The 57,671-nt window shown below is 39.1% G+C and carries 44 protein-coding genes; 35 read left to right on the plus strand and 9 right to left on the minus strand.

What is annotated here, in order from left to right; translation table 11 throughout:
* The first annotated feature begins 224 nt into the window (after positions 1–224).
* The 9 genes from LQE94_RS15365 (at position 225) to LQE94_RS15405 (ending at position 8,951) form a co-directional block, all read left to right on the plus strand.
* Complete coding sequence (locus tag LQE94_RS15365; RefSeq protein WP_240578103.1) at positions 225–1,145, plus strand: hypothetical protein; 921 nt, start codon at positions 225–227, stop codon at positions 1,143–1,145.
* 33 nt (positions 1,146–1,178) lie between these two features.
* On the plus strand, positions 1,179–2,060 hold the full coding sequence (locus tag LQE94_RS15370; RefSeq protein WP_240578104.1) for a hypothetical protein: 882 nt from the start codon (positions 1,179–1,181) through the stop codon (positions 2,058–2,060).
* Positions 2,061–2,124: 64 nt separating this feature from the next.
* Positions 2,125–2,988: a hypothetical protein gene (locus LQE94_RS15375; protein ID WP_240578105.1), complete on the plus strand. Its 864-nt coding sequence runs from the start codon at positions 2,125–2,127 to the stop codon at positions 2,986–2,988.
* The gene (locus LQE94_RS15380) at positions 2,988–3,785 is read left to right on the plus strand and encodes a hypothetical protein (RefSeq protein ID WP_240578106.1); all 798 of its coding nucleotides are present in this window, start codon (positions 2,988–2,990) and stop codon (positions 3,783–3,785) included. The genes LQE94_RS15375 and LQE94_RS15380 overlap by 1 nt, the downstream gene beginning before the upstream one ends.
* 2 nt (positions 3,786–3,787) lie before the next feature.
* On the plus strand, positions 3,788–4,543 hold the full coding sequence (locus LQE94_RS15385; protein ID WP_118737383.1) for a signal peptidase I: 756 nt from the start codon (positions 3,788–3,790) through the stop codon (positions 4,541–4,543).
* A gap of 6 nt (positions 4,544–4,549) precedes the next feature.
* On the plus strand, positions 4,550–5,887 hold the full coding sequence (locus tag LQE94_RS15390; RefSeq protein ID WP_240578107.1) for a hypothetical protein: 1,338 nt from the start codon (positions 4,550–4,552) through the stop codon (positions 5,885–5,887).
* Complete coding sequence (locus tag LQE94_RS15395; protein ID WP_240578108.1) at positions 5,842–6,186, plus strand: hypothetical protein; 345 nt, start codon at positions 5,842–5,844, stop codon at positions 6,184–6,186. The genes LQE94_RS15390 and LQE94_RS15395 overlap by 46 nt, the downstream gene beginning before the upstream one ends.
* A gap of 30 nt (positions 6,187–6,216) precedes the next feature.
* Entirely contained in the window at positions 6,217–8,355 is a 2,139-nt protein-coding gene (locus LQE94_RS15400) for a DUF2357 domain-containing protein (RefSeq protein WP_240578109.1), read from the plus strand.
* Positions 8,352–8,951, plus strand: coding sequence for a signal peptidase I (locus LQE94_RS15405; protein WP_240578110.1), 600 nt, complete (start codon positions 8,352–8,354; stop codon positions 8,949–8,951). Before LQE94_RS15400 ends, LQE94_RS15405 begins: the two co-directional genes overlap by 4 nt.
* Positions 8,952–9,088: 137 nt before the next feature.
* Here LQE94_RS15405 and LQE94_RS15410 read toward each other — a convergent pair whose 3' ends face one another.
* Positions 9,089–10,081, minus strand: a complete 993-nt coding sequence (locus LQE94_RS15410; protein ID WP_240578111.1) for a hypothetical protein — start codon at positions 10,079–10,081, stop codon at positions 9,089–9,091.
* Positions 10,082–10,584: 503 nt separating this feature from the next.
* Between LQE94_RS15410 and LQE94_RS15415 the strand changes: the two genes are divergently transcribed.
* The 3 genes from LQE94_RS15415 to LQE94_RS15425 are packed head-to-tail and all read left to right on the plus strand — an operon-like array spanning position 10,585 to position 13,342.
* The gene (locus LQE94_RS15415; RefSeq protein ID WP_240578112.1) at positions 10,585–11,586 is read left to right on the plus strand and encodes an ABC transporter substrate-binding protein; all 1,002 of its coding nucleotides are present in this window, start codon (positions 10,585–10,587) and stop codon (positions 11,584–11,586) included.
* Between the two features lie 11 nt (positions 11,587–11,597).
* Entirely contained in the window at positions 11,598–12,536 is a 939-nt protein-coding gene (locus LQE94_RS15420; RefSeq protein WP_240578113.1) for an ABC transporter permease, read from the plus strand.
* Positions 12,537–12,544: 8 nt separating this feature from the next.
* Positions 12,545–13,342: an ABC transporter ATP-binding protein gene (locus LQE94_RS15425; RefSeq protein WP_240578135.1), complete on the plus strand. Its 798-nt coding sequence runs from the start codon at positions 12,545–12,547 to the stop codon at positions 13,340–13,342.
* Between the two features lie 71 nt (positions 13,343–13,413).
* Here LQE94_RS15425 and LQE94_RS15430 read toward each other — a convergent pair whose 3' ends face one another.
* On the minus strand, positions 13,414–14,772 hold the full coding sequence (locus LQE94_RS15430) for an MATE family efflux transporter (protein ID WP_240578114.1): 1,359 nt from the start codon (positions 14,770–14,772) through the stop codon (positions 13,414–13,416).
* A gap of 297 nt (positions 14,773–15,069) precedes the next feature.
* On the opposite strand from LQE94_RS15430, the gene LQE94_RS15435 reads away from it, so the two are divergent.
* The 5 genes from LQE94_RS15435 to LQE94_RS15455 all read left to right on the plus strand — a co-directional run bounded on the left by LQE94_RS15435 (position 15,070) and on the right by LQE94_RS15455 (position 22,296).
* A complete protein-coding gene (locus tag LQE94_RS15435) occupies positions 15,070–15,621 on the plus strand; it encodes an ECF-type riboflavin transporter substrate-binding protein (protein ID WP_022076162.1) in 552 nt (183 codons plus the stop codon).
* Positions 15,622–15,722: 101 nt separating this feature from the next.
* Positions 15,723–17,447 carry an ABC transporter ATP-binding protein gene (locus tag LQE94_RS15440; RefSeq protein ID WP_240578115.1) on the plus strand — a complete coding sequence of 575 codons (1,725 nt, stop codon included), beginning with the start codon at positions 15,723–15,725 and terminating at the stop codon, positions 17,445–17,447.
* Complete coding sequence (locus LQE94_RS15445) at positions 17,437–18,273, plus strand: energy-coupling factor transporter transmembrane component T family protein (protein WP_240578116.1); 837 nt, start codon at positions 17,437–17,439, stop codon at positions 18,271–18,273. Before LQE94_RS15440 ends, LQE94_RS15445 begins: the two co-directional genes overlap by 11 nt.
* A gap of 57 nt (positions 18,274–18,330) precedes the next feature.
* Positions 18,331–20,469, plus strand: a complete 2,139-nt coding sequence (locus LQE94_RS15450; RefSeq protein WP_240578117.1) for an ATP-dependent helicase — start codon at positions 18,331–18,333, stop codon at positions 20,467–20,469.
* A 141-nt stretch (positions 20,470–20,610) separates the two neighbouring features.
* Positions 20,611–22,296, plus strand: a complete 1,686-nt coding sequence (locus LQE94_RS15455; RefSeq protein ID WP_022076166.1) for a Na/Pi cotransporter family protein — start codon at positions 20,611–20,613, stop codon at positions 22,294–22,296.
* Positions 22,297–22,308: 12 nt separating this feature from the next.
* Here the strand turns inward: LQE94_RS15455 and LQE94_RS15460 are convergent, their stop codons facing one another.
* Positions 22,309–23,031 (minus strand): sensor histidine kinase, encoded by a 723-nt coding sequence (locus LQE94_RS15460; protein WP_240578118.1) that lies wholly within the window; start codon positions 23,029–23,031, stop codon positions 22,309–22,311.
* Positions 23,032–23,120: 89 nt separating this feature from the next.
* Between LQE94_RS15460 and LQE94_RS15465 the strand changes: the two genes are divergently transcribed.
* A complete protein-coding gene (locus LQE94_RS15465) occupies positions 23,121–25,046 on the plus strand; it encodes an oxidoreductase (protein ID WP_240578119.1) in 1,926 nt (641 codons plus the stop codon).
* 92 nt (positions 25,047–25,138) lie between these two features.
* On the opposite strand, the gene LQE94_RS15470 is transcribed toward LQE94_RS15465, so the two are convergent.
* On the minus strand, positions 25,139–26,623 hold the full coding sequence (locus tag LQE94_RS15470; protein WP_022076170.1) for an AAA family ATPase: 1,485 nt from the start codon (positions 26,621–26,623) through the stop codon (positions 25,139–25,141).
* A gap of 411 nt (positions 26,624–27,034) precedes the next feature.
* Here LQE94_RS15470 and LQE94_RS15475 point away from each other — a divergent pair, with 411 nt between their 5' ends.
* The 13 genes from LQE94_RS15475 (at position 27,035) to LQE94_RS15535 (ending at position 42,766) form a co-directional block, all read left to right on the plus strand.
* Entirely contained in the window at positions 27,035–28,363 is a 1,329-nt protein-coding gene (locus LQE94_RS15475; RefSeq protein WP_240578120.1) for an MATE family efflux transporter, read from the plus strand.
* A gap of 77 nt (positions 28,364–28,440) precedes the next feature.
* On the plus strand, positions 28,441–29,208 hold the full coding sequence (locus LQE94_RS15480) for a type III pantothenate kinase (protein ID WP_240578121.1): 768 nt from the start codon (positions 28,441–28,443) through the stop codon (positions 29,206–29,208).
* A gap of 201 nt (positions 29,209–29,409) precedes the next feature.
* Positions 29,410–30,561 (plus strand): NAD(P)H-dependent flavin oxidoreductase, encoded by a 1,152-nt coding sequence (locus LQE94_RS15485; RefSeq protein ID WP_240578122.1) that lies wholly within the window; start codon positions 29,410–29,412, stop codon positions 30,559–30,561.
* A gap of 144 nt (positions 30,562–30,705) precedes the next feature.
* Positions 30,706–31,986 (plus strand): peptidoglycan-binding domain-containing protein, encoded by a 1,281-nt coding sequence (locus LQE94_RS15490; RefSeq protein WP_240578123.1) that lies wholly within the window; start codon positions 30,706–30,708, stop codon positions 31,984–31,986.
* Between the two features lie 345 nt (positions 31,987–32,331).
* Positions 32,332–33,402, plus strand: a complete 1,071-nt coding sequence (locus LQE94_RS15495) for a carbamoyl phosphate synthase small subunit (RefSeq protein ID WP_022076175.1) — start codon at positions 32,332–32,334, stop codon at positions 33,400–33,402.
* Complete coding sequence (gene carB, locus LQE94_RS15500) at positions 33,402–36,605, plus strand: carbamoyl-phosphate synthase large subunit (protein ID WP_240578124.1); 3,204 nt, start codon at positions 33,402–33,404, stop codon at positions 36,603–36,605. The genes LQE94_RS15495 and carB overlap by 1 nt, the downstream gene beginning before the upstream one ends.
* 127 nt (positions 36,606–36,732) lie before the next feature.
* Positions 36,733–37,551: a hydroxyethylthiazole kinase gene (gene thiM / locus LQE94_RS15505; protein ID WP_240578125.1), complete on the plus strand. Its 819-nt coding sequence runs from the start codon at positions 36,733–36,735 to the stop codon at positions 37,549–37,551.
* A gap of 29 nt (positions 37,552–37,580) precedes the next feature.
* On the plus strand, positions 37,581–38,222 hold the full coding sequence (thiE, locus tag LQE94_RS15510; RefSeq protein ID WP_022076178.1) for a thiamine phosphate synthase: 642 nt from the start codon (positions 37,581–37,583) through the stop codon (positions 38,220–38,222).
* A gap of 26 nt (positions 38,223–38,248) precedes the next feature.
* On the plus strand, positions 38,249–38,926 hold the full coding sequence (locus LQE94_RS15515) for an HAD family hydrolase (protein WP_240578126.1): 678 nt from the start codon (positions 38,249–38,251) through the stop codon (positions 38,924–38,926).
* The gene (gene thiD, locus LQE94_RS15520) at positions 38,926–39,756 is read left to right on the plus strand and encodes a bifunctional hydroxymethylpyrimidine kinase/phosphomethylpyrimidine kinase (protein WP_118723789.1); all 831 of its coding nucleotides are present in this window, start codon (positions 38,926–38,928) and stop codon (positions 39,754–39,756) included. Before LQE94_RS15515 ends, thiD begins: the two co-directional genes overlap by 1 nt.
* Before the next feature lies 1 nt (position 39,757).
* Positions 39,758–40,621 (plus strand): DMT family transporter, encoded by an 864-nt coding sequence (locus LQE94_RS15525; RefSeq protein WP_022076181.1) that lies wholly within the window; start codon positions 39,758–39,760, stop codon positions 40,619–40,621.
* 161 nt (positions 40,622–40,782) lie between these two features.
* Positions 40,783–41,490 (plus strand): TrmB family transcriptional regulator, encoded by a 708-nt coding sequence (locus tag LQE94_RS15530; RefSeq protein WP_240578127.1) that lies wholly within the window; start codon positions 40,783–40,785, stop codon positions 41,488–41,490.
* A gap of 1 nt (position 41,491) precedes the next feature.
* A complete protein-coding gene (locus LQE94_RS15535) occupies positions 41,492–42,766 on the plus strand; it encodes a diaminopimelate decarboxylase (protein WP_118723523.1) in 1,275 nt (424 codons plus the stop codon).
* A gap of 43 nt (positions 42,767–42,809) precedes the next feature.
* Here the strand turns inward: LQE94_RS15535 and LQE94_RS15540 are convergent, their stop codons facing one another.
* Entirely contained in the window at positions 42,810–44,438 is a 1,629-nt protein-coding gene (locus LQE94_RS15540; RefSeq protein WP_022075590.1) for a CTP synthase, read from the minus strand.
* A 96-nt stretch (positions 44,439–44,534) separates the two neighbouring features.
* Complete coding sequence (locus LQE94_RS15545) at positions 44,535–46,013, minus strand: DUF1846 domain-containing protein (RefSeq protein ID WP_022075589.1); 1,479 nt, start codon at positions 46,011–46,013, stop codon at positions 44,535–44,537.
* A 205-nt stretch (positions 46,014–46,218) separates the two neighbouring features.
* On the opposite strand from LQE94_RS15545, the gene ftsH reads away from it, so the two are divergent.
* The 3 genes from ftsH (at position 46,219) to hprK (ending at position 51,315) form a co-directional block, all read left to right on the plus strand.
* Positions 46,219–48,309: an ATP-dependent zinc metalloprotease FtsH gene (gene ftsH / locus LQE94_RS15550; RefSeq protein ID WP_022075588.1), complete on the plus strand. Its 2,091-nt coding sequence runs from the start codon at positions 46,219–46,221 to the stop codon at positions 48,307–48,309.
* Between the two features lie 139 nt (positions 48,310–48,448).
* Positions 48,449–50,299: an excinuclease ABC subunit UvrC gene (uvrC, locus tag LQE94_RS15555; RefSeq protein WP_022075587.1), complete on the plus strand. Its 1,851-nt coding sequence runs from the start codon at positions 48,449–48,451 to the stop codon at positions 50,297–50,299.
* Between the two features lie 86 nt (positions 50,300–50,385).
* Positions 50,386–51,315 (plus strand): HPr(Ser) kinase/phosphatase, encoded by a 930-nt coding sequence (gene hprK, locus LQE94_RS15560; RefSeq protein ID WP_118737370.1) that lies wholly within the window; start codon positions 50,386–50,388, stop codon positions 51,313–51,315.
* Positions 51,316–51,446: 131 nt separating this feature from the next.
* Here the strand turns inward: hprK and LQE94_RS15565 are convergent, their stop codons facing one another.
* Positions 51,447–54,035: a transglycosylase domain-containing protein gene (locus LQE94_RS15565; RefSeq protein ID WP_240578128.1), complete on the minus strand. Its 2,589-nt coding sequence runs from the start codon at positions 54,033–54,035 to the stop codon at positions 51,447–51,449.
* Between the two features lie 177 nt (positions 54,036–54,212).
* Here LQE94_RS15565 and LQE94_RS15570 point away from each other — a divergent pair, with 177 nt between their 5' ends.
* Positions 54,213–54,863, plus strand: a complete 651-nt coding sequence (locus tag LQE94_RS15570) for a YigZ family protein (protein WP_240578129.1) — start codon at positions 54,213–54,215, stop codon at positions 54,861–54,863.
* Positions 54,864–54,969: 106 nt separating this feature from the next.
* Here the strand turns inward: LQE94_RS15570 and hpf are convergent, their stop codons facing one another.
* A complete protein-coding gene (gene hpf, locus LQE94_RS15575) occupies positions 54,970–55,527 on the minus strand; it encodes a ribosome hibernation-promoting factor, HPF/YfiA family (RefSeq protein ID WP_240578130.1) in 558 nt (185 codons plus the stop codon).
* A gap of 180 nt (positions 55,528–55,707) precedes the next feature.
* Entirely contained in the window at positions 55,708–57,534 is a 1,827-nt protein-coding gene (gene typA, locus LQE94_RS15580; RefSeq protein WP_022075581.1) for a translational GTPase TypA, read from the minus strand.
* Positions 57,535–57,671: the final 137 nt, after the last annotated feature.

The raw sequence follows: 57,671 nt of genomic DNA on the forward strand, positions 1-57,671 counted from the left end.
ATATAGAGTTAATTTGCGCTTTTTTACATGACCAATGAATCAGAAACAATATGAGAGATGTGATAGCAAGGATGCAATAAGTTAGATCTGCCCATGGATAGTTCATGAAACAACCCTGCGTTGGTCCTATTGCTTCTTGAAAACCCCCCTTTCCTGTGATAAAATATAAAGTGATTTTTTGTACTTTTTTATCGATCAAAAAGCAGGAGGGAGGTCCGCCGCAGGTGTTACATGGAAAGAAACACTCGAATGACAGAGATAGAATGGCACAGAATTCAGAACATAGTGCGAAACAATTAAAAAACAGGCTTACTACTTCTATGATAGCTATTTTTCTATTGCTCCTTGCTTCGCTTGCAGCGACGTATGCCTGGTATATTTATAATACAAACCGTCACACGACAAACGTTAAGATGGCAGCCGGTACGGGAGTGAACCTGCAGATTAGTAATACATATGATGGGGATTACAGTTCAGCTACTGTGCTGGCAAAGTTCCCGGGGCAGCTGGTACCGGTATCAACGAATCGGATCAGCGGGGGATTTCAGAAGGTTACGTTATTTAAAAATGGAGGACAAGGTCAGGCACCGCTTGTTACGGATACTTTTACAGGCGGACAGACAAGTGATTATTACCATACAAAGCTTTTCCTTCGAACGACAGGTGGTACAACCGATATTTATTTGTCGGATATTGGATTTGAGGACAGTGACGAAGAGAATCCGATTTCTTCGGCAATCCGAGTTGGATTGGTCGTGCATCATCCGGGAGAAGATCAGCCGCCGGATTCGGAATACATTTTCGAAATCAGTGATAAGAAGAATCCACAGGCACAGTATAATACAGATGATGGAGAAGAGGGGTATGTACTGGATAGTTCCAAAAGGGATGGATCAACAGTTCTGCCGAAACTATATACGTCAGATGCGTATTGCAATTATAATAAAAGCACCGGTGAGGTGACATTGAAGCAGAACTCGAAAAAAATCTGTACCGTGTCCGGTGACGGCGAAGGAAAGGCAGGGCGTTCTGTGGAAGTAGAGGTGTATATCTGGCTTGAGGGATGTGACGAGGACTGTACGGGTAATCTGTCTGGTACGACGTTACAGAATCTGGCATTATCATTTGCCGGAATTGTCAGATAACAGAAAATAAAATGAAAAGGCAGGTGGGGACTTGTGGCAAAAGAGCAGAAAAAAGAAGAAAATTTAGAGGAAAAGCAGGATGTCAGACAACTGAGACATTCATTTAGAATGGCAATCGCAGGTTTGCTTCTTTTGGTTCTTGTGGCAACGGGTACAACATACGCCTGGTTCTCACTGTCTGGAAGGGCATCGACTTATGTCACTCCGATGGGAGGAACAATCAGCGAAGGGACAACATCTCTTTTGATTTCAAAAAATGTCTCCGGCCCATTTGATAAGACTTGTGAATTGGCATACGTAGGAAACCCGGATTCGCTAAAACCGGTATCGACAGCAGATTTATCTCATTTTTATAAAGCAACCGCGCAGGACAAAGAGGGAATAGCGGTATTTTATCGCAATGCGGATGACGTTGTGGATGCACAGACATTACACGGAACAGTCTATTTACAATGCCTGAATGCACCATGTGATGTGTATTTTAATAAAGAGCAGTTAAAGCTTGGAACAGATGCGCAGGCGCTTGCAGCAATGAGATTTGGTGTGAAGATTACAGCAAAAGAGGGTACGAAGACATACATTTTTAAGTTAGATGAACTGGGAGCTACGGGAAATGCACAGTCGCAAAAGACGATTCCGGGCAGCGCACAAGTCGTATCTGCGGTAAATGGAAGTGGATTGCCGGAGTATGTAAGTGATCCGTCTATCGGTCTTTCTGATTATATGGCAAATGCAGGAAACAGTGACAATGATTTTAAGGCGGGGACGACCAGACTGATAAGGCTTGAGAAGGATGAAGTGGCATCGGTGGAGTACTGGCTTTATCTGGAAGGATGCGATGAACAGTGCATCAATGAGGTGCAGAGTAAAACATCGGATATCCAGCTTGCATTTGCAGGTGTGGAAGTGGAATAATCTTGCCGGAAGAACCGACAAGCATGGATAGAAAAAGAGGATGAGAAAAAGAAGGTGAGGCAGGATGAAAAAAACTTTCCGAACCTGGTTTTGGGCAGTAACTACATTATTTGCAGTATTGGCATTTACATTTGCGACACTTGCATGGTTTACGGCGAATCGTGCTGTGCAGACGAATACTGATACAGCCAGAACCGGGGATGAGACGTTGGAGCTACAGATCAGCAGCAGTGGTGGAAGTAGTTTTAAGAGTGTAGAGACAGCACAAATCACGCAGGTAAATCAGACAAATTCAGAATTTCTGTTACCTGTGTCCACGGCTGATTTGAACAGCTTTGTATATGCACCATTTACCAAAGATGGTAAGGCTTCTGCTTTTAAAAAGGTGGACGATGAGGCAAATTATTATCATGGCCGGGTGTATTTGCGGGCAGAAGGAGAGGGCTGGCCGGATGGCAGCAGGATGAATCTGTATCTGGACCAAAGTGATGGGCTTTTGGGAGATGCGGCAGATGGATATTTGTTAAATGCATCCAGACTTGGCTTGATTTTTGGCGGAGACACTTCGAATCCGATCATTTTACGACTAAGTGAGTCAGAGAATCCGGAAAATGCTCAAGTGTATAATACAGAAGTAAATGGAAAATTACTAGGCAAGAACCAGGTTCTGGGTTATAATGAAAATGGCGTGTTTGCTACGACTGACCCATCAGTATTGGTCAGTGATTATACGATCAGTTTTACAAACAATCAGATGACTCTACCAAAGAGCGCGCTGCTTAGTATGGAATTTGGGAAAATCTATGCAGTAGACATTTATTTTTATCTGGAAGGCTGTGATCCGGATTGTTCGGAGAGTGTTCAGTTTAATGAAGCAAATCTTCATCTTGCATTCTATGGTGTACTTGACCAGAAGGAGGGCAATTGATGAGTAGGACAAAAAAAGAAGAAAACCAGGCAGTCAGAAACCGGTTATACACATCCATTTTGCTTGTGCTGCTGGCTCTTGCAGCAATTACAGCAGCGACAGTTGCCTGGTTTTCCATTGCAGATAAGACAAAGGTTAAGTCGATGAGTCTGGATATTGAGTCAGATGTGGATCTGAGGATGGATCTGGATGCACATGATTATTTTGAACAATATGTAAAGAAGCTTTCATTTGAATCAATCGCACAGAGGATGCAAAGTGAGAAAGGGTTTGATATGCAGACGACTCCGCTGGAGCCGGTCACGACAGCAGATCAGAATATATTTACATATGAGAATGGAACGGAAGTACCGGATACGAAGGGTGCATATTTGACATTTACGTTACATTTTATGGCAGAAAAAGATATGATCGTCCATCTGAACAGTGCAGATAGCAGTGATGGCGCAGGGGATGGGACGAATATCAGTTCAAGTAATGCAGAACTTCCGGAAGCAATGAGGATTTCTTTTACAGCGGATGGACAGACCTGGATTTATGATCAGGGTATGGGAGATACGCTTTCCACTTCCGCTGCAGCGACTACGTTTGGACTTCCTTCTATGGGAAGCACAAGAATTAACAGTAATAACGCAATGTTTTCATTAAAGAAGAATACCGATAAGCCGGTTCTTGTCCATATATGGATGGAAGGTACAGACCCGGCATGTACAGACAGTCTGAAATCCGCAGACTACGCAATTCGGATGCGATTTACGGGTGAAACTACAGAAACTATAAACACGAGGGAGAAATAAGTATGAAGACACTAAAACGAATAGGCACAATTGTGATCAGTGTGATTCTATGGGCAATCATTTTGCTCGCTGCACTGTATGCATTTACAACAATGGCGACAAAGGATGACCAGAGTGTATCAAGAATTCTTGGATATACACCGATGACTGTTGAGTCGGATTCTATGAAACCAACATTTTGCAAAGGCGATTTGATTTTCATAAAAAAATGTGATACTTCAAAGTTAAAAGAAGGAGATATCATCACATTTCACACAATTATTGATAATCAGTATGCACTCAACACTCACCGTATCCAGAAGATTGACGAGGTCAACGGTGTCAGAAGCTACACCACGATTGGTGATAACAACAACGGTGTTGCCGACCAGCATGTGATTTCCGATGGAGATATTGTTGGTAAATATGTCGGACACATTTCTAACCTTGGTAAAGTTATGAATTTCCTTTCAAGCAGTATGGGATTCTTAATCGTAATCGTGTTACCGATGCTTCTGTTCTTTATTTATCAGGTATATAACCTGATTATGATCAGTATTCGTCTGAAAAAAGCGATTGCGGTAGAGAATGCGGAAGAACTTGCAAAAGCAGGATTAAATAAAGCAGATGTTGAGCAGGCTGCGAAGGATAAAGATGAGGCACAGGCAGCGCTTGAAGAGGCGAAGAGACTGAGAGAAGAAGCAGAAGCGATTCGCGCAAAAGCAGAAAAAGAGCTTGAGAAAGCGAAGCAGGATGAAGATAAGAACGGGGAGGAATAAAGAACCGTGAGTGAATTTTTAAAGTTTGCGTATGAAGTGTTGTCCCAGGTTGTATACAACCTTGTAACCTGGGTTGCAGCATTTATCAGATTGTTTATAACAGGATGGGTTCAATATTTCCTGATATTTAAAACCTATTTTCCAACATTGAATATTCTCGCTAAGATTTTATCCGTACTTTTGATGCTTTTATTACTGGCGATTCCGGTAGTGATCATCATACTTCTGATTCGCCGTATGATTTTGCATCACCAGTTAAAAGCAGACAGTACAGACAATGCAACATTGTATCGGGAGATTGGAAGACTGAACAAACAGGTGTTAGATTTGATGGAAGAGAAGAATAACATTCTGGCATTGAAGGTAAATGCGATGGGTGGTGTGGAGCGTATTCCATATATGGGTGCCTCTGCATTGACGGAGGATACGATTCCGAGTCTGGAGAATGTTACCGGAAATGAAATTCCATCCGGAAGGGCGATGGAGGCAATGGTAGAAAATACGGATCCAAACAAGGCACCTCTTGTGCGTGCAGTGATAGAGGGAAAGGAAGATACAAATGTAGCACATCGTTTCCCGAAGCTTTCGCTTGTGGATGTAAAATATAAGGATTTTCAGCCACCACAGTATGACAACGAGATTTCGCTTCAGGAATTTACAGAAGGGTATCGTATGTTTGCAGCAAGCCAGATGGGGCTTTATTATACACCGGAGATTGTCAGAAGATTTGTTGCTGGCATGGCAGCAAGTAAGCTGTTGATTTTGGAAGGTATTTCCGGTACCGGTAAAACAAGTCTTCCATATTCATTTAGTCGTTATATGGATAACCCGGCAACCATTATTTCCGTGCAGCCGTCATTTCGTGACCGTTCCGAATTGTTGGGTTATTTTAATGAATTTTCAAAGAAATTTAACGAGACAGAGTTTTTGAGGGCTTTGTATGAAGCAAACTACAATCAGACTCCGACATTGATCGTGTTAGATGAGATGAACCTTGCACGTATTGAGTATTATTTTGCAGAAATGTTATCTGTTCTGGAAATGCCGAGCAAGGATGAATGGATTCTGGATCTTGTACCGACAGCCTGGAAGGGTGATCCTTATAAAATGGATAACGGTAAAATTCATGTGGCAGACTCTACGTGGTTTATCGGTACTGCGAATAATGATGATTCGACATTTACAATCACGGATAAAGTATATGACCGTGCAATGCCGATTGAGTTGAATGAAAGAGCCGATGAATTTGAATGTGAGATGTATCCGTCCTCTTTTGCTTTCTGGAACATCTGGAATATATGTTCCAGAAAGCAAAAGAGGACTATCCAATCAGTGAGGAACTGATGGAGAAGATGCAGAAGCTGGATAGTTATCTGATCACAAGATTTAAGCTTGCCTTTGGAAACCGTATTATGAAGCAGTTATATGACTTTATCCCGGTTTATGTTGCATGTGGCGGTACAGAATTGGGTGGTATGGATTACATTATCGCACGAAAAGTGCTCAAGAAATTTGAAAGTATGAATGTCAGCTTTGTAAGAGATGAGATTACAGGTCTGATCAGTTATATAGATAAGACATTTGGTGAAGACGGAATGCCGGATAGTAAAGAATACTTAAGACGCATTCAGAACTTGTATTAATTATATTGAAGAGTAAGGAAATGGGTGAAGATGGCGGATACGATTAATGAATTATATTCGAAATACACAGAAGGCGTAGGGTATGCTCTCGAGGAGGATAAATATTTCCAATACCTGTTTGAAATGATACAGGCCGGGGACAATACTCTGGAACAGAAAAACCGAATATTGCATAAGGTTGTAGATGAGCGCTGGCTTACAGTAGTAGAAGAAGGAATAGAAGCCATTTTCAATATTGTGGACAAGCCACGCCGTTTTATTACAACTTCAGAGGAAGTTGTGCCGGTTGCACTTGCAAAGAAAATTACGTCAGACAGTGTTCGGCATTTAAGCCAGAATACACAGTATATTACGACAAATGAAGCCGGCGACATTATGCCGACAAAGATTTTAAATGTAACAACAGAAGAAAGCTATGACTTATATGAGAATCGTTTCGTGTATCATCTGATTCAGCGTTTGTTTGCGTTTGTAGACAAACGAACAGATGTAATCTTCTGGTCGACAGGAGATGAGACTTGCAATGTAATGAGCATGGAAAGCAAGGTTGACGATGCATATGAAGAGATTTCATATAAAGTTGAGATGACGATAAAAAATCGTCAGAGTCTTGTAGAAAATGACAATGACAACATGGACATATTCAAGCGTATCGACCGTGTGCGCAGAATGTCCAGAGTTTTACGCACCAGTTCATTTTGCGATATTATGAATGGCTGTTCCAGAGTACATAGTCCGATCCAGCGAACAAACTTGATGATGAAAGACCCGGATTATCGTACTTGTTATAAATTATGGCAGTTCATCGAAGGATATGATGAAGTCGGATATACCATTGAAGAGCAGGATTCTACATTACAGTTCGATGAAGAATATTTGTTACAGATGTATATCAATATGATTACAAATTATACAGTGTTCAAGAGTCTTCTTGTATCTGATCCGCGCAAGATGAGTGAGATTGAGACAAAGAAACGTGAGCCTGTAAAACCAAAGTTTGTAAAAGAAATCAAAGAAGAAATTGTAGAAGATCGCAATATTCCGGATGTAGAGATACGCAGAGTATTTGTAGAAGAAGTGACTCAGGCACAGCTCGATGCAGAGGAAAAATTAAAAGAAGAGACCGAGAAGAGAGAAGAATTGGAAAATTCTGTTTCGGAACTTCAATTTCAGATGGAGTCATTGAATCAGCAATTGGAATATTTAGATCAGATCAGAGCGCAATTAGAAGAACAGCAGGCAGAATTAGAGCAACAGCATTCAGAAGAAATGGCGGCTTATGAGAAACAGCTTGCGGATGAAAAACAAGCACGGGTCGAGGCACAAGAGGCTGTAGAGCAGGCACAGACAGAAGCCAGAATGATGGCTGAGACGGTGCAGCGTGAGGCGGCGGAGGAAGTTGCGGCAGAGCGGAAAAAGGCGGCAGAAGAGGTTGCGGAAGCACAGAGAAAAGCAACAGAAGAAGTTGCAGAAGCGCAGCATGAGGCGGCGGAGAAAATTGCGGAAGCACAGGAAAAAGCAGCAGAGGAAGTTGCAGTAATTCAGAGAGAGTCAGATGCAAGCGTGTCTGCAATAAAGGAAGAAGCCCAGAATCAGCTTGCAAAAGCCCAGAAAATTGCAGAAGAGAAGATTGCAGAAGCGCAGGAAAAAGCTGCCGGAGAAGTTGTAGAAGCTAAGGAAAATGCGGCAAATGAAATTGCAGCAATTCAGAGAGAGTCAGATGCAAGCGTGTCTGCAATAAAGGAAGAAGCTCAGAATCAGCTCGCAAAAGCCCAAAAAATTGCAGAAGAAAAGATTGCAGAAGCGAAGAAAAATGCGGCAGAAGAAGTTGCGGCAGCGCAGAGAAAAGCGGCCGAGGAAATTGCGGAAGAGCAGCGTGAGGCGGCAGAGAAAATTGCGGAAGTTAAGGAAAATGCTCGAAAAGAAGTAAAGGCGGCTAAGGAAGAAGTAAAAGCAGTTAAGGAAGAAATGAAGGCAGCTAAGAAAGCAACACAAAAAGAAATCGAGTCAATTAAGAAAGTAACTGAAAAACAGGTGAAAGCAGCACAGAAAGCAAAAGAAAAAGCGGAAGATAAAGCAGAAGCCAACAGTCTGTCACATTATATTGTTCAAGCACTTCAGGAACGCAAGGAGCGTAAGAATACAAAAAATGACGGAGAAGATAAATGATAAAAAAGATAGTTTTTGGCATTATTAATGTTTTTTCAGTATTGATCATTATTGCAGCAGTTTTTGTGTTGTGTACAGTAATTTTTACAAAATCAGGAGAAGCTCCTTCGGTGTTTGGCTATACGGCTCTGCGGGTAACTACAGGAAGTATGAAACCAACATATGATGTTGATACGTTGATTGTTGTAAAAAAAGTTAATCCTGAAACAATAAAGGTAAATGATGTAATTTCATTTTATTCGCAGGACCCTGTACTTGATGGAGCAGTGAACACACATCGCGTAGTGGAAATTCTGGAGGAAGAGCAAGGACGAGTATTTGTTACCAAAGGTGACAATAACAATGTAACAGATGCATATAATGTCGAAAGCGAATACCTGATAGGAAAGGTAGTTGCTTCTTCAATAGTTGTAGGAAAAATTTCGCGTCTGGTTGCGAACCCACTGATATTCATTCCAATCATATTGATTCCTCTTGCACTTATTCTAATTAGCAATTTGGTTGGAACTGTCCATATGGCTAAAAAGATAGCAAAGGAAGAGGAAGAAGAAGCTATACGAGAAGCAATTCGAAAAATTAAAGAAAAGCAGCAATGAGAGCCATTTAGGAAGCCAATTAGGGATGGGGTTTTCTGGCTCTTTGGACTTTGCGAATAAAAAATTGGGAAGGTGAAAAAATTCACTTTCCCAATTTTTTATATCTATCTACAGAAAAAAGCCGGAAAACCCCGTCCCTAATTGGCCTCCTGGTTCAGTAGCTTTTCGATGACGGAAATATCTTCCTCTAATTCATCAGCAATTAGTTCAAGCGATTTCCCCTTAGCAAGTTTTGCTTTAATTTTTTGTGTTAATAAATCTTGTTGTCCTTTTTCAATTCCCTGCTCGATACCCTGTTCAATCCCTTGTTCGATACCCTGCTCAATACCTTTTTCAATACCAGCCTCCATTCCAGCCTGAAATTCTGCTCTGCGAAGTTTTTTCTCTTCCAATTCTTTGTCATATTCAAAAATACTCATATTGATTACCTCAGCTCGGTTAGATGATAAAAAATCGCGTAAAATATTTTCGTTTATGCATTCTGTTACTGCCTTTTCTACAGCCTCTTCCAATGATAATTCGTTAGAAGAGACATATTTACGCACTCGTGCTACATACTGAGCATATTCCTTGAGTGTTTGACATTGCTCCATCAGGGCCTTATTATGACCATCATTTACATTTAATACAGTTACGCGTAATTCCAAATCAGGATCTTCTGTCGGACATTCGTAAGCAGAAGATAATCGGAATTCAGTTAAATCATTAATCTCTTTTGTCCCATTATAAAAAACTATAAATTTTGGAGCAGGTATCTTTTGAATCGTGGATGAATATAAGGATTGTTGAACCACCATCTTTTGATATTCATTTGAAATATAGAATAAATCTCGCAATGGCATGTTGGGATTATAGGTCGACTGGTGCTCATACAGATACAAATTCATATCCATAATAAAAGCCAGATCGTTTTTCATCCCCAGATAGATTGCATTTTCCAAAGTTACTACCTGCAAAGCAGATGCATCGGTGTAATTTTTCTTGTTCATTGCATTGTAAAGTGAAAGCAGGTTGTTTCTGTCTTTGAACAACATACGAAAGATAGTATCTTTGTACTTACGGTTCACTTTCCTTTGTCGAGAATGCAATGAGTACTTGTGGTTTCTTTGTGCCTTCTTGTGTTTTGCCATATTTAATTTTCCTCCTTTTTACAGGAGACAATCTAAATCTAATATTTCATTCGGCCTCCTGCTTTTATGTGTGATTGATATAAAAGCATAGACTTTTGAAATGTAATTAGAAAATAGATAGTGATATGCACCTTAGATTCATAAGAAATATGCTTTGTTATAGTGTAACATGAATGGGGAAGAGAGTGCAAGAACCATTTAGGAGCCATTTGGGGACGGGGTTTTCCGGCTCTTTGGACTTTGAAAAATAAAAAAATTGGGAAGGTGAAAAAATTCACTTTCCCAATTTTTTATATCTATCTACAGAAAAAAGCCGGAAAACCCCGTCCCCAAATGGCCGGAAAACCCCGTCCCCAAATGGCTCTCAATTCCCTCTTGACTATTATGTAAAACAAGACTATAATAACTAACATGACTTACATTTTATCACGTTAAAGCGTAACGATTTAAAGCGTAGTGCTTTAAAGCAACAGTTACAAAACAATATAGGAGGAATGGGTATTATGAAAGCAAAAAAAATAGCAGCGGTTATGTTAGCCGCAACAATGACATTATCATTGGCAGCATGTGGAGGTAGCTCTTCATCAGATTCAAAGAGTGCAGATGGCGCATCAGATTCTGGAAAAGTATACAAGATCGGTATTTGCCAGCAGCTAGAGCATGAGGCTCTTGACCAGGCTACAAAGGGATTTGAGGATGCCTGTGAAGAAAAATTTGGAAAAGATAACGTAACATTTGATTTACAGAATGGACAGGGCGAGCAGGCAAACTGTGCAACAATTGCAAATAATTTTGTCGCTGATAATGTGGATTTGATCATGGCAAATGCAACTACAGCACTCCAGTGTTCAGCAGCCGCAACAAGTGATATTCCGATTCTTGGAACATCAATCACAGATTATGCAACAGCTCTGGATATTTCTGATTGGACAGGAGCAACAGGAATGAACATTTCAGGTACAAGTGATTTAGCTCCGATCGATAAGCAGGAAGAGATGCTTACAGAATTAGTACCGGATGCAAAGACAGTTGGTATTTTATATTGTTCAGCAGAGCCTAATTCAGCATATCAGGCAAACTTATTTGCAGAAGCACTGAAGAAGGATGGAATTACATGTAAAGAATATACAGCAGCAGATTCGAATGAGATTCAGTCAGTTGTAACATCAGCAGTAGCTGAGTGTGATGCACTTTATATTCCTACAGATAATACAATGGCAGCAAACACAGAGATTATCAACAACATTTGTCTCCCGGCAAAAATTCCTGTAATTGCAGGTGAGCAGGGAATCTGTTCTGGATGCGGTATTGCAACATTATCTATCAGTTACTATGATATCGGATACAAAGCCGGCGAGATGGCATATGATATTTTGGTAAATGGTGCCGACATTACAACAATGGAGATTGAGACAGCACCAAACGTAACAAAGATGTACAATCCGACAATTTGTGAAGGACTTGGAATTACAGTTCCAGATGAATATGAAGCAATAGAAGAATAGAGGATTTAATTATGGAAATTTATCTGGCAAGCCTAAATCCGATGACTCTGGTACGTGCCCTTCCTGGTAACGTTGCTCAGGGAATCATTTGGGGAATTATGGCACTTGGGGTATATATTACATTTCGTATTTTAGATTTTGCAGATCTTACGGTGGATGGTTCACTTGCAACCGGCGGAGCAGTAGCAGTTATGCTGATCCGCGGGGGCATGAACCCGGCAATTGCACTTATATTTGCATTTTTAGCAGGAATGGCAGCGGGATTTGTGACTGGAATTTTACATACAGTATTTGGCATTCCGGGAATTCTGGCAAGTATTTTGACACAGATCGGATTATATTCTGTAAATCTTGGGATTATGGGAAAATCAAATCAGGCGATCAATGTGCTTCAATACAAACTGGTTGCATCTCTCCGATATGTTACAGGAGAAGGAAGCGGATTTTTCTTTGTCAAACTGATTCTGGCAGCAATTGTGCTGATTGCAATTATTTACTGGTTTTTCGGAACAGAACTTGGAGCTGCTATCCGTGCTACCGGATGTAATCCACAGATGGCAAGTGCACAGGGAATCAACACATCATTTAATAAAGTTCTTGCACTTATGATTTCCAATGGACTTGTAGGTCTCTGTGGTGGAATTTATGCACAGTATCAGGGTGCAGCCGATGTAAATATGGGACGTGGAGCAATCGTAATCGGACTTGCAGCAGTTATTATCAGCGAAGTTATTTTCGGAAAATTCTGTGCAGGAAAGAAAATTGCATTTGCACTTACATTAGGAGCGGTATTTATCGGAGCAATTATTTATTACATCGTAATTGCATTTGTATTATGGCTGAAGATGCCATCAGATTATATGAAACTGTTCTCAGCAGTTGTGGTTGCATGTTTCCTGGCAGTTCCTTATATGAAAGAAAAATATTTCAAGAAACGGAGGACTGCATAATGAGTTATATGTTAGAAATCCAGAATATACATAAAACATTTAATGCAGGAACAATCAATGAAAAGGTCGCATTAAATGGAGTAAATCTCAATCTGAATCCGGGAGATTTTGTTACGATCATCGGTGGTAACGGAGCCGGAAAATCGACAACATTGAATGCAATCGCAGGTGTGTGGGGTGTTGACAAGGGCAAGATTATTATTGATGGAGTAGATATTACAAAGCTTTCTGAACACAAAAGAGCAAAATTTTTAGGTCGTGTATTTCAGGACCCGATGACAGGCACGGCAGCGACAATGTCAATTGAAGAAAATATGGCGATTGCCGCAAGACGAGGACAGAGTCGTGGGCTTGGCTGGGGAATTACTAAAAAAGAGCGAGAAGAGTTCAGAGAAAAACTCAAAGAATTAGATCTTGGCTTGGAAGACAGACTGAGCAGTAAAGTAGGTCTTTTGTCCGGTGGACAAAGACAGGCAATCACACTTTTGATGGCTTCTTTAAAGAAACCGAAGCTGTTGCTTTTAGATGAACATACAGCGGCATTGGACCCAAAGACAGCGGCAAAGGTACTTGCGTTGTCAGATCAGATCATCAAGGAAAATAAACTGACAGCCATGATGGTTACACATAATATGAAGGATGCCATTAATCATGGTAACAGACTGATCATGATGCATGAAGGAAAAGTAATCTATGATGTATCAGGAGAGGAAAAGAAAAATCTGAAAGTGGCAGATCTTCTGAAAAAATTTGAAGAAGTCAGCGGTGGAGAATTTGCAAATGACCGCATGATGTTAGCAAAATAGTAGTATGAAAAATATATAAGGGAAATGAAAAACACAGGGGATAGAAATTCTACCTCCTGTGTTTTCCATTTTTAATCCATCTTTACTTTGTGGAAGCTTATCGCAAAGTAAATAATTTCTACAATTGATGTCAATACCCATGAGAAGAAATACAATAAATACAAAGATGGTATTGTGTGGAAATGGGCAAATATTGTATAGATCCAGACAACACGGAACACGCAGGAACCGATGATTACGAGTATAGTCGGAACGATTGTTTTGCCGATTCCGCGGGATGCGGCAATAGAGCCATCCATAAATGCACTGATGCAGTATGCAAACCACATGATCTTAATTCGCTGAAGTCCGGCACTTATTACATCTGGATTTGTAGCGAATAAGGATAAAAATTGTCTTCCAAACAGGAGCAGTAAAATACCGAATATGGCACCGGCAGCAAATGCATAAAAGACACTGATGAAATAACTTTGCAGCATACGTTTTTTATTTTTCGCCCCATAATTCTGACTGATAAAGCTTGAACCGGCAATGTAAAACGCGTACATCAGGTTGAAAACTAGGGTATCAGCGTTGATCGCAGCAGAGTTTCCGGATACGGTAACGGCATCAAAAGAGTTTAGACCGGTCTGTACGAACAGATTTGCCAGTGCAAAAATCGCATTTTGAATACCGGCAGGAATACCGAGTATTAATACAGCAAGGCTTGCCTTCTTATGAAAACGAAGCTTAGAAGGATGTAATTTACATTCGTCATTGCGTCGTAATAAATTAATGATGATCAATGCGGCAGAAACATACTGTGCGATTGCACTTGCAAGTGCAACTCCCTCTGCTGCCATATGGAAATAAATAACAAAAATGAGGTTTAAAATGACATTCAATACCCCGGCGATAGAGAGGTAAAGCAATGGCTTAGTTGTATCTCCGCGGGCACTTAATACACCGTTACCAAAGTTATAAATTGCCATGGCAGGCATACCAAGTGAATAAATTTTCATATATAATACAGCACCATCTATCAATTCATCCTTTGTGTTCAACAGATGAAGAATATTTTCCGAAAAGAGAATACAGATGGTACAGATGATCAGTCCGACCGCCAGACATACAAGTAAAGAAGTATGAATGGTTTTGGTAATGTTATCCTGATTTCCTGCTCCAAGTTCATGAGCTGTTCGTACATTTACACCGGCGCCCATGCCAATCAGAAAACCGGTAAACAGTGTGACTAAAAGAGTAGTAGAACCAACCGAACCAAGAGCCTGATAGCTGGAAAACCGGCCAACGATCGCTACGTCACTTAAATTAAATAAAACCTCCAATATCTGAGAAAACATCAGCGGAAGACTGAATAAAAAAATGTTCTTCCATAAAGATCCGCTGGTCATCTCAATTGTGCGGGAAAACCCCCTTTTTTTCTTCTCCATAATTATGTCCCCCATCAATATAGAAATAATCCGGAATCTGTGAACCGGATCAAAGAAAAATTCCCAAAATAAAAGCAATAGACCTCTTCGGTATTGCTAAATTTTATCGTAAATGTTTTACTAATATTTGTCAACTGTTATAAGGAAATCTCTGAAAGGTTATTTTTCTACTTATAAATAAGTAGAAAAGCAACTGATTACAGATTTTGTATCTTGAAAAAAGCCTGTAATAATCGTATACTATGAAAAGGCTTTGATAGAGCCTAGTATGAGAGAAATGTAGAGGAGGATATACAAATGAAAAGTAACAGCAGTATCAAAACAGTTGTAGCGGTAGGTATCGGTGCAGCACTATTCTTTGTACTTGGACGTTTTGTAGCAATTCCAAGTCCTGTGCCGAATACTAATATCAGTCTTCAGTATGCAGTACTTGCGCTTTTAGCTGCAATGTACGGACCGGTTGCCGGTGGACTGATCGGATTCATCGGTCACACATTGATTGACCTGTCATGGGGAGGAAGCCCATGGTGGAGCTGGGTTATCACATCAGCATTTGTAGGTGTAGTGATTGGAATCTTTGCTAAGAAATTAAAAGTAGAAGATGGAGATTTCGGAAAAGGCAAGATGACTATTTTCGTTCTGGCTAATGTAATTGCACATGTAGTTGGATGGGTAGTTGTAGCACCTGTACTTGATATCTTGATCTATGCAGAACCGGCAAACAAAGTATTTGCTCAGGGTGTATTTGCAGCAATCTCTAATACAATTACAGGTGTAATTGTTGGAGGACTTTTGATCCTGGCTTATACAAAGACAATCGCAAAGAAAGGATCTTTGGATCAGGAATAAGATTTTTTTGAAAAAAAGACTTACAGCTGTCATTTCTTGTGGTAGAATAACTATCATATGAAATGACAGCTATATTTAGTTCATAGGAAAGAGGATCATGAATGATAAACGAGAATTCTCCGATTATTTCTTTTAAGAATTATTCTTTTCAGTATCGTGCACAGAAAAAACCGACACTGAAAGGAATTAATCTAGATATATATCCCGGTGAGCGTGTGTTGATCGCAGGACCTTCCGGGTGTGGAAAAAGTACATTGGCCGGATGTATTAACGGGTTAAATCCATATTCGAATCCAGGAAAATGTGAGGGTTCACTGGAGGTGAATGGAGTAGATGCCACCAAGAGCAGTATCTTTGAATTATCTGCCCATGTCGGAACTGTGCTGCAGGACCCGGATGGTCAGTTTATAGGTTTGACAGTTGGCGAAGATATCGCATTTGCATTGGAAAACAGTTGTACACCGCAGGATGAGATGCATTTCATTACAAAACATGTGGCAGAACTGGTAGGGATTGAGCATCATTTGGATTATGCTCCGCATGAATTGTCCGGCGGACAAAAGCAACGAGTAAGTCTGGCCGGAGTTATGGTGGATCAGGTGAAGATTTTGCTGTTTGATGAGCCGCTTGCAAGTCTTGATCCGGCGACAGGAAAGCAGACCATCGAATTGATTGATGAAATCCAGCAGAAAACAGATACAACAGTATTGATTATCGAACATCGTCTAGAAGATGTGCTCTGGCGAGATGTAGACCGCATTATATTAATGAATGACGGACAGATTCTGGCAGATTTATCTCCGGATGAATTACTTGCGTCTAATTTACTGATCGAGAATGGGATTCGTGAGCCGTTGTATGTTACTGCTATGCGTTATGCAGGAATTGAAATAACCGCACAGAAGAAAGCATCTCACGTAGATTCGGTAATATTAGATGAGGAAGATACAAAAAAACTCAATCAATGGTTTGAGTCACATCCGGTATTAAAAAATAATGATAAAAAAGAAGCATTGTTGGAAGTGAAGAATTTGGAGTTTGGATATGTGAAAGGGCAGAAGATATTAAGTGATGTCAGTCTATCCATTTCCAAAGGAGAGATGGTAAGTATTGTTGGGAAGAATGGTGCCGGAAAATCAACATTTTCAAAATTGATATGTGGTTTTGAAACACCGGATTCTGGTGAGATTCTGTTTAAAGGAAAGGACTTGTTGCAAGAGAACATCCGACATCGTGCAAAATATATCGGGTATGTAATGCAGAACCCAAATCAGATGATATCGAAGACGATGATTTTTGAGGAAGTGGCGTTGAGCTTACAGAATCAAGGATTGAGTCAGGAAGAAATCAAAGAAAAGGTCGAAGCAACCTTGAAAATATGTGGGTTGTATCCATTCCGTAACTGGCCGGTTTCTGCACTTAGCTTTGGACAGAAGAAACGTGTGACAATCGCAAGTGTGCTGGTACAAGATCCGGAACTTATTATTTTAGATGAACCGACAGCAGGACAGGATTTCCGTCATTATACAGAAATTATGGAGTTCTTAAGAAAGCTAAACGAACAGGGTGTAACGATCATTATGATCACACATGATATGCATCTGATGCTGGAATATACGCCAAGGGCAGTGGTATTTGCAGATGGTAAGATGATCGCAGACCGCAGTGCGGCAGAAGTGCTGTGTGACCCGGAGCTGATAGGTCATGCAGCTTTAAAGGAGACGAGCTTATTTACACTGGCTAACCGATGCGGTATTGTACCGCCGGAAGAATTTGTAGAATGCTTTATAGAAGAAGACCGGGAGGTAAGAAAACATGGCTGCTAAAACTGTATTAAATTATCTGCCGAGAAAAAGTGTCATACATCGGTTGACCGGAACAACAAAGCTTGCATTCTTCTTACTGTTTACATTTGCGAGTATGATTACATATAATACGTGGGTATTGTTAGGATTATTTGCAGTGAGTATTGTGGCATTTCGATTGAGTAAGATCAAGTTGAAAGAAGTGCGATTTATGATGGTCTTTATGTTGATATTCCTGCTTTTGAACAATTTGTTTATATTTTTATTTGATCCAAATCAGGGAACAACGTTATATGGTACACGACATGTATTATGTCATTTGTTCTGGAGATATGATCTGACAGCAGAGCAATTGTTTTACATGTTGAATATTTCTTTGAAATATTTCGTGGCATTACCGGTTGCAATATTATTTATCTCTGCAACAAATCCAAGTGAATTTGCGGCAAGTCTTAACAGCATCGGGGTTTCCTATAAGGTGGGTTATTCGGTTGCGATAGCATTGCGTTATATTCCGGATATTCAGAGAGATTATCACAGTATCAGTCAGGCACAGCAGGCAAGAGGTGTAGAGCTTGGAAAGAATGAGCGCTTTTTTGCAAGATTAAAAAATTCAGTAAGTATTTTATTACCATTGATTCTGACAAGCCTGAATCGAATCGATACGATTTCAAATGCGATGGAATTGCGCGGATTTGGAAAGAACCCAAAACGAACCTGGTATATGAAACGTCCATTTGCAAAGGCAGATTTTGCAGTGATAGGATTTGGGGTTGTGCTTTTGGTGATAAGCCTGAGTGTGACGATAAAGTGGGGAAGATTTTATAATCCATTTATTGCTGTCTGACAAATAGATTGGTTTGCAAGGAAGAGAAGACAAGAAAGATAGGATAGTAAGAGAACGATGAATTGGAAGGAATTTGAACAGAGATTCCCGATACAATTGAATACCCAGCAAAAAGAAGCGGTACAGAGCGTGGATGGTCCTGTACTGCTTCTTGCTGTACCGGGGTCCGGGAAGACTACCGTGCTGGTGACCCGATTGGGATATATGGTGTATTGTAAGGGGATTGATCCAAGTAAGATATTAACAGTTACTTATACGGTTGCGGCAACAAAGGATATGGCGAAACGTTTTGCAGGTTATTTTGGAAATGATATGGCAGAGCGTTTAGAGTTTCGGACGATTAATGGGATATGTGCGAAAATCATTCAATATTATGGGAAGGTAGTTGGCAGGACAGCGTTTGAACTGGTCAGGGATGAAAAGATGACGGCAGGGCTGTTATCTAAAATTTATCAGCAGGTTCAACATGAATTTGCGACAGAGAGTGATTTGAAAAATGTCCGTACACTTATTACATATATTAAAAACATGATGTTGAGTGAAGAAGAAATTCTTAAGCTGGATGAAAAAGAGGAAATGAAAATTTCGGTTATTTATAAGGAATACTGCAGGCAGCTTCGGGAACATCATCTGATGGATTATGATGACCAGATGGTATACGCATATACAATGCTTCGTAAATTCCCTCAATTACTGGAACATTTTCAAAATTTATATCCTTATATTTGTGTGGATGAAGCACAAGATACATCGAAAATCCAGCATGCGATTGTTGCGTTGCTTGCTTCTAAAACGGAAAATTTGTTTATGGTCGGAGATGAGGATCAAAGTATTTATGGATTTCGTGCGGCATATCCGGAAGCGTTGTTGTCATTTGAAAAGAATCACGCGAATGCAAGGGTGCTGTTGATGGAAGATAACTTCCGCTCGAATGCCAGTATTGTTGAGGCAGCAGACCAATTTATCCAGAAAAATACATTGCGTCATGAAAAGCATATGCGGGCAACAAAGGAAAGAATGGAAGAAATTAAAGAGATTTCTCTAAAAAGCAGGAAAGCCCAGTACAGTTATCTTATGAAAGTTGCGGATGGTTGTACAACGCAAACAGCAGTGTTGTATCGGGATAATGAATGTATTTTACCATTGGTTGATCTGCTGGAGCGAAATAACATTCCATATCAGATGAGAAATGCAGAACTGACATTTTTTTCGCACAGAACAGTTTTAGATGTTGTGAACATTATGAAATTAGCGTTGAATCCGAAAGATACGGAAGCATTTTTGCAGGTATATTATAAGATCGGTACATATCTTCGTAAGCAGGAGGCTATGAGGATAGCGGAAATTAGTGAGGAAAAGGATTTGCCGGTGCTTGATGTGGCGGCAGATTATCAAGGTTTGAGCGGACATGTTATAGGATGCGTCAAATCAGTGCGGACGCATTTGCAAAATATGCTGCAGGAAAGTGGAGATAAAGCGGTCAATCGAATTTCACAATATATGGGATATCGTGAATATTTGAATCGAATCGGGGTAAGCGACAGCAAACTGGAAATTTTACGGATGCTGGGAGCCGGAGAAGAATCGCCCGAGCGGCTTGTAAAACGTCTGGAAGAATTAAAATCTATCATTTTGGAAAAACAATCGGATGCACAGTGTCCATTTATTCTTTCTACGATACATGCAAGCAAAGGGTTAGAATATGAGCACGTGTATCTGATTGATGTGGTGGATGGAATTTTGCCGGAGCAGGCTTTACAAAATCCGAAGCGGGCTTCGAAGGAAGAATTGCAGACTTACGAGGAAGAACGCCGCTTATTTTATGTCGGTGTTACAAGGGCAAAACAACAACTGACACTGTTTACAACAAACAGGGAAAGTTCATTTTGCAGGGAAATATTAGGGAAAACATTTATTCAAAAGAATAGCACGAAAGTAGTTTCCGCTAATAAAATATTTTCTCAGGCAAATCCATATGCACAGAATACAAAATCAAGGATGAAGCCAACGACGGCTGAAGAATATAAGAAGTTTAAAGAACAGCTTGGAGCAGGTGTACTCGTGAAACATAAAAAGTTTGGTGATGGGGTTGTCGTCTCAATGGATGAAGAGCGCGTACAGATTTTGTTTGGGGAAAAGCTGAGAAATCTGGATATGCGTATGTTAATACAAGGAGGATTTTTAGAAGTGCATTAGTGAAAATATGCCTTCTTAAAATACTTCTTTTACGATTTAACATACATTTAACATAAATTTGATTTATCTTGCATACGTATTACATACAATTAACTCGCATGAAACAAGAAAATAATATTTGAAATAATGTGAGGAATTGGTATGAATGAGAAGTTACAGATTGTATTTGGGCTTGTAGGTGGTCTTGCAATATTTATCTACGGCATGAATATGATGAGTGAATGTCTGCAAAAAGCGGCAGGCGAGAAGATGAAAAGTATTTTGGCACTGTTGACAAGAAATCCAGTTTTAGGAGTGTTGGCAGGAGCAATCACAACTGCAGTTTTGCAGAGCAGTAGTGCGACAACGGTTATGGCGATTGGCTTTGTAAGTGCAGGATTGATGAGCCTGCCACAGGCAATTTCCATTATTTTCGGTGCGAATATCGGAACGACAATGACGGCACAGATTATTGCATTTAAAATTACAGATTATATTTACATTATCATATTTATCGGTTTTATCATTTCTTTTGTGGCGAAGTCAGAAAAGGTAAAAAGTATCGGACAGACGATATTTGCCTTCGGTCTGTTGTTCCTTGGAATTGAAACGATGGGAGATGTTATGAAGCCACTGGCATCTAGCCCGGTATTTACAGATTTGATCGCGAAAGTATCAAATATGCCGGTACTTGGAGTTGCGGTCGGTACATTGATGACTCTGGTAGTACAGAGCAGTAGTGCAACAATCGCAGTATTACAGAATTTTGCAGCTCAGGCCGGACCGGATGGTGTGACAAGTATATTAGGATTGACAGGAGCAATCCCGATTCTTCTTGGAGATAATATCGGAACAACGATCACAGCACTTTTAGCCAGCATCGGACAGAATAAGGATGCGAAACGTACAGCTGTAGCACACTGTATTTTTAATGTATCAGGATGTCTGCTGTTTATCTGGTTTATAAAACCATTTGCAGCACTGATTCAGTATATTTCACCGAAAGGACCGGAAATCGAAGTGATTTCCCGACAGATTGCAAATTCACATACAGTATTTAATATTACAATGACTTTGATCTGGGTATGTCTGATTAATGTAATGGTAAAGATTGTTATGACTTTAATCCCGGATGGAAAGGCAGTTGCAGTAGATCCGGCAAAGCCATTGTATTTGGATGAAAAGATGACAAATCAGCCAACAGCAGCACTTCAGCTTGTGGCAAAAGAGATTTTACATATCAGCGATATAGTGAAGGATGCGGTAAGTAATACGATTGAAATAGTTAAAACAGAAGATATCAGTCAATTGGAAGGCTTGCTTGAGAAGGGAAAAAATATCAAAGCATTGACGGAAAAAACAACCGAATATCTGGCACTTTTATTCTCTTCCGGAACAATGACAGAGCAGCAGGCAGCTCAGACAGCGAGCTTAATGTATATTTTAAGTGATGTGGAACGTATGGGAAGCTTAAGTGTGGAAATTGCAAAATGTATCCAGGAGAAGGAACAAAATAATTATAAATATACGCCGGAAGCAATGGATGAATTACAGAAGAGTCTAAGAACACTGGAAAAAATGTTTATTGATTCAATGAAGGCATTGCAGGGAGATAAATCGGTCCAGATAGATAAAATGGTTAAGCGGAAAGATAAGATCATGGATTTGGATATTAAGATGAGAAAGGCGCATCTGCAACGTGTAAATAAAGGAAAATGTAAAGCAAGTCTGACAGCACCATTCACAAATATTCTTCATCTGATCGACCGTATGGGAAACAGCTGCTTAAATCTTGCGGATGTAGCAGCAAATGAAATCAGCCTGAGTTATTTTATGACAGTGAATTAGAAGACAACATTTTTAAAATGTTGCCTGAAATCTAAATTCACCATTTTGGGCAAAGAAACCATAGATACCTGAATATTTATTTACGACAGAAATCATGCTTTGTACACCGAAGCCATGTCCGACTTTGTGTGAAACAGGAATATCATTTTCAAAAGCAGGTTCTTCTTCGTAGCTGTTTGCAAGGTTGATACATAATTGTTCATTTTTTTCATAGAGTTTCAGATTGATATAACGACCTTCCGGATATGTGATTTGTGTACACGCATGAATCGCATTTTCCAGAGCATTTGAAAGCAAGCTGCAAAGGTCTGTAATCTGAAATCTTGAAAAATCAGTTGCAGTTACGAAAATAGTAGTTTGGATTTGAAGTGCCTGTGCTTTTTCAATATAGGAAGAGAGAATCAGATTGACAGATTCATTTTCACAGTATTTTTGGATTGCACCAGACTGCAATGTTGTACAGATTTCGTTAATGTAAGAGAGGGCTTCTTCAGTTTTTTGTTCTTGAATACAGTTTTGAATAAAGTTCATATGGTGTTTTAAATCATGACGATAGATTGCGGCCTGCTTTTTGGAATCAGAAAGCTGCGCAATCTCTTTTTTTGCCTGTATAGAAACGGTAGTGAGAAGTAAATTTTCACGCTCGGTACGGCTTCGCTGGCTTGCGTATTCAATCGTGAGCATCGAGAGAATAAAATATTTTTTCTGTGTTGAAGCAGAGCTGTTTTCAAACAAAGAAAACAATGTTATAATGCAGTGATGATAAAAAATTATCAAATTGTTTATGGGGAAGCAATTTGTAACAAAAGCGGAGGAAAGAAAAAATGAACGAAAAATTTCCACATTTATTTGAGCCAATCAAAATTGGAAAAACAACTGTAAAGAACAGAATTTTTATGCCACCAATCTCTACTAACATGGCAGACAAAGGATATGTGACAGATGCATTAGTAGAGCATTACTCAGCAAGAGCAAAGGGTGGGGTCGGACTTATTGTTACAGAAGTTACGACAGTAGAACCTGTATATACTTATTTGCCGGGAGATATGTCTATTTATGATGATTCTTATATTCCTGGCTGGAAGAAGTTGGTAGATGCTGTGCATCAGTATGATACAAAAATTTTGGCACAGTTATTCCACCCGGCTTATATGGCATTTCCAATTCCGGGAACACCACAGCTAATCGCACCATCTAATGTAGGACCATATTACGCAAAATCAGCACCGAGAGCGGTCACAGTAGAAGAGCTGCATGTATTGGTTCAGCAGTTTGGAGAGGCTGCACGTCGCTTCCAGATTGCAGGTGGAGACGGAGTTGAGATTCAGTGTGCACATGCACATGGTCTGCTCGGAGGTTTCCTTACTCCACTTTATAATAAGAGAACAGATGAGTATGGCGGAGATATTAATGGTCGTCTTAGACTGACACTGGAAGTAATTGCCAAGATTCGTGAACTTTGCGGCGATGATTTTATCATTGATGTCCGTATTTCGGGTGATGAGTATAGTGATGGCGGATTGACACTCAATGACATGATTTATGTCTCAAAACAGCTTGAAAAGACAGGTGTTGATTTCATCCATGTTTCCGGAGGAAACACGATCAAAAGAGGAAGTTCTATGCCGGCACCTGGTACATCACCTGCACCTCATGCACATGCAAGTGAAGAAATCAGAAAACATGTGAATATTCCGGTATCTACAGTTGCAAGAATTAATGAGCCTTGGGTAGCTGAAGAATTGATTGCAAATGGAAAAACAGATATTTGTATGATTGGCCGTCCAAACTTATGTGACAGTGAATTTGCAAATAAAGCGGCTGCAGGAAAGACGGATGATATTCGTCCATGTATTGGATGTGGCCGATGTCTGACGGGAATTATGTTTGGTAATCCGATTAGCTGTACAGTGAATCCATCGGTTGAATCTGAAGAAATCGAAGAAGCTAAAGATAAGAAAAAAATTCTTGTGATCGGTGGAGGACCGGCAGGAATGGAAGCAGCGTATGTTGCGAAGAAACGTGGACATGAAGTTGTTCTCTGTGAAAAGAGTGGAGAGCTGGGAGGACTTCTCAGACTTGCAGCCGTTCCAATTGCAAAGCAGGAACTTTGTAAAGTAATCAAATTCATGACACGTCGTCTGAAGAATGAAGGAATTGAAGTTCGTATGAATTGTGAAGTTACTCCAGAAATGCTTGCCGGAGAATTTAAGGATTATGAGGTTGTCTGTTCAACAGGAGCAGTTCCTAAGGAAATCCCTCCTTTTAAGGTCTTTAAGCAGACAATGACAGCAGATGATGTGCTTGCCGGAAGAAAATATCCGGGAAGAAAAATCGTTGTTCTTGGAGGCGGATCTGTAGGTTGTGAAACAGCAGATTACCTTGCACCATTGATTGATGATATGTTCCCTGCAAACCGTGACATTACAGTTATCGAGATGACACCATCTCTGATGCCGGGAGAAGGCGGAGCAGCGAAGAGTCAGCTGACAATGAGACTCAAGAGAAAAGGTGTAAAGATTGAACTGAACAGTCAGGTAACAAAGGTTGATGAGACTACAATTACTTATGAGAAGGATGGAAAGGAATACCATATTACAGATGCTGATACGCTGATCTTTGCAGTCGGATATGCACCGAGCAAGGTAGAGAATACCGAAGAAAGAGTTCATTTTATCGGAGATTGTGATAAAGTCGGAACTCTGAAAGATGCAATTGCTGCAGGACACAAACTGGCAGAAGAATTGTAATTGAAAAAAAGATGATGTTGTTTAAGCTTTCTTTATAAGCTTGGCAACATCATCTTTTTTAAATCAAGAAATAACGAATATTTTATATGGTTTTATACAAGCAGTTTTCGAATCATATCTGCTGTAAATGTAACAGAAGTAACGTGATTCACTTCAATTTGATAGAGTGTGTGCGCTGCAATATGTTCAGCTGCCTGTTCAAGATCACGTATTCCGGAAGTGTTTGTATAGATTTTCATAATTTCATCCAAAGCATCAGAAGGAATAATACATTCATTCTCCTTTAATCCAATTCTCTTTAAAATCTTTGGAAGTGCAAATTTTGAGAAGATGACTTTCTTCTCTTCGATAGTGTAATCCGGTAATTCAATTACTGCAAAACGTGACATCAAAGGAGCACTGATCTGATCTTTATCATTGGCCGTTGCAATCGGATAAACACCGGAAGTAGGAATCATACATTCAAGATAGTTATCAGTAAATCCAAGGTTGTCGAGTAATGTTAAGAGTACATCGGCAGGATTTCCATTTCCCTTTCCGGAAGAAGCCTTATCTAATTCGTTAATGATGAAAACGAGATTAGATTCTCCTGCCATAGAGAAAGCATCCATGATAATGCCCGGTTTTGCATTGGAATAAATACGTGAGCTTCCTGTCAACTGTTCCGGGTCATTTATGGAACTCATATCCAGACTTGACCAAGGCAGTTTCAGAATACGTGCTACGGCATAGGCAATCTGTGATTTACCGGTTCCGGCAGGACCAATCAGTAAAAGTCCATACGCAGGGAGTGTATGTGTTCGGTTAATTTGAATGATTGTTTCAATAATACGTTGTTTTACACGTTCCATTCCGTATAATTCTTCATCAAGGATGCGTCGTGCTTCAACAGGATCAATTGCCTCAAAATAATTATTTTTCCATTGGATATTCATCATAATGGAAAGTGCACGTTGTGCATGGCGGCGCTCTTCAGGAGAAACTTCGTGTGAACGGGCAACAGCAAGGTTACGTCTTGCCCAGAGCCGGATATTATCTGGCAGTGTACGACCTGCACAAGTCATGAAGTCAGTGATGCTCTGAAGACTTGTAAGCTTCATTTCATCGCCGTCCTCCATTGCTTCTTCATCTTCAGCTTCCTCTGTAGGGGCACTGCTTGCTAAAAGACGGTCAATCATAAACTGTAAAAAACCATCTTCAGCTGAAAGCTTTGTGCCTCCTCCAAATGCAATTTCACGTATACGATATATCGCATAGCCATCTGGTCGGTTTTCTCCTGATAAGCGAACGTTGATATGGTTCTGTCCAAGCCATTTTAAAAGACTTACAAAGCGGCTGTCGATTTGAAGAATATCTGCTGTATAAGTACCTTCTTCTGTATCAAATTCAAAGGAAGTACGCTTTACAGGGTTAGTGAAAACACCACAGGAATAATGCTCCCATTTTCTACTTGTGTTATCAAGTAACATAATCGGTTTTTCCGGGGAAGGGTCAGATTCACTGGATTGAAATGTTGTATAGGTACAAATGGATTTGTTTTTAGCGTCTGTTGTGTCATTAAAATCAAATACTGGCATGATTCATTCTCCTTGTGTAATGCTAATTGAGTCTGTTTATAAGTTTGAAATTCAATTAAATTGAAAATCTTAATATTCTGATTATAGCAATTTCATGTCCATATGACCAGATGGGAATTGAAAATATCTTGTAAAAATATCTTTGTAAAATATGTTATCATTTATATAAAGAAGTGATACAATGAAAAATGTTACTGTTTTATATCAGATGTGAGATGACTCCCACCTCTGTAGGTGGCGAGTAACAAATCAGTATCAGTGGTGGGAGTCAATCCCCCATCTGATATAGCCTCCGGCAGGATTGCAGAGATGCGCAGAAGAAGTATGTCATGCATTGCATGACGCGCATCTCGCAGCAAGAATGCAGAGGCATTCTTGAATATAAAAACAGTGGCAGAGGGAGGGATAAGAATGGCAATGGATCTGACAAAGGAACATCCTGATAAAACATTATGGAAGTTTCTGTTGCCAATGATGATAAGTGTGATGTTTCAACAGTTTTATAATATTGCAGACAGTGTGATCGTCGGAAGATTTGCAGGGGAGGATGCATTGGCAGCTGTCGGGGCATCTTATCCGATTACGATCATTTTTATGGCTTTTGCAGTAGGAATGAATCTTGGAACATCGGTAGTTGTTTCACGCTTGTTTGGAGCTGGAGATAAAAAGGGTGTCAAACGTGCAGTGACCACTGCATTGACGGCGTGCTTGCTGCTTAGCATGATACTTTGTATTTTTGGGGTATTTTGTTGTAGATGGATGATGAGTGCGATACATACGCCGGAAAACATTATGGCAGAAGGAATTTTATATTTACGGATCTATGTGTTCGGCTTTTTCTTTCTGATGTTTTATAATGTTTGCACAGGTGTATTTACAGCATGGGGAGATTCAAAGACACCGTTATATTTTTTGATTGGCTCATCAATCGGAAATATCATATTAGATTACATATTTGTTGCAAAGCTTTACTTAGGAGTTGCCGGAGTTGCCTGGGCAACATTTATAGCACAGGGTGGGGCGGCAATTCTTGCTCTTATTACAATGTCTGTGCGACTTAGGCATATATCAAATGAAAAACAGCCATTTGTGGATAAACACTTATTGTGGCAGATTATAGAAATTGCAGTTCCGAGTATTATTCAGCAAAGTGTATTAAGTGTAGGAAATTTATTTGTTCAAGATATTGTGAATCGATTTGGCTCATCGGTGATTGCCGGATATTCGGGAGCAATCAAGCTAAATACATTTGCAATCAATACATTTATGTGTCTGGGTTCTTGTTTATCTAGTTATACAGCACAAAACATTGGAGCAGGAAAGCAGGAACGGATTCCATTGGGGTTTAAAACAGGAGTTAAACTGTCAGAGATTACAGTGATTCCATTTTTTATATTGTATTTTATATTTAGTCGTCAGATGATGGGATTATTTTTAGATGATGGAAGCATGGAAGCAATCCAGGCAGGAATCGCTTTTTTAAGAATTGTTTCTCCACTATATTTTATTATAGCGGTAAAATTGATGACGGACGGAATTATCAGAGGTGCAGGCGCCATGATGTATTTCATTATCGCAACAGTACCGGATCTGATTCTGCGAATTTGTTTCGCACTTGTTTTATCATCTCGTTTCGGTAGTACAGGAATTTGGATGGCATGGCCGTTTGGTTGGATTGTTGCAACAGTATTGACGATTATTTTTTATCAAAAAGTAAAAAATGGAAAAGTGAAAGAATAATACTTTTGAACTTTAAATTGACATGTTATAATTTACAAAGACAGATTGGATTTGTTAATAAAAGAAGGAGAATTCATATGATTTTAGCAATTGATATAGGCAATACAAATATTGTTCTCGGATGTGTAGACAATCAAAAGACATATTTTATTGAAAGACTTGCCACAAACAAGACGAAAATGGAATTGGAATATGCAATTGATATTAAGATGGTACTTGATATTCATGAGATTGATGTGGAGACATTAGATGGGGCAATTATCTGCTCCGTAGTTCCACAGATTACTTATGTGGTTAAAGAAGCTGCAGAGAAGATTCTGAAAAGAGAAACGTTAGTTATCGGTCCGGGAGTAAAAACTGGATTAAATATTTTGATTGATAATCCATCCCAGCTTGGAAGCGATCTTGTGGCAGGAGCAGTAGCTGCAATTGCACAGTATCCAACTCCACTTGCAGTATGTGATCTTGGAACGGCTACAACAGTTTGTGTCATTGATGCGAAGAAAAATTATCTGGGAGGTATGATTTATCCCGGAATCAATGTTTCATTGAATGCATTAACTTCCAATGCATCTCAGCTTCAGGGAATTGGTCTGGAAGCTCCGAAAAAAATAATCGGTAAAAATACGATAGATTGTATGAAGAGCGGAGTTATTTATTCAAATGCAGCCGCATTAGATGGCATTATTGATCGTTTGGAAGAAGAGCTCGGACAATCAATAACGGTTATTGCAACCGGTGGTCTGGCGAATAAAGTAGTCCCATATTGCAAGAAAAAGATGATAATAGACGAGGAACTGTTATTAAAAGGGTTGCAGATTATTTACGAAAAAAATAGAAAATAAATAAAAGAGAAGAAATAAGAGGCAGAGTACACAGAGCGTGTTCTGCTTCTTTTTTATTTGAAAATAATTTATCAACAAAGATGTAGTATTCAAAACTATATAAAAAAGAAATAAAAACAAGATTAGCTTGACATTTCAAAGAAAAATATTTATATTATAAAATAGTTTTAATATCAAAATAAATGAAAATGGGGTAATCAAATGAATAAAATAAGAGAAAAATTTCCAAGTTTAAAAATCGGAGAGAAAGAAGCAAGAGTTCCGATCATCCAGGGGGGAATGGGTGTTGGTGTCAGCCGTTCCTCACTTGCAGGAGCAGTGGCAAAAGAAGGCGGTGTCGGAATTATTTCCACAGCACAGATTGGTTATGATGAAGAAGGATTTGAAAAGGATCAGGCAAAAGCAAATCTAAAGGCAATACGTAAGCATATTGAACATGCAAAAGAAATTGCTAAAGACGAGAATGGAGAATGTCACGGACTGATCGGTGTCAATGTAATGGTTGCATTGAAGCATTATCAAGAACATGTTAAAGCTGCAGTGGAAGCAGGCGCAGATGTAATAATTTGTGGGGCGGGGTTACCGCTGGATCTTCCGGAATTAGTGAAAGGAAGTGAAACTAAAATTGCACCTATCGTATCAAGTGCAAGAGCATGCAGACTCATTTTTCGTCAGTGGGACAGAAAATACAAGCGAACAGCAGATTTTATTGTAGTGGAAGGCCCGGCAGCAGGAGGACATCTTGGTTTTCACATAGATGAGTTGGAAGAATATGGTTATTTGCAGAAAAAAGATAAAGAAAGTATGGAGCAGGCAAATGAAAAAGGACAGGCTGCAATGGACGAAGAGATACAGGAAATTATTAAATTAAAAAAAGAGTATGAAGAAAAATACCAATGTAATATACCTGTGATTATGGCAGGTGGTGTTTTTGAGTACAAAGATGTGAAGCATGCATTCGAATTAGGAGCAGATGGAGTACAGGTCGCAAGCAGATTTGTTGCAACCTATGAATGTGATGCTTCTGAGGCGTATAAGCAGGCATATTTGCATGCAAAAGAAGAAGATGTACAAATAATTAAAAGTCCGGTTGGATTGCCGGGGCGTGCAGTACGCAACGCATTTGTGAAAAAGACAGAAAAAGAAAAATGTAAAATTCAAAAATGTTATCAATGTCTGGCAAAATGTAATCCTGCAGAAGTTCCATACTGTATAACAAAGGCATTGGTAGATGCAGTGAAAGGTGATGTAGAACAGGGATTAATATTTTGCGGCTCCAATGTAGGAAAAATCCAGGAAATGATGCATGTTGAGGATGTAATCAAAGAGTTGACAGGAGAAATAGAAAGATAGGACAGTGTATGATGTGCTGCGTAAAAAAATAATAAAAAATGCACAAAGTGGAAGGTGGAAACATATACTAAGCAGAGAGTGTATGAAAGTAGATATTACTGTTTGTAAAAATCATAAGAACAGTATCAAAGAGGGTAATCGTTTATGCTGGTGAAAATGATGCAGGAAGGTGTGCAGCGAAATAAAGACCAGGCAGTGGACAGGGGCAGGCTGCAAATTAATGTAACATCAGAAATTACAGCTTATCCTATTGAAAATGCAACAATTTCAATCTCCTATACGGGTGTACCAAATAGTATACTAGAACAATTGCAGACGAATCAGGTAGGGCAGACAGAGGTTGTAGAGCTGGATACGCCGCCATTGGAATACAGTCTGGACCAGACAATAGAGGAGCAGCCATATTCAGAATATACATTGCAGGTGAATGCTCCGGGATTTGAACCAATCAGCATAGCAGGAGCTGAGATTTTAGCAGACGTTACTGCACTGCAGGATGTACGACTGCATCCGCTCGTAGAAGATGCAGAGCCGGAAGTGTATGTTATTCCGGCACATACATTATATGGAGAATACCCTCCTAAAATTCCGGAAGATGAAATAAAGCCAATTAATGAAAGCGGGGAAATTGTACTTAGCAGAGTAGTAATCCCTGAATATGTTATCGTACACGATGGTTCGCCACGGGACAGTACGGCCACAAATTACTATGTGAAATACAAAGATTATATTAAAAATGTTGCATCGAGTGAAATATATGCGACATGGACAGAGAATGCAATTAGGGCAAATGTGCTGGCAATTATGTCTTTTACGTTAAATCGTGTTTATACAGAATACTATCGTAATCGGGGATACGATTTTACAATCACATCATCTACAGCATTTGACCATAAATGGATTCCTAATCGAAATTATTTCGATACGATATCAACTATTGTAGATGAACTTTTTGCAGATTATTTGTCCAGACCGAATGTAAGACAGCCGATATTAACACAGTATTGTGACGGCAGAAGGGTGCAGTGTCCGAACTGGTTAACACAATGGGGCAGTCAAAGTCTTGGAGAACAGGGGTATTCGGCAATAGAAATCCTGCGATATTATTATGGCGATGATATTTATATTAATACAGCGCAGGAGGTGTCAGGGGTTCCTTCATCATGGCCGGGATATGATCTGGAAAATGGGGCGAGCGGGGAGAAAGTACGGCAGATACAAGAACAATTAAATGTGGTGGCAGAAGCCTATCCGTTAATTCCTAAAATTGCAGTGGATGGGATATATGGACCGGCGACAGCAGAAGCTGTTCGTGTTTTTCAATCTGTATTTGGATTACCTCAAACCGGAGTGGTAGATTATCGTACCTGGTATAAAATATCAGAAATTTATGTAGGAGTATCAAGAATCGCAGAACTTAGATAAATTCAAGTCGAGCAGTCGCGAGACTTGGCGCGTGATTCTGGTCAGCATAAGCTGACACATTCTTTACAGAATCACTGCGCATCCTCGCGGAGCGTTTATCTCAGTCGGAGTCTTCTCGACTGAGATAACAGCTATAAGAATGACTAATTATAGAAATTTAGAAATTCTTATAGCTGAAAATATCTAAAAAATTTTTAGATAAATCAAAAAAAAAAGCTGTTAGAAATCGGTTGAATTATAAAAAAGGATATAGTATAATCTTAACAATTTGAGCAGAAGTAAAACAATAAAGGTTATAATGCTTAAAGAAAATAGCACAATAAGATGAAGGGAGCAGATGAACAGATGAAAGCGTTTCTAATTTTAGAAGACGGAACCGTGTTTACTGGAACAAGCATAGGTTCAACAAAGGATATGATCAGTGAAATCGTATTTAATACCTCAATGACAGGATATTTAGAGGTGTTAACGGACCCTTCTTATGCGGGACAGGCCGTTGTGATGACCTATCCACTGATTGGTAATTATGGAATTACACCAGACATGGAATCGAGAAAGGCATGGCCGGACGGTTATATTGTTAAAGAATTATCTCGTATTCCTAGTAATTTTAGATGCCAGGGAACAATTCAGGATTTCTTAAAAGAACAGGATATTCCGGGAATTGCTGGTATTGATACTCGTGCTCTTACTAAGGTTTTAAGAGAAAAGGGTACCATGAATGGAATGATTACAACAAACGAAAATTATAATTTAGAAGAGATTCTTCCTAAATTAAAAGCTTACACAGTAGGTGATGTCGTTTCTAAAGTAACCTGCGATGAGAAGTATACATTAGAGGGAACAGGGAAAAAAGTTGCCCTTTTAGATCTTGGAGCAAAGAATAATATTGCAAAATCATTAAATGAACGCGGTTGTGAGGTGACTGTTTATCCGGCACATACAACAGCAGAAGAAATCATTTCTTCTAATCCTGACGGAATTATGTTATCCAATGGACCTGGAGATCCGGCAGATTGCACATCTATTATCGAAGAAATCAAGAAATTATACAATACAGATATTCCAATATTTGCTATTTGTTTAGGACATCAGTTGATGGCCCTTGCTACAGGTGCGTCTACACACAAGTTAAAATATGGACATAGAGGTGGAAATCATCCGGTAAAAGATTTACAGACAGGTCGTGTATATATTTCATCACAGAACCATGGTTATGTAGTAGATGCTGAAAACGTAGATCCAAATATTGCAGTACCGGCATTTGTAAATGTTAATGATGGAACAAATGAAGGCCTTGCATATGTAGGAAAGAATATTTTCACTGTACAGTTCCATCCGGAGGCTTGCCCTGGACCACAGGATTCGGGATACTTATTCGACAGATTTATTAATATGATGGGAGGAGTCAAATAATGCCTAGAGATAATAGTATAAAAAAAGTATTGGTTATTGGCTCAGGTCCGATTGTTATCGGACAGGCAGCAGAGTTTGATTATGCAGGAACACAGGCATGTCGTTCATTAAAAGAGGAAGGTCTTGAAGTTGTTCTTTTGAATTCAAATCCGGCGACCATCATGACAGATAAAGATATTGCAGACCGCGTATATATCGAACCACTTACAATAGAAGTAGTTGAGCAGCTGATCAAAAAAGAGAAGCCTGACAGTGTGCTTCCAACACTTGGAGGACAGGCAGGACTCAATCTTGCAATGGAATTGGAAGAGGCAGGATTTTTAAAGGAAAATAATGTTCGTTTGATCGGTACAACTTCAGAGACAATTAAAAAGGCAGAGGACCGTCTTGAATTTAAAGCTACAATGGAAAAAATCGGGGAGCCTGTAGCAGCTTCACTTGTTGTCGAGAATGTAGAAGATGGTCTTGCATTTGCAAATAGCATCGGTTATCCGGTTGTACTTCGTCCGGCATATACATTAGGAGGAAGCGGAGGTGGTATCGCTCATGATTCACAGCAGCTTATCGAGATTCTGGAAAATGGTCTTCGTCTTTCTCGAGTAGGACAGGTTTTGGTAGAGAGATGTATCGCCGGCTGGAAAGAAATCGAATATGAAGTGATGCGTGATAGTAAAGGAAACTGCATTACAGTATGTAATATGGAAAATATTGATCCTGTCGGAGTTCATACAGGAGATAGTATCGTAGTAGCACCATCGCAGACATTGGGAGATAAAGAGTATCAGATGCTCCGTACTTCTGCATTAAATATCATCAGCGAATTGAATATCACAGGTGGATGCAATGTACAGTATGCTTTGAATCCGGATTCATTTGAATATTGTGTAATTGAAGTAAATCCACGTGTAAGCCGTTCTTCTGCTTTGGCTTCCAAAGCGACAGGTTATCCAATTGCAAAGGTAGCTGCCAAAATTGCACTTGGTTATACTTTGGATGAGATTAAAAATGCAATCACACATAAAACATATGCAAGTTTTGAGCCAATGCTTGATTATTGCGTAGTAAAAATTCCAAGACTTCCATTTGATAAATTTATCAGTGCAAAGAGAACATTGACAACTCAGATGAAAGCAACCGGAGAAGTTATGAGTATCTGTGATAACTTTGAAGGTGCATTAATGAAAGCAATACGTTCTCTGGAACAGCATGTAGACAGTCTTATGTCTTATGATTTTACAAATCTGTCAGATGACGATCTGATGGAAGAACTTCATATAGTAGATGATATGAGAATGTGGAGAATAGCAGAAGCAATCCGCCGTGGCGTGTCATATGAGACGATTCATGATATTACAAAGATTGATATCTGGTTTATCGACAAATTTGCGATTATTACAGAGATGGGAGAAAGACTCAGAACAGAAGAACTCACACCAGAGCTTTTAAAAGAAGCAAAGAGAATTGAATTCCCAGACAATGTGATTGCCGATTTGACAGGAAAAGATGAACGTGAGATTCATGATATGCGTCATGCAAATGGTATCGTAGCAGCATATAAGATGGTTGATACTTGTGCAGCTGAGTTCGCAGCCGAGACACCATATTACTATTCTGTATTTGGTTGTGAATCAGAAGTCGAGAAGACAAATGATAAAAAGAAAGTACTGGTATTAGGTTCCGGCCCAATCCGTATCGGTCAGGGTATAGAGTTTGACTTCTGTTCCGTACATTGTACATGGGCATTTTCAAAAGAAAATTATGAAACAATTATTGTAAATAACAACCCGGAGACAGTAAGTACTGACTTTGATATTGCAGATAAGTTGTATTTTGAGCCATTAACACCGGAAGATGTGGAAAGCATTGTAGATATTGAAAAACCAGATGGAGCAGTTGTTCAGTTTGGTGGACAGACAGCAATTAAATTAACAGAAAGTCTGATGAAGATGGGAGTTCCGATTCTTGGAACATCGGCAGAAAATGTAGACAAAGCAGAGGACAGAGAGCTCTTTGATGAAATCCTGGAAGAGTGTGAGATTCCGAGACCGACAGGTGGAACTGTATTTACAGCAGAAGAAGCAAAAGAAGTAGCAAACAGACTTGGATATCCTGTACTGGTTCGTCCTTCATACGTACTTGGCGGACAGGGTATGCAGATTGCAATCAATGATCATGATATTGATGAATTTATCGGAATCATCAATAGAATTGCACAGGATCACCCAATTCTTGTAGACAAATATTTACAAGGTAAAGAAATCGAAGTAGATGCTGTATGTGACGGAGAGGATATTCTGATTCCGGGAATCATGGAGCATATCGAGAGAGCCGGTATCCATTCAGGAGACAGTATTTCAGTATATCCGGCACAGAGTCTGACACAGTCTGCAAAGGATAAGATTGCAGAATATACAAGAAGACTCGCAAAATCACTGCATGTAATCGGTATGATCAATATACAGTTTATTGTATGTGGAGAGGACGATGTATATGTAATCGAAGTAAACCCTCGTTCCAGCCGTACAGTGCCATATATCAGTAAAGTAACAGGCATTCCAATCGTACCACTTGCAACGCAGGTTATCATCGGTAAGAAAATACGTGAATTAGGCTACACACCGGGACTTCAGAAGGAAGCAGATTATATTGCGGTTAAAATGCCGGTATTCTCATTTGAGAAGATTAGAGGAGCAGATATCAGCCTTGGACCGGAAATGAAATCGACAGGAGAGTGTCTTGGAATTGCAAAGACATTCGACGAAGCATTATACAAAGCATTTATCGGTGCAGGAATCAAATTGCCGAAATATAAAAATATGATCATGACAGTTCGTGATGAAGAAAAAGAAGAGGCTGTGGAGATTGGTCGTAGATTTGCAGATATCGGATATCGTATCTTCGCGACAAGCGGGACAGCGGCTACTTTAAGAGAAGCAGGTGTGAAGGCAATCCCGGTTCGTAAGATTGAACAAGAGTCGCCAAACCTTCTGGATTTAATTCTTGGTCATGAAATTGATCTTGTTATTGATATTCCGGCACAGGGAGCAGAGCATTCAAAAGATGGATTTATTATCCGAAGAAATGCGATTGAGACAGGTGTTAATGTATTGACAGCAATGGACACAGCAAAAGCCTTGATCACCAGTCTTGAAAATACAGATATTCAGAAACTGACATTGATCGATATTGCAAAAGTGCAGTAAGAAAATATGAGAGATAAAAAACTTTACATTTACAAAATGTGAGTTATAATAGTAAAGGTAATTAAAGCGGACATGACTTGAGTGGAATGTCCGCTTTTTGGAGTTTGTTGAAAGGAAGATAGCATTCATGAAGAGACAATTTGATCTGCTTAGAAAAACAATGCCCTTGATACACAATATTACAAATTATGTGACGGTGAATGATGTCGCCAATATCCTGCTTGCGTGTGGAGGGAGTCCGATCATGTCAGATGAGGTGGAAGATGTGGAAGATATCACATCTATTTGTAATGGATTGAATATCAATATCGGGACATTACATAAATCAAGTATCGAAGGTATGCTGCGTGCAGGAAAAAAGGCAAACGATTTGCATCATCCGATTTTATTAGATCCGGTAGGAGCAGGTGCAAGTAAATTCCGTACAGAAACGGCCCTGGGATTAATGCAAGAGTTAAATCTTTCAGTTATCAGGGGGAATATTTCCGAAATAAAAACTCTGGCACTTGGAAGTGGGACAACAAAGGGTGTAGATGCAGACGTGTCGGATGCCGTAACAGAAGAAAATTTAGAACAGGCAATTGAGTTTGTGAAAGCTTTTTCTAAGAAGACGGGAACGATTATTGCTGTGACAGGTAGAATCGATTTGGTTACAGATGGAAATAGATGTTATGTGATCCGTAATGGGCGCCCGGAGATGGGGAAAATCACCGGGACAGGATGTCAGTTATCCGGTATGATGACAGCATTTATTACTGCGAATCCAGATGAAATGCTCGAAGCGGCAGCAGCGGCGGTCTGTGCTATGGGACTTGCCGGGGAGATTGGATGGAGCAGGATGCAAACAGGAGACGGCAACGCTACCTATCGCAATCGTATTATAGATGCTATTTATAATATGACAGGAGATATTTTAGAAAAGGGTGCAAACTACGAAATTCGATAAATTTTGTACAAAAAGGATGGTAAAATAGAATGAATTGTGAGAAGAAAGATTTGATTTTATATGCAGTAACAGATCGTCATTGGCTAAATGGAGAGACACTTTACAGTCAGGTTGAAAAAGTATTGAAGGGTGGGGCGACATTTATTCAGCTGCGCGAAAAGAATCTGGATGAAGAACATTTTATGGAAGAGGCAAAAGAAATCCAGGAGCTTTGCCGTAAATACCATGTTCCATTTATAATTAATGATAATGTTGAACTCACAGCAGCAATTGATGCAGATGGAGTACATGTAGGACAGCGTGACATGGAAGCCGGTGATGTTCGTGCAAAACTTGGTCCGGATAAAATTATCGGAGTTTCAGCACAGACTGTACAGCAGGCAGTGGAAGCTGAAAAAAGAGGTGCAGATTATTTAGGAGTTGGGGCAGTATTTCCAACAGGGACCAAAGAAGATGCAGTTGAAGTCGGAAAAGAGGTTCTGAAGGAAATATGTGAAGCGGTTTCTATTCCGGTTGTTGCAATTGGAGGCGTTGGAGCGCATAATGTAGAAGAACTTGCAGGAAGTGGTATTAGTGGCATTGCAGTTATCAGCGCGTTGTTTGCTCAGCCGGATATTGAACAGGCAACAAAAGATTTAAGGAGCCGTACGGAACAGATGCTTGCAAAATAACACTGCAAATGGATGAGGTAAAGGAAATGGTGAAAGGAATAATATTTGATGCGGATGGAACGCTTTTGAATTCCATGCCTATCTGGGAGAATTTAGGAGAGCTTTATTTAAAATCTATGGGGATTGAGGCGAAACAGGGTCTCGGGGAAGTCCTCTTTACAATGAGTCTTCCGCAGGCAGCCCGGTATTTGATTCAAGAGTATCATCTGAATCTGACAGAAAAAGAAATTATAGATGGACTGAATCGTGAGATAGAAGAATACTATGCAAAGAAGGTACCTTTAAAAGAAGGAGTCCGAAGTTTTCTTGAAGGATTTCGTGAGTTACATATTCCGATGGTAATCGCTACAACGGGAGATCGAAAGAATCTTGAGGAAGCCCTAAAGCGATTGGGAATCAGGAATCTGTTTGAAGGAATTTTGACATGTACAGAGATGCAGACAGATAAGTCAAAACCAGATATTTACCTTGCGGCAGCACTTCAGATGGATTGTGATCCGGATGAAGTAATTGTTTTTGAAGATGCATATCACGCAATTGTAACAGCAAAGAAGGCTGGATTTATTACAGTAGGAGTGTACGATCAGGCAAATGACAGAGATTTGGCTAAGATATGGAATACGGCGGATGTATATTTGCCGGGATATGATGATTTTCAAAAATTTTGGTGGAGTATGACAGAAAAAGGAGAAGATGAAGTATGATGAGAACAGCATTATCAATTGCCGGAAGTGATTCTAGTGGAGGGGCCGGAATTCAGGCTGATATTAAGACCATGACTGCAAATGGAGTATATGCTATGACGGCAATTACGGCATTGACAGCACAAAATACTACAGGTGTGACAGGGATTATGGAAGTGACACCGGAATTTCTGGCTCAGCAATTGGATAGTATTTTTACAGATATCCGTCCGGATGCGGTAAAAATAGGAATGGTATCTTCTTCTGCTTTAATTCAGGTAATTGCAGAAAAATTGAAAGAATATAAAGCAGAAAATATTGTGGTTGATCCGGTCATGGTCGCTACAAGTGGTTCAAAATTAATTAGTGATGATGCAATTGAAACTCTAAAAACATGCTTGATGCCACTTTCTTCTATTTTAACACCAAATATTCCGGAAGCAGAAGTATTGGCTGAAATGAAGGTAGAGACAGAAGAGGAGATGATCCTTGCAGCAAAGAAAATCAGTGAAACATTTCATTGCGCGGTGCTCTGTAAAGGCGGTCATCAGTTGAATGATGCAAATGACCTTTTGTACCGAGACGGAGAATATAAGTGGTTTCATGGAAAACGAATCCAAAATCCAAATACCCATGGAACAGGCTGCACATTATCTAGTGCCATTGCTTCGAACCTCGCAAAGGGATATAGCATGGACGAATCCGTAAAAAGAGCAAAAGATTATATTTCAGAAGCTTTGGAGGCAATGTTGGATTTGGGAAAAGGCTCTGGTCCTATGAAGCATTGTTTTAATATTACGGGAAAGTATGTGACATGTGTAAATGATGACTCTAAGGAAGAGGAAGCATAGGATGAAAACAAAAAAGAAATATATGGGAATTCTTTATATTATTATTTCTGCATTTTGTTTTGCACTGATGGCGATGTTTGTGAGATTAGCCGGAGATTTGCCATCTGTTCAAAAAAGTTTTTTCAGAAACCTGGTAGCGTTGATATTTGCATTTGTACTCTTAAAGAAAGATAGGATTGGATTTTCAGGAAAAAAAGAAAATGTAAAATATTTATTTATACGTTCACTTGCAGGAACAATCGGGATTTTATGCAATTTTTATGCAGTAGATCATCTGGTGCTGTCAGATGCTTCTATGCTTAATAAAATGTCTCCGTTTTTTGCTATTATATTTAGTGCTTTGATATTGAAAGAAAAGGTGAAAATTCCGCAGGCATTGATTGTTATCGGTGCATTTCTGGGAAGTTTGTTAATCATTAAACCGACACCTGCAATCTTTTCAGAGCCGGCATCACTCATTGGTTTGTTAGGTGGATTAGGGGCAGGAGTCGCATATACATACGTACGTGTGTTAGGTCAAAAAGGTGAAAAAGGTCCATTTATCGTATTTGTATTTTCCTCATTTTCATGTATTGCTACATTACCATTTTTAATCGTAGATTATCATCCGATGTCAATAATGCAGATCGTGTGTTTACTTTTTGCAGGTCTGGCGGCAAGTGGCGGACAGTTTAGTATTACAGCAGCGTATTTTCATGCACCTGCAAAAGAAATTTCTGTATATGACTACTCACAGATTATTTTTTCAGCATTGCTTGGATTTATTATATTTGGACAGGTTCCGGATATCTATAGCTGGATTGGATATATTATCATCTGCACAATGGCAGTAGTCATGTTTTTATATAATAAGAATAAAGAATAAAATACAAAAGGGTTACTATTTTTGGAAAAGAAAATAGTAACTCTTTTTCTCGTAGTTGATAATAATTCATAAAATAGCTCTTAAATATTGACAAATAGAAAGACTGGCTGTATAGTGTTCCTAGAAAGAACTACTAGTAAAAACAAGGACGGTGTACTACAATGGATGAACATCAGTTTATAGAATGTTTGATCCACTATGGATTGACAAGACAAGAGGCAATTGTGTATCACAGATTGTTGACAGATGGGAAACAGACAGGGTATGAGATAGCGAAAGCGACAGGAATTTCCAGATCGAATGCTTATAGTGCACTGGCTGCATTGACAGAAAAAGGTGCGGCTTATATTTTAGAGGAGAATGCCAAGAAGTATATTCCGGTTGCACTGGAAGAGTTCTGTGAAAACAGTATCAGACGCATGCAAGAAGAGAAAGCCTGGATGCTTGAAAATCTTCCGAGTTCTTATGTGGATGAGGAAGGGTATATTACAATTGAAGGAGAGAGCAATATCAGTAATAAGATACATAATCTTTTGAATGAGACAGAGGAGAGGGTATATCTTTCCTGTTCATATCTATATTTAAGTGAATTTCAAGAGGAATTAATGAAATTGGAACAGCAGGGCAAAAAGGTTGTGATCATTACGGATGGAGTCTGTCCATTGGAAAATGTACAAGTATATACCGGTGATTCAAAGGGAAAACAGATTGGAATTATTACAGATTCCAAACATGTGCTGACAGGTGAGTATGGGAAAGGAAGTATGAATACCTGCCTTTATTCCGGAAAAAAGAATTTCGTGATGCTTTATAAAAATGCATTGGCGAATGAGATAAAACTAATGACATTAAGTAAGGAGAAGCAATAAGATGAGTAAAAAACCATTTGTGACAAAAGAGCAGATTGAAGAAATTACAAAAACATATCCAACACCTTTTCATCTTTATGATGAAAAAGGAATTCGTGAAAATGCAAAGGCATTGAAAGAAGCATTTGCATGGAATCCGGGATATAAAGAATATTTTGCTGTCAAAGCAACACCAAATCCATTTTTAATCCAGATTTTAAGAGAATATGGATGTGGGTGCGACTGCTCTTCATATACTGAATTGATGCTCTCAGAGGCAATGGGAGCAGTAGGACAGGATATTATGTTTTCATCAAATGATACACCGATGGAAGAATTCCAGTATGCAGATAAATTGGGTGCCACAATCAATTTAGATGATATTACACATATTGATTTCCTGGAGAAAGCAATTGGACATATTCCGGAAAGAATCAGCTGTCGTTATAATCCGGGTGGATTGTTTAAGATAAGTAACGATATTATGGATAATCCCGGAGATGCAAAATATGGAATGACAACAGAACAAATGACAGAGGCATATAAGATCCTGAAGTCTAAAGGAGCAAAAGAATTTGGAATTCATGCATTTCTTGCAAGTAATACAGTGACAAATGATTATTATCCAATGCTTGCGAAGGTGTTGTTTGAAGAAGCAGTTAAACTTCAGAAAGAGACTGGAGCACATATTACGTTTATTAATCTTTCAGGCGGTATTGGAATCCCTTATAAACCAGACCAGACACCAAATGATATTCGTGCAATTGGAGAAGGTGTCCGTCGTGTATATGAAGAAGTTCTTGTTCCTGCCAAAATGGGAGATGTTGCAATTTATACAGAATTAGGTCGTTTTATGATGGGACCTTATGGATGTCTGGTTACAAAAGCAATCCATGAGAAACATACACATAAAGAATATATCGGTGTAGATGCATGTGCTGTGAATTTGATGCGTCCTGCAATGTATGGTGCATATCATCATATTACTGTAATGGGGAAAGAAGACCAGCCATGTGACCATAAATACGATATTACAGGATCCCTGTGTGAAAATAATGATAAATTTGCAATTGACCGTATGCTTCCAAAGATTGATAAAGGAGATTATCTGGTTATTCATGATACAGGGGCACACGGCTTTTCAATGGGATATAACTATAATGGAAAATTAAAATCAGCAGAATTGCTTTTGAAAGAAGATGGAAGTGTACAGCTGATTCGCCGTGCAGAGACACCGGCAGATTATTTTGCGACATTTGATTGTTTTGATATTGGAAAAAAATTGATAAATAAATAATAATAAAAAAAGAGCCGCGTGGCTCTTTTTTTATTGTCTTATATTAGGAAAGCGTCTTTCCTGATGCTGTATTTGAAAATTTTAAAGATGCTTCCACAAATCCCTTGAATAGTGGGTGTGGTTTGTTTGGTCTGGATTTTAACTCAGGATGTGCCTGTGTTGCAATGAACCAAGGGTGAGATGGAATTTCAATCATCTCTACAATACGTCCGTCAGGAGAAAGACCTGAAAGCATCATGCCGTTCTCTTCCAATACTTCGCGATAATCGTTGTTGACTTCATAACGATGACGATGACGTTCGTTGATGTCTTTTGTTCCATACAATGCATAAGCTTTAGAATCCTCTTTCAGTACGCAAGGGTATGATCCGAGTCTTAATGTTCCTCCAATATCTTCGATACCAATCTGGTCAGGCATAATATGGATGACAGGATGCGTTGTATTTGGATTTAATTCCATGCTGTGAGCATCATTGTAGCCGATAACGTCTCTTGCAAATTCAACAATAGAAAGCTGCATACCAAGGCAAAGACCAAGAAATGGAACATTATGTGTTCTGGCATATTTAATTGCTTCGATTTTTCCTTCAATACCACGATCTCCAAATCCGCCAGGTACTAAAATACCGCTTACATCACCAAGGATTTCTTCCACATTTTCAGATGTAACAGTTTCAGAATCAACCCACTTGATATTTACAGTAGTATGACTATAGATACCTCCGTGTTTTAATGCTTCTACCACACTGATATAAGCATCATGAAGCTGGATGTATTTTCCGACAAGTGCAACAGTAACTTCCTGTGTCGGATGACGCAAATTATCTACCATTTCTGTCCAGTCTTTTAAATTTGGCTCTGGACAAGGCAAATGCAGGGATTCGCAGACAACCTGTGCCAGGTGCTCTTTTTCCATAGCAAGTGGAGCTTCATATAAGTAATCCACATCAAGGTTTTGCAATACATGATTAGCAGGAAGATTGCAGAACAAAGAAATTTTGTCTTTCATTCCCGCGTCCAATGGGTATTCAGAGCGGCATACGATGATGTCCGGCTGAATTCCCATTCCCTGCAATTCTTTTACGCTTGCCTGAGTTGGTTTTGTTTTCATCTCCTGAGATGCTCTCAGGTAAGGAATTAAAGTAACGTGGATCAGAATAACATTTTCTGCTCCTTTTTCATGTTGAAACTGACGGATGGATTCAAGAAATGGTTGACTCTCAATATCTCCGACAGTACCACCGACCTCAATAATCGCGATTTCAGTATCTGTAGCAGCAGGATTACGGTAAAATCTGCTTTTGATCTCGTTTGTAATATGTGGAATAACCTGAACGGTACCTCCACCGAAATCGCCACGACGTTCTTTCTGTAATACAGACCAATAAATTTTACCTGTTGTGACATTCGAGTTCTTAGTAAGATTCTCATCGATAAAACGTTCATAATGTCCAAGGTCAAGGTCTGTTTCAGCACCATCATCTGTTACGAAGACTTCTCCGTGCTGAACGGGATTCATTGTTCCCGGATCAATATTAATATAAGGATCAAATTTTTGCATTGTCACAGTATATCCGCGGGCCTTCAAAAGACGGCCGAGAGATGCTGCTGTGATTCCTTTTCCAAGACCGGATACGACACCTCCGGTGACAAATACATATTTTACTGCCATATTATCCTCCTTAGTATAAATCTCTAAAGTAAATTTGTTATATTCCCCTAAATTACAAAAAGTATACTTAGATAAAGGAAAGTACAGTCCTATTTTTTAGTGATAGACATGTCCGTTCTCATAGACTGCCTCACAGGTAAGCTGAACACCTAATTTTTTAAATATTTTAATGTCGACATTAGACAACATAACAGAAGTATGAGCCTGACATCCACGTAATTTAGGAAGCTGCTGTAATGCAAGTGCAGCATCCTTTCTTGAAGCAGCACTCGCAGAAAGTGCAATCAATACTTCATCTGTATGCAGACGAGGGTTCTGGCTTCTTAAGTATTCTGTCTTAAGCTTTTGAATCGGTTCGATAGACTCTGGCGAAATAATCTGGAGTTCATGGTCCAGACCAGCGAGTTCCTTGATTGCGTTAAGCAAAAGTGCAGCGGACGCACCAAGGAGAGCAGATGTCTTACCGGTTACGATTTTACCATCAGGAAGTTCAAGAGAAGCAGCAGGACCATTTGTCTCTTCGGCACGGCTCATTGCTGCTGCAACAACAGGGCGATCCTGAACTGTTACGTCTACCTGACTCATAAGAAGTTCCAGTTTTTGTATTGTCTCTTCAGAACAGGTTCCTTTTAAAATCGCGTTCTTTGCTTCATAGTAGCGACGAATAATTTCCTGACGTGATGCTTCGCGGCATGCCTCATCATCACAAATACAATTTCCAGCCATGTTGACTCCCATGTCAGTAGGAGATTTGTAAGGGCTCTTTCCATAAATTTTATGGAAAATAGTATTGAGTACAGGGAAAATCTCTACATCACGGTTGTAATTTACGGTTGTTTCCCCGTATGCTTCTAAATGGTATGGATCAATCATGTTGATATCATTTAAATCGGCAGTTGCAGCTTCATAAGCAAGATTAACAGGATGGCTTAATGGAAGATTCCAGATAGGGAATGTTTCAAATTTGGCATATCCTGCATGAATTCCTCTTTTATGCTCATGATATAACTGAGACAGACAAGTTGCCATCTTACCGCTTCCAGGACCTGGTGCAGTAATAATGACCAGAGGTCTGGTTGTTTCAATATAATCATTTTTTCCATAGCCTTCATCACTGACAATCTGTGCCACATTGGAAGGATAACCAGGGATATTGTAGTGCATATAAACTTTAATGTTGAGTTTTTCCAAACGGTTTCTAAACATCAGTGCACTTTCCTGACCGGAAAATTGAGTGATTACGACACTGCCTACGTAAAGTCCATTATCATGGAAAGAATCCATAAGACGAAGAACATCGGAATCGTAAGTGATCCCCAGATCACCACGCACTTTATTTTTTTCGATATCTTTAGCGCTGATTACAATGATGATTTCCGCCTGAGAACTTAATTGCTTCAGCATCTGAAGTTTACTGTCCGGCTGAAATCCCGGAAGAACTCTGGATGCATGATAGTCGTCAAAAAGTTTACCGCCAAATTCAAGATACAATTTATGATCAAACTGTTCAATTCTTTGACGAATATGTTCGGACTGCATTTTTAGATACTTTTCATTATCAAAACCTATTTTCATGTTGACCTCTCTTTATATTTAATGACATTGATTTTTCTTGATAGGAAGATTCCTTACATTTTATGACAAAAAGTAACAAGAAAAAATCCTACATGCTATAGTATACTATATAATTGCTGTTGTTTACAATATTTTCACTATTTTTTTATTGATTTATAAGTTTGTGGAATTTATAATGATAACAGTGGACTTTAGGAGGAACAGAATGGATAATCAAAATAATAACAATAAGCCTAGAAATAACCGGCAGGGATGGAGTGTAATCATAATTACCACCTTACTGGCTATTTTTGTTGTAATGGGGCTGTATTCATTGATGCAGGATAAGAATCCGCAGGAAATCAGCTATTATAAATTTCTGAAAATGGTAGATGATGGAAAAGTTGATAAAGTTAAGATCAGTTCATCAAGAATTTATATTACATTAAAAGATGGCGTATCAGTAAAAGAAGAACTGGACGACGACGATACTACGCAGAATTCAACGGAGTCTGCGACAACTGAGAACAGTACATTACAGGAAGCACAAGACTTGGCAGATGATCTGGCAAAGCAGCTTGGTGTTTCAGAAAGTGATATGGAGAGCACAAAAGAACCGGATTATTATACGGGGATAGTGAATGATGATTCACTGCCAGAACGTTTATATAATGCCGGGGTAGACTATGAGCAGGAAATTCCTGATACAATGTCTTCTATCATATTTGAAATGTTTGTAACAGTAATTCTTCCAATTGTATTACTTATGATATTGTTTAATTTCCTTATGAAACGCATGACCAAAGGTGGCGGTATGATGGGAATAGGAAAGAGCAATGCGAAAGTATATGTGGAGAAAGAAACCGGAGTGACATTCCAGGATGTTGCAGGTGAAGATGAAGCAAAAGAGTCTTTGCAGGAGGTAGTTGATTTCCTGCATAACCCGGGTAAATATACTGGTATCGGAGCAAAACTTCCAAAAGGAGCATTACTTGTAGGTCCTCCGGGAACAGGTAAGACTTTGCTTGCCAAGGCTGTTGCTGGAGAGGCAAAGGTTCCATTTTTCTCGTTATCGGGTTCTGCATTTGTAGAGATGTATGTTGGTGTAGGAGCATCCAGAGTACGAGATTTATTTAAACAGGCTCAGCAGATGGCACCATGTATTGTGTTTATTGATGAGATTGATGCGATTGGTAAAAGCCGTGATACAGCTATGGGCGGCGGTAATGATGAACGAGAGCAGACATTGAATCAGCTTTTGGCGGAGATGGATGGATTTGATACAAATAAAGGTCTTTTGCTTTTAGCAGCAACAAACAGACCGGAAGTGCTGGATCCGGCACTTTTAAGACCAGGACGTTTCGATAGAAGAATCATTGTTGATAAACCGGATTTGAAAGGCCGTGTGGAGATTTTAAAAGTACATTCAAAAGATGTTAAGATGGATGAGACTGTTGATTTGGAAGCAATTGCATTGGCTACATCAGGAGCGGTTGGTTCAGATCTTGCTAATATGATCAATGAGGCTGCGATCAATGCAGTTAAGCATGGACGTCAGGTTGTAAGTCAGAAAGATTTATTTGAGGCAGTTGAAGTCGTTCTGGTTGGAAAAGAGAAAAAAGACAGAATTATGAGCAACGAGGAACGCCGAATTGTTTCATATCACGAAGTCGGACATGCGTTGGTGAGTGCTCTTCAAAAAGATGCAGAGCCGGTTCAGAAAATTACAATCGTGCCTAGAACAATGGGGGCTCTTGGATATGTAATGCAAACACCGGAAGAAGAGAAATTCTTGAATACAAAGAAAGAATTAGAGGCAATGCTTGTAGGGGCATTGGCAGGTCGTGCGGCAGAGGAAATTGTTTTCGATACTGTTACAACAGGAGCATCTAATGATATAGAGCAGGCTACAAAGATTGCAAGAGCAATGATCACGCAGTATGGTATGTCTGAAAAGTTTGGCTTGATTGGTCTGGAATCCGTGCAGCACAGATATTTGGATGGTCGTGCGGTCATGAATTGTGGGGAAGCAACGGCTGCAGAGATAGATAAAGAAGTTATGGAGATGCTGAAGAAAGCTTATGATGAGGCAAAATCATTGTTGACTGAGAACAGAGAAGCTTTGGATAAAATCGCAGCATTCTTGATTGAGAAAGAAACCATCACAGGAAAAGAATTCATGAAGATTTTCCGTGAAGTGAAGGGAATCCCTGAACCAGATGAGTCACAAGAAAAGAAAGAAGACAGAATTGTGATGAAACCGACAGAAGATGCAGAAGTTGATAATACAGATGAGACAGAAGATGCAGAAGCTTAAAAAGCCAGATGTGGTGGAAGAGTAGTAAAAAGCAGGGATGAGTTTATCCCTGTTTTTTTATCTCAGTCGAGAAGACTCCCACCTCTTTCAGGTGGTGAGTAACAGCAAATTTGTCTCAGTGGGAGAGGTGAAAAAACGAATGCAGGAACAGAATTTTAATATAGAGGAAGAATTAAAGAAATTACCTGGAAAGCCTGGCGTCTATTTGATGCATGATGAAAAGGATCATATTATATATGTGGGAAAAGCCATCAGCCTGAAAAATCGTGTTCGTCAATATTTTCAAAGCAGCCGGAATAAAAGTGTGAAAATTGAACAAATGGTTACGCATATTCGTAGATTTGAATATATCGTAACGGATTCTGAATTGGAAGCGCTGGTTTTAGAGTGTAATTTGATTAAAGAACATCATCCAAAATATAATACGATGCTGATGGATGATAAGGCATATCCATTTATAAAGGTTACAACAAACGAACCCTATCCAAGAGTTATGCTGGCACGGAAGATGTTGAAAGATAAAGCAAAGTATTTTGGACCATTTACAAGCAGTCAGGCAGTAAGAGATACAATTGAATTATTGCATAAGCTATATCATATACGAAGCTGTAATAGAAGCCTTCCAAAGGATATAGGAAAAGAAAGACCTTGTTTAAATTATCATATTAAACAATGCGATGCACCTTGTCAGGGGTATATATCACAAGAAGAATACGGAAAATCAATAGCGGAAGTGTTACGCTTTTTGGGAGGAAATTATGCACCGATTCAAAAAGAGCTGGAAGAGAAAATGCTTAAGGCATCAGAAGAAATGGAATTTGAGAAAGCAATAGAATACAGAGAATTATTGAATAGTGTGAATAAAATTGCACAGAAACAAAAGATTACGGACAGCAGTTGGGAGGATAGAGATATTCTGGCTGTGGCAACGGATAAGGAAGATGCCGTTGTGCAAGTCTTTTTTATACGTGGCGGACGACTGATCGGACGAGATCACTTTTATTTAAAAATTCAGCAGGATGAATTAAAAGCAAATATTATAGATAGTTTTATCAAGCAGTATTATGCAGGAACGCCATTTATTCCAAGTGTTTTAATGGTTCAGGAAGTGCTGGAGGATAGTAGTTTACTTGAAGAGTGGCTTTCTGCAAAGCGTGGTGCTAAGGTGTCTATTCTTGTCCCTAAAAAAGGGACCAAGGAAAAAATGGTGGAACTCGCAGAAAATAATGCAAAAATGGTTCTTACGAAAGATAAGGAACGTCTTAAAAGAGAAGAAGGACGGACAATCGGTGCCGTAAAGGAAATCGAAAAATTAATTGGAGTGCAGGATATATATCGTATGGAAGCATATGATATTTCAAATACAAATGGGTTTGAATCGGTAGGCTCAATGGTTGTTTATGAACGTGGGAAACCAAAGAAGAATGATTATCGTAAGTTCAAGATTAAAGGTGTAAAAGGTGCAGATGATTATGCAAGTATGCGAGAGGTTTTGACAAGAAGATTTATGCATGGCCTGAAAGAAAAAGAAGAAAGTAAAGAGGTAGGCGGGTTCACAGTATTTCCAGATTTAATCTTAATGGATGGAGGAAGAGGACAGGTAAATATTGCGTTGGAGGTTTTAGATGCACTTCATTTGAATATCCCGGTTTGTGGAATGGTCAAAGATGATCATCATAGAACAAGAGGACTCTATTTTCAAAATGAAGAGATTACAATTGACCGTTCTTCAGAAGCATTTCGTTTGATTACGCGAATTCAAGATGAGGCACATCGATTTGCAATCGAATATCATAAACAATTGAGGGGAAAAGGACAGGTACATTCAATATTAGATGATATTGAAGGAATCGGACCTTCAAGAAGAAAGAGTTTAATGCGAGAATTTGTCAGCCTGGAGGCAATTAAAGCTGCTACAGTTGAAGAATTAGCTCGAATACCATCAATGAATGAAAAGGCAGCAGAATCTGTATACAAATTTTTTCATTAGTGTTAAAATAGATACAAAGCTAAGTTAAAAAGTCCAAAGACTACAGTAAAATGAATGAAAATAATAGCTAGAAGAGGAGAAAAGTTATGGGACATGGTGTGAAATTAAGTGAATTAGCAGAAAAAATGGAATTAAAAAATCTGACACCAACAGTTGAGTTGAAAGGAAAAGAGGTAAGTATTCCGGAGGTAAACAGACCGGCATTACAGCTATCAGGTTTCTTTGATCATTTTGATTCAGATCGTGTGCAGATTATCGGATACGTGGAATACACGTATTTGCAGACTTTAGATTATGAAAGAAAGATAAAAATATACGATGAATTGGTGACATATAAAGTTCCTTGTATTGTATATAGCAGAAATCTGGAGCCGGATAAGGAACTTATCGAGAAAGCAGCGAAACAGGATATTCCGATTTTTCAGACAGAAAAACAGACATCTGGATTTATGGCAGAATTGATTCGTTGGATGAACGTAAAACTTGCGCCATGTATTTCTATTCATGGAGTATTAGTGGATGTTTATGGTGTTGGTGTTTTGATTATGGGTGAGAGTGGCATAGGAAAAAGTGAGGCCGCTTTGGAACTGATCAAACGTGGACATCGTCTTGTGACAGATGATGTGGTGGAGATTCGTAAAGTAAGTGATGAGACACTTGTAGGTTCAGCACCGGATATTACAAGACATTTTATCGAGCTTCGAGGTATTGGTATCGTGGATGTAAAATCTATGTTTGGTGTTCAAAGTGTACGTGAAACGCAGAATATTGATTTGGTTATTACTTTGGAAGACTGGAGCAGAGAAAAAGAATATGATCGTTTAGGACTTGAAGAAAGTTATACAGAATTTCTTGGAAATAAAGTGGTATGCCATAATATTCCAATCCGTCCGGGACGTAATCTTGCCATTATAGTAGAATCAGCAGCTGTCAACCATAGACAAAAACAGATGGGATATAACGCAGCTCAGGAATTATATAAGAGAGTACAGGAGAATCTTGCAAAGAACAGATAATATTAAATGAGATATAAAAGAAATCCGACAAGGGAAATATACCTTTGCCGGATTTCTTTTTGTAATATTTTTAGAATCAAGTCTTGCGGAGCGTTTATCTCAGTCGGAGATTGGACTCCCACTGAGATAAATTACTGACCTGAACTATCAGTTCCTGAACTATCAGTTCCTGAACTATCACCGCCAGAGGTTGTACCTCCGCTAGAATCACTACCAGGAGTGGTAGTTGTAGTATTACTATTACTATTGGAAGAATCACTACCTGAATTAGTGCCGGATGATGTATTATTGTCTGATGAACTGTCATTATCATAGTTTTTCTCATCCGAGTCCTCTGTTTTCTTTGTCTTATTCGAATCAGCTGGTTTTGATGTTACGTGACCGGCACAGCTCTGAGTCGGACCGGTTCCTTCTGCAAAATATTCAGTGAATGACGGACAACTTGAAGTTGCCAAATATCCTGTCTGTGTACAAATCGTTTTCTGTTGAACAGAAGATGGCATTGTAAAATCCTTAGAAGGAAGTCCTGCATGAATTCTTGTCATAATGTTCTTCCAAATTACTTCATGCCAATACTGATTATAAATATTTTCCATTGGTTTGTTACAGTCGTATCCACCCCATACAGAAGCGGTGTAATAAGGAGTATAAGCAGCAAGCCATAAGTCATTACTTTTTTCCGTTGTACCTGTCTTTCCTGCAGCTGGCATACCATCCAGACGAGCAGCAGTACCGGTACCTTTATTGATTACATCCTGCATTGCACTTGTCAGTAAAGCAGCAGTAGAATCCTTGATTACCTGATGTGAATCAGGAGTGCTATTATCCAGCAGAACATTTCCATCATGATCGACAACCTTTGTATATAAAATTGGTTTGATATAAGTTCCATTGTTTGCAATTGTTGCATATGCAGCTGTTAACTCAATGTTATATACACCACGTGTAATACCACCTAAAGCTGTAGAAGGCAGAACATCCGTCATTCCAGGGAAGTTATCGTTGTCATAATTTACCAGAGTAGAAAATCCAAAGTTAATCAAATAATCATAAGCTGTCTGTGGACCGATGTCTGTAATTGTATTTAATGCGGCAACGTTGATCGAGTGTTCGATAGAGTAGCGCATTGTAGAAGTTCCCGGATATACTTTGTCCCAGTTTTCAGCTTTCGAGCCGTCTGAATACACATAAGGACCAGCATTCTTAAGTGGAGAAGCCAGTGTATATTTGGCTGAATCCAATGCCGGAGCATATGTGGATAATACTTTAAAACATGAACCAGGCTGTCTGGTTGAATCGGTTGCACGATTCAATGAAAGGCTGGATGTTTTTTGACCTCGGCCGCCGACTATTGCTTTTACTTTTCCGGTAGATTGCTCCATAACTACGACAGAAACCTGTGGCTGTGGAGTGATATCAACACTTTCATCAACAGTTTCGCCTTCAGCAATGTTCAATGTTGATTTGTATTCATTGATAGCAGTATAAGCTTCATCCGGTGAAGAATAAATAAGTGGATATTCACGTCCCCACGCATTTCGAATATAATCAGCAAGCATCTCTTTACTATAGTTTTCAACAGAGCCGTCAGCACGATAAATTGTCATTGCGTATTCCAGACCATATTCAGTTCCAACAGGATAAACAGCATCATTGGCAACTTCTTCATCACAAATCTGCTGGATTGCAGGATCCTGAGTAGAAGTAATTGTAAGACCACCACTGTAAAGAGCGTTGTAAGCCTGTGTCTCTGTGTAAGCTTTTCGTTCCATCAAGTCTTTGATAATCTGTTGAGACAAATCATCATTGAAATAAGAATAAGGTGTTGTATCAGTTATAGAAGCATTAGGCAAAATGCGTTCGTAAACCGGATCGGCTTTTGCTTCGTCATATTCAGCCTGAGTGATATATCCTTGTTCTAACATATTCTTCAAAACTTTGTTGCGACGTTTCGAATTATTATCAGGATATACAACCGGATCAAACTCGGTTGGGTTCTGAGTGATACCGGCAATAACAGCACATTCAGAAAGTGTCAGCTGTGAAACATCTTTTCCAAAATAACGCATCGAAGCAGCCTGAACACCAAGACAACCTTGTCCAAGATTGATCGTATTCATATACGCTTCCAAAATTTCATCCTTTGACATTTGCTTTTCGATGGCAATTGCAAGGTATTGCTCCTGTATCTTTCGCTCTAAACGATCATAAAATGTTTTTTCATCTATGAAGTTTGGAAATACATTGTTTTTGATCAACTGCTGTGTAAGTGTACTGGCACCTTCCGAAAAGTCTCCGGATGTGATACCGACAACTGCTGCACGTGCGATACCACGTAAGTCAATACCATTATGCTGATAAAAACGCTCGTCCTCAATTGCTACAAAAGCATGTGCGAGATTAACCGGAATTTCATCGATATTTTTATAAATTCGGTTAGAACCAGACTGTTTGAATTCTTCCAAAACAGAACCATCTGATTCGGCAACAACAGTGGTTACAAAAGCGCTTGGCTTTACATCTGCAGGAGTTACTGTTGGAGTGTTATCGATAATCTTCTTGGTAAATATGCCGACGCCTGCAACACCAATTACTGCGAGAAGAAGAATACAGATAAGGAGAGCTTTAAAAAAACGTACCCAAACCCGCTTTCTCTTCATCTTTTTTTTCGAGGAGATCGACTTTTTCCTCCGTGTAAGATTGTTTTTTCCGTAATTCATGAATAATTTCCTCCTTTATTCATTAGTTTCTATTATATCAAAATTAGTATTCTAAATAAAGTAGAAAATGAAAAGTTTATATATAGATAAAAATTTTTAATAAATTCTTGTAGTTTTCTTCTGCTTTAGTATAATGGAAACCATGAGAAATGGTAAAAAAGGAGCAATTATAGGTAAATGAATATAAAAATAGTCTATCAGGGGAACAGTGCCGAAATCGTTGAAAAGAAATCAAGATTTATTGCAGATATATTTTCAGTTTCTTCAGAGGAAGAAGCACTTCAAATTTTAGAAAAAGTTAAGAAGAAATATTGGGATGCGAGACATCATTGTTGGGCATATGCAATCGGAGACGAACAAGTTCAGGAGCGTTGCAGCGATGATGGGGAGCCTAGTGGCACAGCAGGAAAACCTATTCTGGAAGTGATACGAGGAAATGAAATTCATAATGTTCTAATTGTTGTGACACGTTATTTTGGAGGAACATTGCTTGGAACAGGCGGTCTGGTACGCGCATATACACAGGCAGCGCAGGAAGGAATTGCAGCCAGTACGATTGTTACAAAAACACAAGGCTATAAAGTAAAAATCCAGACGGATTATACTACTCTTGGAAAAATCCAATATTTATTGGGACAAAAAGGAGTTCAGATTATAGACTCGGTATATCAAGATAATGTAGAGATTTTTGTTTACATATCAAAAGAGGAGGAAACTGTACTTCAACGTGATATTACGGAAGTGACAAATGGACAAACTGTAGTCGAGAGAATAGAAGAGTGCAGTTTTGCTAATGTGGAGGGACAAATGATCCAGTTTGATAATTGATAAATAAAAAAGCGTTATAACGAAACAGAGCAGGAACAAATTAGTTTAAACAATTGTTCCTGCTCTGAACTTATTTATGTAAGTTTAAAACTTACGAATTTAAAAATTAATTAAATTCTGGCTCAATCAAACCGAAAGAACCATCTTTTCTTTTATATACAACATTAACTTCATCTGTTTCTGCATTAGAAAATACGAAGAAGTTATGTCCGAGAAGATCCATCTGGATGCAAGCATCTTCGGGATACATTGGTTTAATTCCAAAACGTTTTGTACGTACAATCTTAACTTCGTCTGTTTCAGAAGAATCGTCATCGGATTCAAAAAATTCTTTTTTGAAATTATTGCCTGATGAAGAAGCAGTAGGATGACCCTGGCTTCTTGCTACCAGTTTGTTTTTGTATTTTCGAAGCTGGCGTTCAATCACTTCTTCTACAAGGTCGATGGATACGTACATATCGCTACTTGTCTGTTCTGAACGAATAATATTTCCCTTTACAGGAATCGTTACTTCAATCTTCTGGCGATCTTTTTCTACGCTGAGTGTTACAATGATTTCGGTTTCAGGAGTGAAATACCTCTCAAGTTTTCCTAATTTTTGTTCGACTGTGTCTTTTAATCCAGGTGTTACCTCGATGTTCTTTCCGCTGATAATAAATTTCATGCCAATCAACTCCTTTTGTTCATATTATACAGAAAAATAATGAAATCATCTGTATTTATATAGGGATTATAACATATGACTGGATGATTGTACAGAGGAATTGTCTGAAAAAAGAGTGAAAAAATTAAAAAACTCAAAAAAATAAAAGCGGACAGAATAGTTACCGTCCGCTTTAAAATATTATTTTATATTACTTCTTTTACGCATTCTTGCATCAAGAATCTTCTTGCGGATACGAAGTGAGCTTGGTGTTACTTCCAGAAGCTCATCTGTATCGATGAAGTCCAATGCTTCTTCAAGACTTAAAATACGAGGAGGCGTCAGTCGAAGTGCTTCATCTGCACTTGATGAACGAGTGTTTGTAAGATGTTTGGTCTTACATACATTTAATTCGATATCATCAGTCTTACCATTTTGTCCGATAACCATACCAGAATATACTTTTTCTCCGGCACCGATAAATAATGTTCCGCGTTCCTGAGCACTATAGAGACCATAAGTTACAGATTCACCTGTCTCAAAAGCGATGAGGGAACCCTGTTTTCTATACTGAATATCGCCCTTATATGGAGCATAACCTTCGAAACTTGTATTTAAGATACCATTTCCCTTTGTATCTGTCATAAATTCTCCACGATATCCAATCAGTCCACGAGCTGGGATAGAGAACTCAAGACGAGTATATCCTCCATTGGACATTCCCATACTGCGGAGTTCACCTTTTCTCTGGCTTAATTTATCAATAACTGTTCCGGTAAACTCATCCGGCACATCAACGTAAGCAAGCTCCATAGGCTCGAGTTTCTTTCCGTTTTCATCTGTTTTATATAATACCTCTGCTTTGCTGACTGCAAATTCATAACCTTCACGGCGCATGTTTTCGATTAAAACAGATAAATGTAATTCTCCACGTCCAGAAACCTTAAAACTGTCGGCATTTTCTGTTTCTTCTACACGAAGACTTACATCTGTGTTTAATTCGCGAAGTAAACGATCACGGAGGTGACGGGAAGTTACAAATTTACCTTCCTGTCCTGCAAAAGGGCTGTCGTTTACGATAAACTGCATAGAAATTGTAGGCTCAGAAATCTTCTGGAATGGGATAGCAACCGGGTTATCAGGAGAACAAATTGTATCACCAATAGAAATATCTGAAATTCCGGAAATAGCAACGATGGAACCAATAGTAGCTTCTTTTACTTCTACTTTATTCAATCCATCAAATTCATATAATTTGCTGATTTTAACCTTCTGCTGTTTATCCGGATCATGATGGTTTACAACAACAACATCCTGATTTACAGAAATTGTTCCATTATCTACCTTACCGACTCCGATACGACCTACATATTCATTATAATCAATAGTACTGATCAAAACCTGAGTTGAAGCCTCTGGATCTCCCTCAGGAGCAGGAATATAATCAATGATTGTTTCAAATAAAGGCTGCATATCTTTTTCTTCGTCAGAAAGATCAAGCACAGCAATACCTGCTTTTGCAGATGCATAAACAAATGGACAATCTAACTGCTCCTCAGATGCATCCAAATCCATAAAAAGTTCCAGAACCTCATCAATAACTTCATCAGGTCTGGCTTCAGGTCTATCAATCTTATTGATACATACGATAACCGGAAGATTTAATTCCAATGCTTTACGCAGTACAAATTTTGTCTGTGGCATTGCACCTTCAAATGCGTCTACAACAAGAATAACACCATTTACCATTTTTAATACACGTTCTACTTCACCACCGAAATCAGCATGTCCCGGTGTATCAATGATATTGATTTTTGTTCCTTTATAATATACAGCAGTATTTTTAGACAGGATTGTAATTCCACGTTCACGCTCAATATCATTAGAGTCCATGACACGTTCAGCAACTTCCTGATTCTCGCGGAATACACCGCTTTGTTTTAAAAGCTCATCGACCAGAGTTGTCTTGCCGTGGTCTACGTGAGCGATAATTGCAATATTTCTAACATCTTCTCGTTTTGTTTTCATAGCTTCACACACTTTCCTAAATACATCATGATAAAGTTACAACTTTTTTATTCTATCACAAAATTTCAAATTTACAATACCTATATATGTAAAAAATATGTCTGCGAAAAAAGTCGTTTTCGGCTGTCGAGCGATTT

The organism is Mediterraneibacter sp. NSJ-151 (assembly GCF_022487435.1).
Taxonomy (GTDB): Bacteria; Bacillota; Clostridia; order Lachnospirales; family Lachnospiraceae; genus Schaedlerella; species Schaedlerella hominis.

Excerpts from the sequence above, each read along its gene's own strand:
- LQE94_RS15455 (WP_022076166.1), top strand. The coding sequence starts at position 20,611 with ATGAATGAGAAGTTACAGATTGTATTTGGGCTTGTAGGTGGTCTTGCA.
- LQE94_RS15445 (WP_240578116.1), top strand. The coding sequence starts at position 17,437 with ATGGCTGCTAAAACTGTATTAAATTATCTGCCGAGAAAAAGTGTCATA.
- LQE94_RS15525 (WP_022076181.1), top strand. The coding sequence starts at position 39,758 with ATGAAAACAAAAAAGAAATATATGGGAATTCTTTATATTATTATTTCT.
- LQE94_RS15380 (WP_240578106.1), top strand. The coding sequence starts at position 2,988 with ATGAGTAGGACAAAAAAAGAAGAAAACCAGGCAGTCAGAAACCGGTTA.
- LQE94_RS15535 (WP_118723523.1), top strand. The coding sequence starts at position 41,492 with ATGAGTAAAAAACCATTTGTGACAAAAGAGCAGATTGAAGAAATTACA.
- LQE94_RS15395 (WP_240578108.1), top strand. The coding sequence starts at position 5,842 with ATGTTCCAGAAAGCAAAAGAGGACTATCCAATCAGTGAGGAACTGATG.
- LQE94_RS15515 (WP_240578126.1), top strand. The coding sequence starts at position 38,249 with ATGGTGAAAGGAATAATATTTGATGCGGATGGAACGCTTTTGAATTCC.
- uvrC (WP_022075587.1), top strand. The coding sequence starts at position 48,449 with ATGCAGGAACAGAATTTTAATATAGAGGAAGAATTAAAGAAATTACCT.
- LQE94_RS15470 (WP_022076170.1), bottom strand. The coding sequence starts at position 26,623 with ATGCCAGTATTTGATTTTAATGACACAACAGACGCTAAAAACAAATCC.
- LQE94_RS15420 (WP_240578113.1), top strand. The coding sequence starts at position 11,598 with ATGGAAATTTATCTGGCAAGCCTAAATCCGATGACTCTGGTACGTGCC.
- hpf (WP_240578130.1), bottom strand. The coding sequence starts at position 55,527 with ATGAAATTTATTATCAGCGGAAAGAACATCGAGGTAACACCTGGATTA.
- LQE94_RS15410 (WP_240578111.1), bottom strand. The coding sequence starts at position 10,081 with ATGGCAAAACACAAGAAGGCACAAAGAAACCACAAGTACTCATTGCAT.
- LQE94_RS15475 (WP_240578120.1), top strand. The coding sequence starts at position 27,035 with ATGGCAATGGATCTGACAAAGGAACATCCTGATAAAACATTATGGAAG.
- LQE94_RS15425 (WP_240578135.1), top strand. The coding sequence starts at position 12,545 with ATGTTAGAAATCCAGAATATACATAAAACATTTAATGCAGGAACAATC.
- LQE94_RS15530 (WP_240578127.1), top strand. The coding sequence starts at position 40,783 with ATGGATGAACATCAGTTTATAGAATGTTTGATCCACTATGGATTGACA.
- thiE (WP_022076178.1), top strand. The coding sequence starts at position 37,581 with ATGAATTGTGAGAAGAAAGATTTGATTTTATATGCAGTAACAGATCGT.
- LQE94_RS15375 (WP_240578105.1), top strand. The coding sequence starts at position 2,125 with ATGAAAAAAACTTTCCGAACCTGGTTTTGGGCAGTAACTACATTATTT.
- carB (WP_240578124.1), top strand. The coding sequence starts at position 33,402 with ATGCCTAGAGATAATAGTATAAAAAAAGTATTGGTTATTGGCTCAGGT.
- thiD (WP_118723789.1), top strand. The coding sequence starts at position 38,926 with ATGAGAACAGCATTATCAATTGCCGGAAGTGATTCTAGTGGAGGGGCC.
- LQE94_RS15440 (WP_240578115.1), top strand. The coding sequence starts at position 15,723 with ATGATAAACGAGAATTCTCCGATTATTTCTTTTAAGAATTATTCTTTT.
- LQE94_RS15540 (WP_022075590.1), bottom strand. The coding sequence starts at position 44,438 with ATGGCAGTAAAATATGTATTTGTCACCGGAGGTGTCGTATCCGGTCTT.
- thiM (WP_240578125.1), top strand. The coding sequence starts at position 36,733 with ATGAAGAGACAATTTGATCTGCTTAGAAAAACAATGCCCTTGATACAC.
- typA (WP_022075581.1), bottom strand. The coding sequence starts at position 57,534 with ATGAAAACAAAACGAGAAGATGTTAGAAATATTGCAATTATCGCTCAC.
- LQE94_RS15480 (WP_240578121.1), top strand. The coding sequence starts at position 28,441 with ATGATTTTAGCAATTGATATAGGCAATACAAATATTGTTCTCGGATGT.
- LQE94_RS15385 (WP_118737383.1), top strand. The coding sequence starts at position 3,788 with ATGAAGACACTAAAACGAATAGGCACAATTGTGATCAGTGTGATTCTA.
- LQE94_RS15450 (WP_240578117.1), top strand. The coding sequence starts at position 18,331 with ATGAATTGGAAGGAATTTGAACAGAGATTCCCGATACAATTGAATACC.
- LQE94_RS15545 (WP_022075589.1), bottom strand. The coding sequence starts at position 46,013 with ATGAAAATAGGTTTTGATAATGAAAAGTATCTAAAAATGCAGTCCGAA.
- LQE94_RS15565 (WP_240578128.1), bottom strand. The coding sequence starts at position 54,035 with ATGAATTACGGAAAAAACAATCTTACACGGAGGAAAAAGTCGATCTCC.
- LQE94_RS15495 (WP_022076175.1), top strand. The coding sequence starts at position 32,332 with ATGAAAGCGTTTCTAATTTTAGAAGACGGAACCGTGTTTACTGGAACA.
- LQE94_RS15430 (WP_240578114.1), bottom strand. The coding sequence starts at position 14,772 with ATGGAGAAGAAAAAAAGGGGGTTTTCCCGCACAATTGAGATGACCAGC.
- LQE94_RS15485 (WP_240578122.1), top strand. The coding sequence starts at position 29,410 with ATGAATAAAATAAGAGAAAAATTTCCAAGTTTAAAAATCGGAGAGAAA.
- hprK (WP_118737370.1), top strand. The coding sequence starts at position 50,386 with ATGGGACATGGTGTGAAATTAAGTGAATTAGCAGAAAAAATGGAATTA.
- LQE94_RS15415 (WP_240578112.1), top strand. The coding sequence starts at position 10,585 with ATGAAAGCAAAAAAAATAGCAGCGGTTATGTTAGCCGCAACAATGACA.
- LQE94_RS15465 (WP_240578119.1), top strand. The coding sequence starts at position 23,121 with ATGAACGAAAAATTTCCACATTTATTTGAGCCAATCAAAATTGGAAAA.
- LQE94_RS15570 (WP_240578129.1), top strand. The coding sequence starts at position 54,213 with ATGAATATAAAAATAGTCTATCAGGGGAACAGTGCCGAAATCGTTGAA.
- LQE94_RS15490 (WP_240578123.1), top strand. The coding sequence starts at position 30,706 with ATGCTGGTGAAAATGATGCAGGAAGGTGTGCAGCGAAATAAAGACCAG.
- LQE94_RS15400 (WP_240578109.1), top strand. The coding sequence starts at position 6,217 with ATGGCGGATACGATTAATGAATTATATTCGAAATACACAGAAGGCGTA.
- LQE94_RS15435 (WP_022076162.1), top strand. The coding sequence starts at position 15,070 with ATGAAAAGTAACAGCAGTATCAAAACAGTTGTAGCGGTAGGTATCGGT.
- ftsH (WP_022075588.1), top strand. The coding sequence starts at position 46,219 with ATGGATAATCAAAATAATAACAATAAGCCTAGAAATAACCGGCAGGGA.
- LQE94_RS15405 (WP_240578110.1), top strand. The coding sequence starts at position 8,352 with ATGATAAAAAAGATAGTTTTTGGCATTATTAATGTTTTTTCAGTATTG.